The sequence below is a fragment of the Rhizobium moroccans genome (genome assembly GCF_057559155.1).
Window position 1 is genome coordinate 162,998 of the sequence record NZ_JBHFJG010000013.1, and the last position, 48,406, is coordinate 211,403.

At 63.1% G+C, this 48,406-nt stretch carries 40 protein-coding genes and 1 pseudogene; 18 read left to right on the forward strand and 23 right to left on the reverse strand.

The features are described 5' to 3' along the window. Positions 1–26: 26 nt before the first annotated feature. The gene (locus tag ACE04I_RS10475) at positions 27–395 is read right to left on the reverse strand and encodes an Hpt domain-containing protein (protein WP_046792372.1); all 369 of its coding nucleotides are present in this window, start codon (positions 393–395) and stop codon (positions 27–29) included. 471 nt (positions 396–866) lie between these two features. Here ACE04I_RS10475 and ACE04I_RS10480 point away from each other — a divergent pair, with 471 nt between their 5' ends. Then, positions 867–6,842, forward strand: coding sequence for an apolipoprotein A-IV repeat region-like domain-containing protein (locus ACE04I_RS10480; protein WP_487207022.1), 5,976 nt, complete (start codon positions 867–869; stop codon positions 6,840–6,842). Between the two features lie 123 nt (positions 6,843–6,965). On the opposite strand, the gene ACE04I_RS10485 is transcribed toward ACE04I_RS10480, so the two are convergent. Genes ACE04I_RS10485 through ACE04I_RS10500 form a run of 4 tightly spaced genes read right to left on the reverse strand, consistent with a single transcriptional unit; the run spans position 6,966 to position 10,963 of the window. Then, positions 6,966–7,571, reverse strand: coding sequence for an ABC-type transport auxiliary lipoprotein family protein (locus ACE04I_RS10485; protein ID WP_487207023.1), 606 nt, complete (start codon positions 7,569–7,571; stop codon positions 6,966–6,968). 24 nt (positions 7,572–7,595) lie between these two features. After that, the gene (locus ACE04I_RS10490; protein WP_046792375.1) at positions 7,596–8,966 is read right to left on the reverse strand and encodes an MCE family protein; all 1,371 of its coding nucleotides are present in this window, start codon (positions 8,964–8,966) and stop codon (positions 7,596–7,598) included. A 9-nt stretch (positions 8,967–8,975) separates the two neighbouring features. Continuing rightward, positions 8,976–9,797, reverse strand: coding sequence for an ABC transporter ATP-binding protein (locus ACE04I_RS10495; protein ID WP_046792988.1), 822 nt, complete (start codon positions 9,795–9,797; stop codon positions 8,976–8,978). 20 nt (positions 9,798–9,817) lie between these two features. Next, entirely contained in the window at positions 9,818–10,963 is a 1,146-nt protein-coding gene (locus ACE04I_RS10500) for an ABC transporter permease (RefSeq protein ID WP_046792376.1), read from the reverse strand. A gap of 124 nt (positions 10,964–11,087) precedes the next feature. Between ACE04I_RS10500 and dgcA the strand changes: the two genes are divergently transcribed. Next, complete coding sequence (gene dgcA, locus ACE04I_RS10505) at positions 11,088–12,071, forward strand: N-acetyl-D-Glu racemase DgcA (RefSeq protein WP_137326619.1); 984 nt, start codon at positions 11,088–11,090, stop codon at positions 12,069–12,071. Here dgcA and ACE04I_RS10510 read toward each other — a convergent pair. Next, positions 12,023–13,231: an MFS transporter gene (locus ACE04I_RS10510; RefSeq protein WP_487207024.1), complete on the reverse strand. Its 1,209-nt coding sequence runs from the start codon at positions 13,229–13,231 to the stop codon at positions 12,023–12,025. The two genes, dgcA and ACE04I_RS10510, sit on opposite strands and share 49 nt — an antisense overlap. Before the next feature lie 82 nt (positions 13,232–13,313). Next, on the reverse strand, positions 13,314–14,126 hold the full coding sequence (locus tag ACE04I_RS10515) for a UDP-2,3-diacylglucosamine diphosphatase (protein WP_046792379.1): 813 nt from the start codon (positions 14,124–14,126) through the stop codon (positions 13,314–13,316). 194 nt (positions 14,127–14,320) lie between these two features. Here ACE04I_RS10515 and ACE04I_RS10520 point away from each other — a divergent pair, with 194 nt between their 5' ends. Next, positions 14,321–16,624, forward strand: a complete 2,304-nt coding sequence (locus ACE04I_RS10520) for an NADP-dependent malic enzyme (RefSeq protein ID WP_046792989.1) — start codon at positions 14,321–14,323, stop codon at positions 16,622–16,624. Between the two features lie 137 nt (positions 16,625–16,761). After that, positions 16,762–17,448, forward strand: coding sequence for a hypothetical protein (locus tag ACE04I_RS10525; protein ID WP_052760320.1), 687 nt, complete (start codon positions 16,762–16,764; stop codon positions 17,446–17,448). A 1-nt stretch (position 17,449) separates the two neighbouring features. Here the strand turns inward: ACE04I_RS10525 and bluB are convergent, their stop codons facing one another. The 3 genes from bluB to ACE04I_RS10540 are packed head-to-tail and all read right to left on the reverse strand — an operon-like array spanning position 17,450 to position 20,654. Then, a complete protein-coding gene (bluB, locus tag ACE04I_RS10530; RefSeq protein WP_046792380.1) occupies positions 17,450–18,139 on the reverse strand; it encodes a 5,6-dimethylbenzimidazole synthase in 690 nt (229 codons plus the stop codon). Beyond that, positions 18,136–18,972 (reverse strand): TolB family protein, encoded by an 837-nt coding sequence (locus tag ACE04I_RS10535; RefSeq protein ID WP_046792381.1) that lies wholly within the window; start codon positions 18,970–18,972, stop codon positions 18,136–18,138. The genes bluB and ACE04I_RS10535 overlap by 4 nt, the downstream gene beginning before the upstream one ends. 8 nt (positions 18,973–18,980) lie before the next feature. Beyond that, on the reverse strand, positions 18,981–20,654 hold the full coding sequence (locus ACE04I_RS10540) for an NAD+ synthase (RefSeq protein ID WP_046792382.1): 1,674 nt from the start codon (positions 20,652–20,654) through the stop codon (positions 18,981–18,983). 239 nt (positions 20,655–20,893) lie between these two features. Between ACE04I_RS10540 and ACE04I_RS10545 the strand changes: the two genes are divergently transcribed. Next, on the forward strand, positions 20,894–21,319 hold the full coding sequence (locus ACE04I_RS10545) for a TadE/TadG family type IV pilus assembly protein (RefSeq protein ID WP_046792383.1): 426 nt from the start codon (positions 20,894–20,896) through the stop codon (positions 21,317–21,319). A 1-nt stretch (position 21,320) separates the two neighbouring features. Next, a complete protein-coding gene (locus tag ACE04I_RS10550) occupies positions 21,321–23,054 on the forward strand; it encodes a TadG family pilus assembly protein (protein ID WP_046792384.1) in 1,734 nt (577 codons plus the stop codon). A 78-nt stretch (positions 23,055–23,132) separates the two neighbouring features. Here ACE04I_RS10550 and ACE04I_RS10555 read toward each other — a convergent pair whose 3' ends face one another. The 4 genes from ACE04I_RS10555 to rpiA form a co-directional block, all read right to left on the reverse strand. Continuing rightward, positions 23,133–24,506 (reverse strand): class II 3-deoxy-7-phosphoheptulonate synthase, encoded by a 1,374-nt coding sequence (locus ACE04I_RS10555; protein ID WP_046792385.1) that lies wholly within the window; start codon positions 24,504–24,506, stop codon positions 23,133–23,135. A 182-nt stretch (positions 24,507–24,688) separates the two neighbouring features. Then, on the reverse strand, positions 24,689–26,083 hold the full coding sequence (gene gor, locus ACE04I_RS10560) for a glutathione-disulfide reductase (RefSeq protein ID WP_046792386.1): 1,395 nt from the start codon (positions 26,081–26,083) through the stop codon (positions 24,689–24,691). Between the two features lie 113 nt (positions 26,084–26,196). After that, entirely contained in the window at positions 26,197–26,763 is a 567-nt protein-coding gene (locus ACE04I_RS10565; RefSeq protein WP_046792387.1) for a DUF2059 domain-containing protein, read from the reverse strand. Between the two features lie 20 nt (positions 26,764–26,783). Beyond that, complete coding sequence (gene rpiA, locus ACE04I_RS10570; protein ID WP_046792388.1) at positions 26,784–27,479, reverse strand: ribose-5-phosphate isomerase RpiA; 696 nt, start codon at positions 27,477–27,479, stop codon at positions 26,784–26,786. A gap of 151 nt (positions 27,480–27,630) precedes the next feature. Here rpiA and gph point away from each other — a divergent pair, with 151 nt between their 5' ends. Further along, positions 27,631–28,380, forward strand: a complete 750-nt coding sequence (gene gph / locus ACE04I_RS10575; RefSeq protein WP_046792389.1) for a phosphoglycolate phosphatase — start codon at positions 27,631–27,633, stop codon at positions 28,378–28,380. Then, positions 28,377–28,913 (forward strand): GNAT family N-acetyltransferase, encoded by a 537-nt coding sequence (locus ACE04I_RS10580; protein WP_487207031.1) that lies wholly within the window; start codon positions 28,377–28,379, stop codon positions 28,911–28,913. The genes gph and ACE04I_RS10580 overlap by 4 nt, the downstream gene beginning before the upstream one ends. 50 nt (positions 28,914–28,963) lie before the next feature. On the opposite strand, the gene ACE04I_RS10585 is transcribed toward ACE04I_RS10580, so the two are convergent. Then, positions 28,964–30,877, reverse strand: a complete 1,914-nt coding sequence (locus ACE04I_RS10585) for a L,D-transpeptidase family protein (protein WP_487207025.1) — start codon at positions 30,875–30,877, stop codon at positions 28,964–28,966. A gap of 415 nt (positions 30,878–31,292) precedes the next feature. On the opposite strand from ACE04I_RS10585, the gene fumC reads away from it, so the two are divergent. Both fumC and ACE04I_RS10595 read left to right on the forward strand, forming a co-directional pair. After that, on the forward strand, positions 31,293–32,684 hold the full coding sequence (gene fumC / locus ACE04I_RS10590) for a class II fumarate hydratase (RefSeq protein ID WP_046792392.1): 1,392 nt from the start codon (positions 31,293–31,295) through the stop codon (positions 32,682–32,684). 268 nt (positions 32,685–32,952) lie between these two features. Continuing rightward, positions 32,953–34,023 (forward strand): GGDEF domain-containing protein, encoded by a 1,071-nt coding sequence (locus ACE04I_RS10595; RefSeq protein ID WP_046792393.1) that lies wholly within the window; start codon positions 32,953–32,955, stop codon positions 34,021–34,023. Between the two features lie 180 nt (positions 34,024–34,203). Here the strand turns inward: ACE04I_RS10595 and ACE04I_RS10600 are convergent, their stop codons facing one another. Together ACE04I_RS10600 and ACE04I_RS10605 are read right to left on the reverse strand one after the other, a co-directional pair. Continuing rightward, positions 34,204–34,560: an iron chaperone gene (locus ACE04I_RS10600; RefSeq protein ID WP_046792394.1), complete on the reverse strand. Its 357-nt coding sequence runs from the start codon at positions 34,558–34,560 to the stop codon at positions 34,204–34,206. Positions 34,561–34,806: 246 nt separating this feature from the next. Further along, complete coding sequence (locus tag ACE04I_RS10605; protein WP_046792395.1) at positions 34,807–35,739, reverse strand: LysR family transcriptional regulator; 933 nt, start codon at positions 35,737–35,739, stop codon at positions 34,807–34,809. 84 nt (positions 35,740–35,823) lie between these two features. Between ACE04I_RS10605 and ACE04I_RS10610 the strand changes: the two genes are divergently transcribed. Continuing rightward, positions 35,824–36,702, forward strand: coding sequence for an NmrA family NAD(P)-binding protein (locus ACE04I_RS10610; RefSeq protein ID WP_046792396.1), 879 nt, complete (start codon positions 35,824–35,826; stop codon positions 36,700–36,702). Between the two features lie 9 nt (positions 36,703–36,711). Here the strand turns inward: ACE04I_RS10610 and ACE04I_RS10615 are convergent, their stop codons facing one another. Both ACE04I_RS10615 and ACE04I_RS10620 read right to left on the reverse strand, forming a co-directional pair. Then, positions 36,712–37,320, reverse strand: a complete 609-nt coding sequence (locus ACE04I_RS10615) for a pyridoxamine 5'-phosphate oxidase family protein (RefSeq protein WP_046792397.1) — start codon at positions 37,318–37,320, stop codon at positions 36,712–36,714. Between the two features lie 53 nt (positions 37,321–37,373). Next, a complete protein-coding gene (locus tag ACE04I_RS10620) occupies positions 37,374–38,297 on the reverse strand; it encodes an alpha/beta hydrolase (protein WP_046792398.1) in 924 nt (307 codons plus the stop codon). Positions 38,298–38,345: 48 nt separating this feature from the next. Here ACE04I_RS10620 and ACE04I_RS10625 point away from each other — a divergent pair, with 48 nt between their 5' ends. After that, the gene (locus ACE04I_RS10625; protein ID WP_046792399.1) at positions 38,346–38,825 is read left to right on the forward strand and encodes a MarR family winged helix-turn-helix transcriptional regulator; all 480 of its coding nucleotides are present in this window, start codon (positions 38,346–38,348) and stop codon (positions 38,823–38,825) included. Between the two features lie 5 nt (positions 38,826–38,830). Here the strand turns inward: ACE04I_RS10625 and ACE04I_RS10630 are convergent, their stop codons facing one another. Then, positions 38,831–39,202 (reverse strand): gamma-butyrobetaine hydroxylase family protein, encoded by a 372-nt coding sequence (locus tag ACE04I_RS10630; protein WP_046792400.1) that lies wholly within the window; start codon positions 39,200–39,202, stop codon positions 38,831–38,833. A gap of 203 nt (positions 39,203–39,405) precedes the next feature. On the opposite strand from ACE04I_RS10630, the gene moaA reads away from it, so the two are divergent. Beyond that, positions 39,406–40,395 carry a GTP 3',8-cyclase MoaA gene (moaA, locus tag ACE04I_RS10635; protein ID WP_487207032.1) on the forward strand — a complete coding sequence of 330 codons (990 nt, stop codon included), beginning with the start codon at positions 39,406–39,408 and terminating at the stop codon, positions 40,393–40,395. 3 nt (positions 40,396–40,398) lie between these two features. On the opposite strand, the gene ACE04I_RS10640 is transcribed toward moaA, so the two are convergent. Continuing rightward, entirely contained in the window at positions 40,399–41,169 is a 771-nt protein-coding gene (locus tag ACE04I_RS10640; RefSeq protein ID WP_046792402.1) for an SDR family oxidoreductase, read from the reverse strand. A gap of 131 nt (positions 41,170–41,300) precedes the next feature. Continuing rightward, a complete protein-coding gene (locus ACE04I_RS10645; protein ID WP_487207026.1) occupies positions 41,301–43,844 on the reverse strand; it encodes a methyl-accepting chemotaxis protein in 2,544 nt (847 codons plus the stop codon). Between the two features lie 256 nt (positions 43,845–44,100). On the opposite strand from ACE04I_RS10645, the gene ACE04I_RS10650 reads away from it, so the two are divergent. The 4 genes from ACE04I_RS10650 to mobB are packed head-to-tail and all read left to right on the forward strand — an operon-like array spanning position 44,101 to position 47,379. Continuing rightward, entirely contained in the window at positions 44,101–45,009 is a 909-nt protein-coding gene (locus tag ACE04I_RS10650) for a DMT family transporter (RefSeq protein ID WP_046792404.1), read from the forward strand. A gap of 20 nt (positions 45,010–45,029) precedes the next feature. Continuing rightward, complete coding sequence (locus ACE04I_RS10655) at positions 45,030–46,256, forward strand: multidrug effflux MFS transporter (protein ID WP_487207027.1); 1,227 nt, start codon at positions 45,030–45,032, stop codon at positions 46,254–46,256. After that, positions 46,253–46,873 (forward strand): molybdenum cofactor guanylyltransferase MobA, encoded by a 621-nt coding sequence (gene mobA / locus ACE04I_RS10660; RefSeq protein ID WP_046792406.1) that lies wholly within the window; start codon positions 46,253–46,255, stop codon positions 46,871–46,873. Before ACE04I_RS10655 ends, mobA begins: the two co-directional genes overlap by 4 nt. Beyond that, positions 46,870–47,379 carry a molybdopterin-guanine dinucleotide biosynthesis protein B gene (mobB, locus tag ACE04I_RS10665; RefSeq protein WP_046792407.1) on the forward strand — a complete coding sequence of 170 codons (510 nt, stop codon included), beginning with the start codon at positions 46,870–46,872 and terminating at the stop codon, positions 47,377–47,379. The genes mobA and mobB overlap by 4 nt, the downstream gene beginning before the upstream one ends. A 7-nt stretch (positions 47,380–47,386) precedes the next feature. On the opposite strand, the pseudogene ACE04I_RS10670 reads toward mobB, so the two are convergent. After that, positions 47,387–47,527 (reverse strand): annotated as a pseudogene (locus ACE04I_RS10670) (EamA/RhaT family transporter); the annotation flags it as partial. 317 nt (positions 47,528–47,844) lie between these two features. Here ACE04I_RS10670 and ACE04I_RS10675 point away from each other — a divergent pair. Further along, on the forward strand, positions 47,845–48,333 hold the full coding sequence (locus ACE04I_RS10675) for a hypothetical protein (protein ID WP_046792408.1): 489 nt from the start codon (positions 47,845–47,847) through the stop codon (positions 48,331–48,333). Positions 48,334–48,406 lie beyond the last annotated feature (73 nt).

Below are 48,406 nucleotides of genomic sequence, written 5' to 3' on the forward strand. Positions count from 1 at the left end.
GCCCCACGGCGCTGATTGCGTGCCGCTCAGCGGCAGAGCTTGAGAATGAAGTTTTCAGCCTCGACGACGGCGGCGGCGACCGCTGCCTGGAGGGCGGCATCCGACACATACGCTTCCAGCTGCTCGGCGGCTTGAGCCACCCGGAAAGCCCCAACGCCCCTTGCGGCACCCTTTAGCCGATGCGCGGCCGCGACGACGGCCTTCTCATCTCCTACGGACATATCCTGAAGGGCCTTGCGCGCCTGGCGGGCGAACATCTGCAGCACCTCGATTTCGAGAGCCTTGTCACCCATGGTCTGGGTGGCGAGATGAACGAGATCGATCGGCCGGGATTGAGATGGGCAACCGCCCTGCGCATTGTCAGGAGCTTCGAACGCGATACTAACCGCTGCCATGAACTATTTCCCTGCTCTAATTTTCAAAGTGTCCCGTTTTTGCCGGGCAAGGCGGCTATCCCGTCAAATTCCGGCACAATCGCGGCAGGATTCTTCCCATATGGTTAATTTCTGCTAAGCTCCCATAATTTTAGGCCTTTTGCACATTTCTATGGTTTAAATTCTGTTAACAAGCTTCCAGGCCAAAGCCGCCTACGGGGCGTTTTAATTGTACCGTTTGCGCGAATGTGCCACTACAGTACGGTTAGGATGGCGGGGAGAATACTCCTTTTGCCGCGGATGGCAGGCTGGTAAGTTTTCCTTATCATCCGTTTGAAAGAACAGCCGTCTGAAATTGTAAAGTGAAATGGAAATCCCGACATCCGGCGACGGAACGAAGGGTTTCCGGCAGGCAGTATCTTCTGTACGGGACCACTGGGCGGGGGTGCGTACAAGGAACGGCCGGGCGAGTATGTAACGAGGCGTAACCGCATGGCGAAGAATACCAGCAGCGAGTCGATCGACGAGACCGCGTTCCAGGCTCTGGAGGATGCTCTAAAGATCGATTTCAACGACGAGCCGGAATCTCGCCCCAGGCCCTCTCCAAAATCCCCGGGCCAGAAGTCTTCGGCAAAGAGTTCCGCGTCCCACGCCTCGGAGGCCAGAGTGTCAGATACGCCAAGCCAGCGCCCTGCCCCGCAGGCCGAACCGGTCCGCTCCGCATCGCCCGAAGCCGCGCCCCGCGCGCCGGCTTTCGAGCCCGCCAACGACAGCGGTCGGCGCAACCCGGTCACCATGCTTCGCGCGCTCGAAAGCGGCTCGATGCGCTCGTCGCTGCGCAACGCGACACTGATATCGATCCTCTGGGCGGTTGCCGGCCTCGGCCTCGGACAGTTGATCTATGGAAGCCGCATTTGGCAGCTCGGCTCGATCGCTGAGGTTCTGGCCATTCCGGGCGTCGTCGCCATTCTCGTCGGCATCATCGTGCCGATCCTGCTCTTCTATGCCTTCGCGATCATGATGGCGCGCGCGCAGGATCTGCGCAACGCGGCCCGCTCCATGGCCGAGGTGGCGCTGAGGCTCTCCGAGCCGGAAACCATTGCCAGCGAACGCATCATGACGGTCGGCCAGGCCGTCCGCCGCGAAGTCTCGGCCATGAACGAAGGCATCGAGCGCACGATCGCCCGCGCCGCCGAGCTCGAAACCCTCGTGCACTCCGAAGTGAACGCGCTGGAGCGCAGCTATGCTGACAACGAGCTGCGCATGCGCGGCCTGGTGCATGAGCTCGGCTCGGAACGCGATTCGATCGTCAACCATGCCGAACGCATCCGCTCCTCGATCGTTGGCGCGCATGAGCAGTTGAAGGAAGAGCTTTCGCTTGCAACGGAGGAGATTTCCGTCCGTCTGGCGACCTCCGGCGAGGCTTTCGCCTCGATGATCGATACCCGCGCCGCAGCCCTCATGGAGAAGTCCCATGCGGCCGGCGAGGCCCTGGGCACGCTGCTTTCGGCCAAGGCCGACACTCTGCTGCAGACGCTGAATTCCTCCGGTTTCGCGCTCGCCCACGAATTCGACGAGCGGCTGGAGACCCTGACATCGACGCTTTCCGATCGCGGCCAGGCCCTTCTCGGCGAGTTCGAGACGCGCGCCTCCACGCTCGACGCCAATACCGAGAAGCTGAACGCCGCCCTTGCCGAACGGACACGCCAGCTCAACGAGACGCTGCTTGCCCGCACCCGCGAGATCACCGAGGGCCTGAACGACGGCGAACGCTCCATTACCGGCACGCTCGACGACGTCATCACAACCCTCCACCGCACGCTCGACGAGAAGGGCACCACCTTCCGCAGCAGCCTGCAGAGCGCGGCCGACGACGCGATCATGGATCTCGACCTGCGCACCGGCCTCTTCGAGGAGCGGCTGCAGACGACCGTGGGCCAGCTGAGCACCAGCTTTGACGACGGGCTGGCGCAGTTCACCACCGCCTTCGACCAGCGCGCAGGTTCGCTCGACAGCAAGCTCATGGATAGCCTCGCCCGCATCAATGAGACGGTCGCGGGCGGCTCGGAAGCCATCGAGGGCATTCTGAGCTCCAGCATCGAACGTATCGGTTCGGCGCTTACCGACCAGTCGCTGGCGCTTGCGACGACGCTCGGCACCAGCCAGGAAGTGCTGGACTCCATGCTCGACAGCCGCACGCGCGAGCTTTCCGATGCGCTTGCGGCGCGATCGGAGGAGATCCAGAGCGCGATCGGCTCCACGCATGAGCGGATCAACGCCGTTCTCGGCGAACGCGGTGATGCCCTTCTCGAAGGCTTGGCGAAGAGCCAATCCCGCTTCGAGGAAACGCTGGAGACGCGTTCGGACGCCATCATCGGCTCCGTTTCGGGCGCCCACGACCGCATGGCGGACGTTCTGGACCGGAGCACCGCGGCCCTTTCCCGCACGCTTTCCGACAGCGAGCACCTGCTTGGCGAAAATCTCGGCCGTCGCGTCGAGCAGGTGAGCGAAGCGCTCGCCACCAACGGCGAACGTCTGGCCGAACTCATCGAGCGCAAGGCTTCCGTCGTCGAAAACGCATTGTCCGGCGCTCCGGATCGCCTGGCGAACATTCTCGACGAGCGTGCGGAAACCATCACGCGCACCCTCGCCGAAAGCGAGGAGCGGCTCGGAACCGGCCTCGACCAGCGCGTTTCCGACTTCAATCGCACGATTACGCAAAACAGCGATCGGATTGCCGAAATCTTCGACGACAAGGCGATGGAACTCACCACGTCCTTTGCGCTCAGCGAAGACCGGTTCGCCGGAATGCTCGACGAGAAGGCGGCTTCCCTGCTGAACGCCGCCGCCGATGCCGACAGCCGGCTCGAACAGGCCTTTGCAAGCCGCTCCGAGGCTATCCGCACCGCTTATGCGGAAAACCAGCAGCGGCTCGATCAGTCGCTTGAAAGCCGGACCGCCGATCTCACCCGCGTTCTGGAGACCAATAGCGGGCGCATCGAGGAAACCGTGGGCTCTGCCGCCAGCCGGATCGAAACGGCTCTTGGCGACGGTTCGCGCCGGTTCCAGGAAAGCCTGGCCGACGGGCTGGAAAACATGGAGTTCACGCTCGCCACGTCGCAGGAACTGCTGACGAGCACGCTTTCCGGATCGCACGAGCGCCTGGAAGCAACGCTCGGCCAGGGCAACGAGCGCATGGCCGAGACCGTCGATGCGGCCAACCGGCAGATGTCCGAGACGCTGGGTTCGGGCTACGACCGCATGCGCCAGACGCTCGAAGAGCGCAGCAACATGATCTCCGTCGCGTTGACCGATGCGCAGGAGCAGATCGGCAACATGCTGTCCGACCAGGCGACCTCGATCGGCACGACGGTCGCCGCCAGCGCCGGAATGCTGGAAATGTCGCTGGAAAGCCATCAGGACTCCCTGCGCGCCGCCATCGACGGTGCAGGCGAGGCCCTCGAACAGCGGCTGCGCGAGACCGCCGGCGACATTGCCGGCCGCCTCGGCGAGGCCGCGGGTGAGATCAGCCGTTCGGCGGACGCCTTCTCCAGCCGCATCGAGCAGACGGTCGGCGGCGTTTCCACGGCGCTCGACCAGACGGGCGAGAAGATCGAGACCACTTTCGGAGGTCTCGAAGGCCGTATCCGCGACGAACTCGGCAATGTCACGCAGCTGGTGGACGATGCCGGCCGCAGCCTTGCAAATACGCTCGGCCAGCGGACCAGCGACATCGAACGCATCGGCGGCGAGATCGCCACGCGCATCGACGAAACGCTCACGGCGCGCACCGCCGACATCGAGCGCATCAGCACGCAAGCGAGCGAGCGCATCGCCGAAACCATGGACGGCCGCACCGCGCATATCGAGGAACGCCTGTCCACGATGGACCGGGCGCTCACCATCGGGCTCGACAACGTCACACGCACGATCGAAGGCAAGGCTTCGGGGCTTGCCTCGACGCTGCGCGAAGCCGTCAGCGCCGCCGCTCAAGGAATGGACAGCGAAGCCATGCGCTCGGCGGAACTGCTCGCCCGCGCCGGCTCGGAGTTCACCGAGGAACTCAGCACCCGCAATGCCGAGTTCACGAAGGCGATCGAGGACCGCTCGAGCGAGATCGTCGAGCGCATCTCGGAAACACAGAACCGCCTGGCAGGCCAGGCGGCGACCGTCGCGCAGGCATTCTCCGATGCCGGCAACGCGATCGTCCACAAGGTTGCCGAAGCGGATTCCCTGGTGAAGCGCCAGGTCACCGCAATCTCCGAGGCGCTCGGTGAAGCCGAGCGGACGCTGGAGGCGCGCGGCGGCACCATCCGCAGCACGCTTTCCGAGACCGCCGGCGAGATCAACGCCGCCATGGACTCGGTGGACCGCGCGCTCGCCGCTCGCAGCGATGCGATCCGCTCCTCGCTCGACAGCCGTACCCGCGACCTGAACTCCATGCTCGCCGGCCGCTCGGAAGAGCTGTCGCGACTGATCGACGAAAAGGCGCGTCCAATGATCGAGGGCTTTGCCCAGACCGGCCGCGCCGCGGCCGATCAGATGGCCGCAGCCGCCCAGGCGAGCACGGAACGGCTTGTCGCCGCCGCGGAAGAAAGCACCAACCGCATCCGCAACGAAAACGATGCGCTGGTCGATGCGATCGCGGCACGCACCAACGACACGCTGGCGGCAATCGCGCAGCGCGCCGAAGATGCCGCCGGCACCATCCGCTTCGCCGAACAGGGCCTGTCGACCAGCGTCAACAGCCTCATCGACCGCCTTGCAACCAGCAACGCGGACATCTCGACCGTCGTCCATCAGGCGCTGCAGGACATGCACGCCGCGGCGGATTATGCCGCACAGCAGTTCGTCGGCGTGGACGAGAAGCTCGACTCGACGGCAACGCGCTTCTCGGAAGCGGCGACCCAGGCTGCCGACATGGTCGCCGGCTCCAGTCGCCTCCTGGAAAACAACATCGACCGCCTGTCGAACATTTCCGGCCAGACCCTCAGCCAGGTCGGCGGCATCGTCGCCCGCTTCGACGAGCATTCCAAAGTGCTCGCCCAGGCGTCCGAACTGCTCGGCGCCGCCCAGTCCAACCTCGCCAGCACGCTGGACGAACGCCAGACTGCCCTGCGCACGCTCTCCGTCGGCCTCGTCAAGCGGTCGGAAGAGATCGAGGCAACGATGCGCGGCATGACCACGCTTCTTGAAGGCGCCTTCGAGCGGGCGGAGGATCGCTCCGCGCATGTCGCCACGCGCCTGCGCGAAGACCTTCTCGCCTCCTTTGCCGATATCGGCCGCACGCTTGGCGAAACTCAGCAGCGTGCCGAACTTACGGCGGACGCCATGCGCGAAGCCCTGCACGGGGCAAGCGAGGAGGCCAATCGGGCGCTCGAATCCACCCTCACCGAAGCGGAGCGCCGCTCGCGGGATGTCGCCGAGCGCATGCGGGGCGGCATCACGAGCTCGCTGGACGATATCGACCGCCTGCTCTCCGATGCCGCACAGCGTTCGGACAGCGCCGCCGACAAGCTTCGCGAAACGCTGCGGCAGTCCGTGGAAGAGGCGATCGGCCGCTTTGCCGGCGCGACGGATGAAATCCGCCGCTCCGCCAACGAGATCCGCAGCGAACTGGACACGACCCGTTCGGAACTGAAGCGCGGCGCCTTCGATCTCCCGGAAGAAGCCAAGGAAAGCGCTGCCGCGATGCGCCGCGCCGTGGCCGAGCAGATCAAGGCGCTCCAGGACCTCTCCCAGCTCGTCGGCCGTTCGGCCCAGCAGCTCGAGGTCTCAGAGCCGGCAGCGGCTCGTACGGCTCCCCAGCCGCAGCCTGAGCGCCCTGCTCCCGCGGCATCCACGCAGCCAGCTCCCCGCGCGGAAACCTATTCCAGCGGCCTGAGGGGTACGCTTGGGCTCGAGCGTTCCGCACCGGCCCAGACGCCACCTCAGGCGCCAGCCCAGCCGCGCTCGGAACCGGCGACCCGGCGTGAGGACGGCGGCGGCTGGATCAGCGATCTCCTCCGCGGCGCTTCCCGCGACGACGCCAACCAGGCTGCACGCCAGCAGCCGGCCCGTCCGACAAGCGAAGCAGCCCCCGCCCCGGCGGCAAAGAGCAATGGCGACAACCGCAATCCGCGCCACATGGTGGAATCGCTGAACTCGCTTTCGGTCGACATCGCCCGCGCGATCGATCATGACGCTTCGGTCGATCTGTGGCGCCGCTACCAGCGCGGCGAGCGCGACGTCTTCACCCGTCGCCTCTACACGCTGAAAGGCCAGCAGACCTTCGACGAGATCAAGCGCAAGTATGACCGCGAGCCGGAATTCCGCACTGCCGTCGACCGCTATATAGCCGATTTCGAGAAGCTGCTTGCCGATGTCGCCCGCACCGATCGCGACAAGAGCGTGACGCAGAGCTACCTGACTTCGGATACGGGCAAGGTTTATACCATGCTCGCCCATGCGGCAGGCCGGTTCAGCTAAGCCGCCTCGCAAAGCGGAGCCTGCGAAATAGAAACAAAACGGCCGCCTCTAGGGGCGGCCGTTCTTGTTTGTGAAGGAAGTCAGTTTTGCTGGCGTCCGCCACAATCGGCGACCATCTTGGCCTCACATAGAACGGAGCGCCCAGTCGACGATCTCGGAGCCGACCTTCGCGAAGGCTCTGTCCAGGGCCGAGACGAAATCCCGGTTCTCCGAGCCGGAGACCGGCGCGCTCGCCTTGAAGGTGCTCTGGGCGCGAACGGTGCCGTTACGGTCGTTGAGGATCTTGGCGGAGATTTCCACATTCGCCACGCGCGTACCGTCGGTCGTCACTTCGAAGGTACGGATATCCGTCACCACCTGATAGTCGATCGCCAGTCCCTGCCCCGGCTTGCCCACGCCGCCGAGCCTGCCGGAATTCTCGAATGCCTCGACGAGCTTCGACTGCACCATGCGCGGCAGACGATCGCCCCAGCGGGAATTTGCGAGATACTGGACCTCCGAAGGCGATATGCGCACCACCACCTGCTCGCTGTCCAGCATTTTCAGCGCGGTCGGTTCCGGCACCAAAATCTGCCGGTTGCGGGCGGAAGGTCCGTCCACCGCCGGCGTCAGCGAAAGATCGAACGTGTCGTTGTGCGCCTTAGTGCCGCATCCGCTCAACAATGCCGCAGTCAGCGGCAGCGCGAGCAAAAGCGCATGGCGACGCTCGAAATACCCCGCACCTCTCATGAAATCCTCAATGTTCTTATGAACTTACCGCCGCGTTCTGCCATCATATTCCTTCACCGTCTCGCCGCCGAAGATGAGGCGCTGCGGGTTTTCGTCGAAATTGCTGATCGTGTCGTTGAGCGTGCGAACCGTGCGGCGCGTATCGTCGACCAGCGTCTGGATGTCACGCAATCCGCTCGCGGAGAAGCGCTGCAGATTGTCCGCGATGGGGCCGATGCGGGCGTTCATGTTGTCGGCAACCGTACGGAAGCTCTCGAGCGTGCGCCGCGCTTCGGCAAACAGGGATTGAGAATCACCGCCCGAGACCATGCCGTCGACCTTGGCGAGAATGCCATCGACGCGGCTGGAGGCGTTGTTGAGCTTCTGCGCAAGCTCGGTGAAATCGCCGATCGCCTTGTCGATATCCTCCCGGCGTCCGGCAACGCTTTCCACCACGCCGCGGGCGGAGGCGACGGCGCTGCGGGCGTCCTCCGAGGCTGCCGTGAAATTGTTGATCGCCGTTCCGACATTGTCCGCATTGACGGCAGTAAGCAGCGTATCGGCCCGTCTCAGCACCGTTTGGGCGTCCTGACCCGCCTTTTCGAAGCTCGACGCGGCGTTCTTCACGTTCGCAACCACCTGTCCGAAATCATCCGAAGCATTGGCGACGTTGCGCGTGATCCGATCGGCATTGGAGACGACGGAATTGATCTTTTGCGCATCGACGGCGCGCACGAGCTGCTCTGCGGCCTCAAGCGTCGAATCCAGACGCCCGGAAACACCGTCGATGGTTCTGGAAAGCGTGGAGAGGCTCTCCAGGAACTCGTCGATGCTGTCGGAATTGCGGCTGAGCGCGGAGGTGAAGGTTTCGACGTTGCGGATCGTCTGGGTCAACGGTCCCCTGGCATCGGCCACGAAGCCCTGGATGTCGGAAATCGCCTGATCGGCGCGGTCGAGGATCTTGTCGGCGGTTGCGAGCAGGTTCGTGACGCTCGATTGATCGGCGATCAGAACGGCGGGCTGGCCCGTCTCGATAGACCTCTCGAGAATGTTCTCTTCACCCGTCCTTCCGCCGGAAAGCTCGATATAGGCGGCGCCGGTGAGGCCCTGCACCTCCAGGACCGCCCTGGTCGAGGGGAAGACGGGCGCATCGGCGCGCACTTCGGTGAAGGCAATGGAGAATTGCGGATCTTCCTGGTCGATCGTGAGACTGCGCACGCTGCCGACCGCAATACCGTTGAAGCGCACCGGCGAACCGACGGAGAGACCATTGGCCGATCCGGGAATGCGAATCGCAAGTTCCGCCCTCGGTCCGCCACGGCCGTATTCCGCCATCCAATAGACGAAACCGAACGCGGCAGCCACGACCAGCAGGGTGAAGAAGCCGACAAGGGCGTAGTTGGCTCTGGTTTCCATGCGTTCAGGTCACTTCTCTGTCTCGTCCGCCTCGGGCTTTTCGGAAGTTACGACGGCGCGCGCCCGCTTCCCGCGGAAATAGGATCGAACCCATGGATCGTCGCAGGCGAACATATCCTCAAGCGTCCCCTCAACCAATACCCGTTTCTGTCCGAGCACGGCAATACGGTCGCAGACGGAAAAAAGGCTGTCGAGGTCGTGCGTTACCATATAGACGGTGAGCCCGAGCGTATCTCTCAGCTTGGCGATCAGCATGTCGAACTCCGCCGCCCCGATGGGATCGAGCCCGGAGGTCGGCTCGTCGAGGAAGACGAGATCCGGATCGAGCGCCAGCGCCCGGGCGAGCGCCGCCCGCTTGATCATGCCCCCGGAAAGCTCGGAGGGATATTTGTCGGCGGCATCCGGCGCGAGGCCGACCATTTCGATCTTTAGATAGGCAAGCTCGTCCATCAGCGACTGCGGCAGGTCGAGATATTCCCGCATGGGAAGCTGGATGTTCTCCTTGACGGTCAGCGCCGAAAACAGCGCGCCGTGCTGGAAGAGGACGCCGAGCCGCATATCCAGCGCCATGCGTTCGTCATCGCTGGCCCGCTCGTAATTGCTGCCGAGGATGTGAATGGTCCCGGTGCGATGCGGCAAAAGCCGCAGCACGGTCCGCATCAGCACCGATTTGCCGGTGCCGGAAGCTCCCACGAAGCCGAGAATCTCGCCGCGATAGACGTCGAGGTCGAGGTGATCCAGGACGATGTTGGAACCGAAGCCGACCGTCAGGTCGCGCACGGAAAGCACGACCTGCCTCTCCTCCGCGCTGTTTTCCGGTATCCTCGCCATATCGTTCACGCGCCGCCCCCTCAGAAATCGATCGCCGAGTAGAAGATCGCGAACAGCGCGTCCATCAGGATGACCGCGAAGATCGATTTCACTACCGAGGCGGTGACGTGCTGGCCGAGAGATTCTGCGCTGCCGCCGACCTTCATGCCTTCGACAGCCGCCACGATGCCGATCGCCAGAGCCATGAACGGCGCCTTGATCATGCCCGAAGCGACGGATGAATTGTCGATCGCCTCGTGCAGCCGCGACAGGAAGGTATCGAAGGTGATGCCGGAATAGCTCCATGCAATGATCGCCGCGCCGAAAAGGGCGGCGAAATTCGCCAGTATGGTCAGGAGCGGCAGCACCACCGTCAGCGCCACCAGCCGCGGAAAGACGAGCACGCCCACCGGGTTGAGGCCGATCACGGTCAGCGCGTCGATCTCCTCGCGCATCTTCATCGAGCCGATTTCGGCGGTGATCGCGCTTCCCGAACGGCCGGCGATCATGATCGCCGTCAGAAGCACGCCGATTTCGCGCAATTGCAGGATGCCGACGAGATCGACGACGAATATCTCGGCGCCGAAATAGCGGAGCTGGAACGCACCCTGCTGGGCGATGATCGCGCCGATCAGAAAGGACATCAGGGTAATGATCGGCACCGCGCGAACGCCCATGTGGTCGATCTGATTGACCACCGAAGCCGGCGAGATCCCCGCGCCGCGCCCGAACTTGAGCTGTGCGCCCCGCACGGCCGAACCCAGAATATGCATGGCCGCGTAGAAATCGCTGCCGAGATCGGCGATCAACTTGCCGAGCGGAGCGAACATGCGTTCGAACAGCGTGCCGCCCTCCCTGCCTTTCTTCGGCGGAGCGGGCGCTTTTTCCGGAAGGACCTCGATCAATTCCCTGAAGGCGCTGTTGGGGCTTGCCAGCGCGGTTTCGCGTCCCTGTTCCTGCTTTGCCGTCATCAGCCTGCGGATCAGCCAGGCGCCCGCGGTGTCGATACCCTCCACACCCGAGATGTCGACCTCCAGCGGCCCCTGCCCGCCGGACCGCCCCAGCTTTTCCAGAGTAGGCAAGACTTTCGCGATGCTCTGGTTGCGCCAATCGCCCGTCAGTACATAGCGCTCGCCGCCCTGGACGTTCTCGGCCCTTATCTCGGCGTTGCGGCTTTCGGCTGGCATCAAAGTCACAGGCATCTTTCGCGGTTCGAAACCTCGCCTTCGGCACCGACCGGTTGATCGCGCCAGCGAGACGGGCAATATAGCCGCCTTCACCGGAATTGCCATGTCGGGAACACGCAAAACCATGGGCCGTCACCTCGAAGCCACAATCGAAACCTTTCCGATCGCGGGTCTCTTCACCATCTCGCGCGGCTCCAAGACGCAGGCCGAAGTCGTGACCTGCACGATCCGCCAGGATGGGCTTTCGGGACGCGGCGAATGCGTGCCCTACAAACGCTACGGCGAAAGCATCGAAGGCGTCGTTGCGGATATCCGCGCGGCCGCGGCCGCGATCGAGAATGGCCTCGACAGGCAGGCCCTGCAGAAGATCATGAAGCCGGGCGCGGCCCGCAACGCGGTGGACTGCGCGCTTTGGGATCTCGAAGCCAAGCAAAGCGGCGGGCGCGCAGCGGCGGTTATCGGCATCGAATCACCCAAGGCGCTGGTGACAGCGTTCACCCTCTCGCTGGCGGAACCGGAAGCCATGGCGGCCGAAGCGAGGAAGAATGCGGCGCGCCCTCTCCTCAAGGTGAAGATGGGAACCGCCGACGATACGTCCCGCATCCGCGCGGTCCGGGAGGCAGCGCCAGAGGCGGGGATCATTCTCGACGCGAACGAGGGCTGGACGGAGGAGAACCTTGCCCGCCACCTGTCGGTCGCGGAGGAAGCCCGGATATCGCTGATCGAGCAGCCCCTGCCCGCCGGCCGGGATGCAGCGCTTGCCGGCATCAGGCGGGCCGTCCCGGTCTGCGCCGACGAGAGCGTGCATTCCACCGGCGATCTCGCAAACCTCCGCGCGCGCTACGATGCCGTCAACATCAAGCTCGACAAGACGGGCGGCCTAACGGAGGCACTCGCCATGAAAGCGGAAGCGAAACGGCTGGGCTTTTCCGTAATGGTCGGCTGCATGGTCGGCTCCTCGCTTGCCATGGCCCCGGCAGTTCTCCTCGCCCAGGATGCCGATTTTGCCGATCTCGACGGCCCCTTGCTCTTGGCACAGGACCGTCCCGGTGGCTTGCGCTACGAGGGCTCGCTGGTCTTCCCGCCCGTACCTGCGCTCTGGGGCTGAATACGGGCGGCGAGCGCCACGCCAACGAGCCCGATTGCTGCAAAAACCGCCATCAGCATATAGCTCGGCAGTCCGTATTCCCGGTAGATGAGACCGGACAGGAAGGTCGAGAGCGCAAGAAGGGCGCCGTTATAGAAGAAATAGGCCCCTTGCGCGGAGGATGCCTGGTCTTCACCCACCGTCTCCGCCAGCCGATGCTGCACGCCGATATGCACGAAGGCGAAGGTGAAGGCATGGCTGCATTGCAGGGCCAGATAGCCCCAGAAGCCGAGCGGCAGCGGAAACAGCATCCATCGCGCGATCGCGACCGCCGAGCCGAGCCGGATCAGGGTCCAGGGCGAGAAGCGCCGGGCGAGCCATCCGGCCGCGAAGAAGACGAGTATCTCGGCGATCACGCCCGCGCTCCAGAGCATGCCGATCGCCCCGCCGGAAAAGCCGATCTGCTGCCAGTGGATGGCGGAGAAGGCATAGAACATGCCATGGCTTGCCTGAACGGCCGATGTCCCGATCATCAGGGCGTGCAGGTCCATGCGCCGGAGCAAACCATGTCTGCTGCCTGCTTCCGGCAAAGTTCCGGCAGGCCATGCGCGGCCGAGGCGCGGCGCGGCATAGGCCGCGACGATCGTCAGCAGGAAGACGATCGAGAGCGCCGAAGGGACGACCGTTCCGCCCCAGATGCCGATGAGTTCGCCGGCAAGCAGCGTCGATACCACGAATCCGATCGAGCCCCAGACGCGCATGGCGCCATATTGGAAGCCCCAGCGCTGGACGCCGGTGACGGCGATCGATTCGACGATCGGGACGTAAGGCGCGAAGACCGCCGCCTGCAGGCCGAATACGACCAGCACCGGCCAGAAACTCTCCGTCACGAAGAGCGCCAGAGCCGTCAGAAGCGAAAGGGCTCCGGACCACAGAAGCACGTTGGCCCGTTCCGGTATCCGGTCTGCCAGTGCCCCCGCAACGGGAGCGGCGATGACCCGCAGGATCATCGGCGCGGCGAGCACGATGCCGATTTCCACCTCGCTGAAAGCGAGTGATTCCAGCCAGACCGGAAAATAGGGCAATGCGATGCCGTTCACCGCGATCGGCGCGCCATAGGCCAGCGCGCAGCGCAGTTGGAAGTGGCGGGGTGGGATTTCCGCCGGGCGTGCAGTGGTCAAGGGGATAACGGATAGGTTGGAAAGACTATCGCTTCCCTAGCACAGCTCGCCGTCTGCGCCTATGGCCAGAATTTGGGATCGGTCAGGCGGCCTGCACATCCTCGACGGATTGCGGTTTCGTAAGCGTCATGATGTCGGCGCCGGCGCCCATCCGCTGCCAGGAGATCATCTCGAGCGTGCCGTCCCGGTGTTCGGCCACGGCGGTGCAGCTTTCCACCCAATCGCCCGTATTGACGTAGTGGATGCCGTCGATGTCCTGCATCACCGCATGGTGGATGTGCCCGCAAATGACGCCATCGACATTGTTGCGGCGTGCCTCTTCCGCCACGACGTTCTGGAACTCCCCGATGAAATTGACGGCGTGCTTGACCTGAAGCTTGGCCCAGGCGGAGAACGACCAATAGGGCATGCCGAGCTTGCGGCGGATCGCGGCAAGCCAGCCGTTGACGACGATCGCCGCGTCATAGGCCCAGTCGCCGAGATAGGCGAGCAGCCGGGCATTGCGCACCACGACGTCGAATTCGTCGCCATGCAGGACGAGATACTTCTTCCCGTCGGCCATTTCGTGGATCATGCGTTCGGCCACTTCTATGCCGCCGAAATGCATTCCCGGAAAATCGCGCAGGAATTCGTCGTGGTTGCCGGGGATGTAGACGATCCGCGTGCCTTTTCTCGCCTTGCGCAGAAGCTTCTGGACAACGTCGTTGCAGCCCTGGGGCCAGTACCAGTTTCGCTTCAGCCGCCAGCCGTCGACGATGTCGCCGACGAGAACGATGGTTTCGGCTTCGTGGTGACGGAGAAAATCGAGGAGGAGTTCCGTTCGTGCCGCCTTGGAGCCCAGATGCACGTCGGAAATGAACAACGTCCTGAAATGCCTGATCTGTGGACCGTTCACGAAGCTGCCCTTTCGTTGCCCGCTTTCAGTCTCCCAAAATCAGACTCGTGTTTCAGGAAGATGACAACGCGCCGCTTCGCGCCCGGCGGCGCGATTCTGACGCAGGCGCAAATTTGATGCTGTCCACCCCTGCCGATTGATGTAAGGAGGGTTTCTGTTTCGAAGATATGGGTAGCGCAATGGCAGAAGGAACGATGGATTCTCAACAGAAGTCGCAGGGCACGCCGACAAGTGGCGATCTCGATGAACAGGCGCTGTTTTTCCACCGTTACCCACGCCCCGGAAAGCTGGAGATCCAGGCGACCAAGCCGCTCGGCAACCAGCGCGATCTGGCCCTTGCCTATTCGCCGGGTGTCGCAGCACCCTGCCTTGCGATCCGCGACAATCCCGACATGGCGGCGGATTATACTGCCCGCGCCAACCTCGTCGCCGTGATCTCGAACGGCTCGGCGGTGCTCGGTCTCGGCAATATCGGCCCGCTCGCCTCGAAGCCCGTCATGGAGGGCAAGGCGGTGCTCTTCAAGAAGTTCGCGGGCATCGACGTCTTCGATATCGAGATCGACGCGCCGGGGATCGACGCGATGGTCTCGACCGTCTCGGCGCTCGAACCCACTTTCGGCGGCATCAATCTCGAGGATATCAAGGCCCCGGAATGCTTCGAGGTGGAGCGCCGGCTTCGCGAGAAGATGAACATTCCGGTCTTCCACGACGACCAGCACGGAACCGCGATCATCGTCGCCGCAGCCATCCTGAACGGCCTCGAGCTCGCCGGCAAGAACATCGCCGAGGTGAAGATCGTCACCTCTGGCGCCGGCGCGGCCGCGCTTGCCTGTCTCCATCTCCTGGTGTCGCTGGGCGCCAAACCGGAGAACATCTGGGTTCATGACATCGAGGGCCTCGTCTACGAGGGCCGCACCGAGCTCATGGACGAGTGGAAGTCGATCTACGCGCAGAAGAGCGACAAGCGCACGCTCGCCGAAAGCATCGGCGGCGCCGACGTCTTCCTCGGCCTCTCCGCCGCCGGCGTGCTGAAGCCCGAACTGCTTGCCCAGATGGCGGAAAAGCCGCTCATCCTGGCGCTTGCCAACCCCACACCCGAGATCATGCCGGAACTTGCCCGCAAGGCGCGCCCGGACGCAATGATCTGCACCGGCCGTTCGGATTTCCCGAACCAGGTCAACAACGTTCTCTGCTTCCCCTATATCTTCCGCGGCGCGCTCGATTGCGGCGCCCGCACGATCAACGAGGAAATGAAGATGGCGGCGGTCCGGGCGATCGCAGCGCTTGCTCGCGAGGAAGTTTCCGACGTCGCAGCCCGTGCCTATTCGGAAGACACGCCAATCTTCGGGCCGGATTACCTGATCCCCTCGCCCTTCGACCCGCGGCTGATCCTTCGCATCGCGCCGGCCGTCGCAAGAGCGGCCGCCGAAACCGGCGTCGCCTCCCGTCCGATCCAGGACTTCGACGCCTATCTTGATCAGCTCAACCGTTTCGTCTGGCGCTCCGGCTTCGTCATGAAGCCGATCTTCACCGCCGCCAAGGACGCCGAGAAGAAGCGCGTCATCTTCGCCGAAGGCGAGGACGAGCGTGTGCTGCGCGCGGCCCAGGTGCTGCTCGAGGAAAACATCGCCAAGCCGATCCTCATCGGCCGTCCCTCGGTCATCGAGGCGCGCCTCAAGCGTTTCGGCATCCGCATCCGGCCGAATGTCGATTTCGCAGTCGTCAATCCAGAAGACGATCCGCGCTACCGCGAGTATGTCGAGGATTATTTCGCGCTGGTCGGCCGCAACGGCATCAACCCGGAAGCCGCGCGCACCATCGTCCGCACCAATACCACCGTCATCGGCGCGCTCTCCGTGCGGCGCGGCGAGGCCGACGCGCTGATCTGCGGCCTTGAAGGCCGCTACGACCGCCATCTGCGCGACGTGGGCCAGATCATCGGCAAACGGCCGGGCGTCTGTGCCTTCTCCGGCCTCAGCCTAATCATTTCGCAGCGTGGCGCGATCTTCTTCAGCGACACCTTCGTCAACTACAACCCGTCCGCCCGCGAAATCGCGGAGATCACCGTGCTTTCGGCGCAGGAAATCCGCCGCTTCGGCATCACCCCCAAGGCGGCGCTGATCTGCCACTCGAACTTCGGCTCGCGCAATTCCGAAAGTGCAGCCAAGATGCGCGAGGCGCTCGGCATCGTGCGGGAACTGGCGCCCGATCTCGAAGTCGATGGCGAGATGCAGGGCGGCTCGGCGCTTTCCGAAGCGCTTCGCAAGCGCGCCATGCCGAACAGCACACTGACCGGCGAAGCGAACCTCCTCGTCTTCCCCAATCTCGATGCCGCCAATATCACGCTCGGCATCACGCGGGAGATGATGGACGCGCTGCATGTCGGCCCGATCCTGCTCGGGACCGCAATGCCGGCACATATCCTGTCGCAGTCGGTCACCTCGCGCGGCGTCGTCAACATGGCGGCGCTCGCCGTGGTGGAGGCGTCGCAGCCCTAACGCATGTCACGTAAAAGTGTCCTGAAAGGTGAAAGCGGATACGATCTATCCACACGCTTCAGGCACGACTATTATGACATTATCAACCGACCAGTCCGATGATCGAGGCTTGAACTCAAACTTCACCGGATGACGCCATGCAACCTCGCGGGTTCCTGATCGTCCCTCTTCTGGCTATTGCGCTCCTGCCCATCGCGGCCGCGGCGCAGGACCGACCGGATTGCGAAGCGCTTCAGCGCAGGCTCGGCAACAGCCCGCAAGTCATCGGCAACACGGCTGAGGTGCGGTATCACGCGCAGGAACTTAGCCGGCTTAACGCCGATATCCGCGATCTCAGGATCGAAATGCGGCGGGCGGGCTGCGGCGCGGGCAGCATCGTTTCCTTCGGCGGCCCGGACGATATCTGCAGCGACATGCAGGCCGAACTCGGCGCCATGGAAGCCGACCGCCAGGACATCACGATGCGGCGCGACGAGGCACGGTCCTTGGTGCGGCCGTCGGCGGATCCATCCGGGGTTCTCGCGGCATTGCAACGAAACGGCTGTGACGTGACGGAAATTTCCGCCCTGCCGAAGGCTGCCGAACCCGAGCAGTCCGGCAACGCCGCCATCGAACCCTATTCCGGCATCACCAACCTGCGCACCCTTGCCCCCGCGCAGCCCTCCGAGCCGGCCAAGTCTGCCGAGTTGAAGCCGGAGCCGCCGCCGGAGCGCCCCTACGATCGGAACCAGAAGGTGCGCAGCGTCGGGCCGCAATTCTTTCCGGAAGAAAACGATATCGATCTCGCCAACCCGGCCTCACCGGGACCGCAGCCCATGCAGTGATTCAGCGGCCTGGTTCCTGCCAGCGGTCGCGGAAGACCAGGTCTTCCAGCGGCAGCCGTTGCCGCCAGCCCTTGATCGCCAGTTCCGGCTCCGGGTAGAGCCGGTCGACATAGCCGAGACAAAGCCAGGCGACGATCTCGATCCGCTCGGGAATGCCGAGCAGTTCGCGCACGTCCTTGTCGTGGAAAATGCTGACCCAGCCGACGCCCACCCCTTCGGCGCGCGCCGCGAGCCAGAGGTTCTGCACGGCGCAGACCGTGGAATAGACGTCCATGCGCGGATTATGCGTGCGGCCGAGCACCACCGGCCCGGCGCGGTCGGGATCGCAGGTGACGCAGATCGAGAGCGGCGCCTTGCGGATGCCCTCGAGCTTCAGGCTCCTGTAGTGATCCCGCTTCTCCTGGGGAAACATCGCCTCGGCCTCCGCATTGGCGCGCGAGAAGGCAGCCCAGGCCGCCTCGCGCACGGCCGGATCACGGATCAGGATGAAGTTCCACGGCTGCATGAAGCCGACGGAGGGCGCCGAATGCGCAGCACCCAGAAGCCTCGCTACGAGGTCGTCCGGCAGCGTGTCGGGAAGGAACTGGTCGCGCACATCGCGCCGGGTCTCGATCGCCCGGTAGACGGCTTCGCGCTCGGCGGGTTCGAACGCCGCGGCAGCCTCCAACCCGTTATCCTTGTCAGCACTCATGGGATCGGAAAATAACGGACATAGGCGAACCGTTCTCCTTCCGGCGCCCAATTGGGCGAGTTCATCGTTCCCTGCCCGCCGAAGAGATCGAACAGCGTCTCGACATTGCCGCCGTCCATATCCATCAGCCGCACCCTGACTTGTCTGTCGCGCGGATGGTCGAACACGTCGGCGTCGTAGGAGACGAAGACCACCTTGTCACCCTTCGGTGACGGATGCGGAAACCAGTCCCCGTAATCGCTATGGGTGATGCGTTCCACCGCGCCGCCTTGCGCCGGAACGCGCCAGATCTGCATCAGCCCGGTGCGGCTCGAATTGAAATAGATCCACTTCCCGTCAGGCGAATAATCCGGCCCGTCATTGCGGCCCTCGCCGAAGGTCAACCGCTTCTCCTCGCCGCCTTCGATGCCGATCGTATAGATGTCGAAGACCTGATCGCGGATGCCGCAATAGGCGAAGGTCTTCCCATCGGGAGACCAGCCGTGCCAGTAGGACGGCAGGTTGCGCGTCACCAGTTTCGGTTCGCCACCTTCGGCCGGCAGCACGTAGATTGCCGACTTGCCGAATTCCACCTTGTCGGAAATCGCGATCAGGCTGCCATCCGGCGAGATCCCGTGATCGTTGTTGCACTGGCTCGCAAAGCCGGTATCCAGAAGCTTGGGCCCGCTGTCACCATCCGGCGACAGGCGATAGATCAGCCCTTCGCTGTTGAGCATCAAGTAACGCCCGTCCGGCGACCAGTTCGGCGCTTCGAACAACTCGTCCGTCTGCCATACCACGCGGCTCGCGCGCGTGCGGATGTCGAAGATTTCGATCGAACTACGAAGCGCCATCCGTGGTCCTATCGGTCGCGGAAACGGTTGGTGATCGGGTAACGCCGGTCGCGGCCGAAATTCTTCTTGGTGATCTTCACGCCCGGCGCCGATTGGCGGCGCTTGTATTCGGCGAGATAAAGCAGGTGCTCGATGCGGTGCACGGTCGCCACATCGTGCCCGCGCTCCACGATCTCCTCCGTGCTCATTTCCATCTCGACCAGGCACTCCAGGATATCGTCGAGCACCGGATAGGGAGGCAGCGAATCCTGGTCCGTCTGGTTGGGACGCAGCTCAGCGGAAGGCGCCTTGGAGATGATGTTCTTGGGGATCACCTCGCCCGTCGGGCCCAGCGCGCCGGGCGGCAGGTGTTCGTTGCGCCAGGCGGCCAGCGCATAGACCTGCATCTTGTAGAGGTCCTTGATCGGGTTGAAGCCGCCGTTCATGTCGCCATAGAGTGTCGCATAGCCGACCGACATTTCCGACTTGTTGCCCGTCGTCACCACCATGGAGCCGAACTTGTTGGAGATCGCCATCAGGATCGTGCCGCGGGCGCGGCTCTGCAGGTTTTCCTCGGTAATGCCCTCATCCGTACCCTCGAAAAGCTCGGAAAGCGCGGAGGAGAAACCGTCGACCGGCTCGGCGATCGGCACGATGTCGTAGCGGCAGCCGAGCGCCCGCGCGCAATCGGCGGCATCCTTGAACGAATCCTCCGACGTATAGCGGTAGGGCAGCATGACGGTGCGCACCCGCTCCTCGCCCAGTGCATCCACGGCGATTGCCGCGCAGATCGCCGAGTCGATACCGCCCGAGAGGCCCAATACCACGGACTTGAAGCCGTTCTTGTTGACGTAGTCGCGGAAGCCGAGCAGGCAGGCGCGGTAATCCGCCTCTTCCTTTTCCGGGATGCGCGACATCGGTCCGTTCGTGCAGCGCCAGCCCTCGCCATTCCTCTTCCATTCGGTGACGGCGATGGCCGGCTCGAACTGGCTCATCTGGAAGGCGAGCGAATTGTCGGCATTGAGCGCGAAGCTCGCGCCGTCGAACACCAGTTCGTCCTGCCCGCCGACCTGGTTGGCGAAGAGCAGCGGCAGGCCGCTCTCGATCACCTGGCGCAACGCCACCTGATGGCGGACATCCACCTTGCCGCGATAATAGGGCGAGCCGTTCGGGACGATCAGGATCTCGGCGCCGCTTTCGGCCAGCGTCTCGCAGACGCCCATGTCGTTCCAGATTTCCTCGCAGATCGGGATGCCGATCCGGATACCCCTAAAATTGTAGGGTCCGGAAATCGATCCTTCCGTGAAGACCCGCTTCTCGTCGAACTCGCCGTAATTGGGCAGATCGACCTTGTCCCTTATGGCGACGATCTTGCCGCCATCGAGCAGCGCCACCGCATTGTGCCTGCCTTCCTTGCCCTGGCGCGGAAACCCGATCACCACGCCCGGACCGCCATCGGCGGTATCGGCGGCCAGATCCTCCACCGCCTTCAGGCAAGCTTTCAGGAACGCCGGCTTCAGCACCAGATCCTCCGGCGGATAGCCGGAGATGAAGAGTTCGGTGAAGACGATGAGATCCGCCCCTTCACGGGCGGCATCCTTTCGGGCCTCGCGGGCCAACGCCAAATTGCCGGCGACATCGCCGACCGTGGGGTTGAGCTGTGCAACGGCGATACGCAGGGTCTGGCGGTTTTCTTCGGTCATGACAATGATTTAACGTTGGGATCGAATAGCGGCAACGTCGCCGTAGCACATTTTTTCAACATCGTCTCGTCAGCCATCCGCAACTTCATCGGCGGATTCCCGTCTTCGGCACAAGCGTTTTCCACTACTATTGTTTGCATAAATCGAGAATCGCTCAATTTTTACGAAGTTTCATAACCTCCGATTAGCGTCCGCCCTGCACGATCAGCGACATTGCATTTATGAATGGGGTTGGGGCAATGTCGGCACGACTCAAACACCTGTTAGGCTCGAGATCGGGCGCCTCGGCGGTGGAATTCGCCATCATCGCGCCGGTCTTCTTTCTCACGCTCTTTTCGCTGATCGGCTACGGCATCTATCTGAGTGCCGCCCATTCCGTCCAGCAGCTCGCGGCGGACGCCGCCCGCACCGCCATCGCCGGCCTCAATGCCACCGAACGGAAAGAGCTCGTCCGCAACTTTCTCGACACGTCCACGATGAACCACGCCTTCCTGAGGAAGGATCATCTGACGCTGGACGTCGAGGACGATCCGAAAAATCCCAACCAGTTCACCGTCGCCATCGAATACGACGCGGGCGACCTGCCGATCTGGAATCTCTTCAGCTATGCCCTGCCGGATCAGCGTATCCGCAGGTTCTCCACCATGAGGATGGGAGGGATATGACATGCGGGGACTGTGGCATACATCACGTGGGCTGCTGAGGGACACGCGCGGCAATATCGCCATTTCGGCCGCCCTCACCTTTCCGGTCGTCATAGGCGCGCTCGCGCTCGGCATCGACTACGGCAATCTCACGCTTCAGAAGCGCGCCTTGCAGCAGACCGCCGACCTCTCGGCAATCGCCGCCTCCAGCGCCATGAACAAGCCGGAAGAGGCCGTGCTTTCCTATTTCCAGATGAACGGCCAAAATCTCGCCGTCCGCACGGAAACGGGGGCGATGACACCGGAAGGCGAAATTCCCTTCGATCCGGAAAAGATTTTCGAAAGTCGAGACGGCTACGCCATGCTCGTCAAGGGGCGCTACGTGCCCGATCCCGAAAAACCGGTGGATCAGCGCTTCCAGGCGGGTGTCCAGCCCTATGACGCGGTGAAGGTGACGGTCGTGCGCAAGAGCGATCTCTTCTTCGCCGGCAGCTTCGCCACCGCGCCGGAACTGCGGGCGACCGGCACCGCCGCAAGCAACAAGGTGGCTGCCTTTTCAGTCGGCTCGCGGCTTGCAAGCCTCGACGGCGGCATATTGAACGCGCTGCTCGGCAAGCTCCTCGGCACGACGGTGTCGCTGAAGGTCATGGACTACCGGGCGCTCGTGGATACCCAGGTGAACCTGCTCCACGTGCTGGACGCGCTCGCGATCGATCTCGGCCTGACTGCAGGCACCTATTCGGACGTGCTCGCGACCGAAATCACCTATGGCAAGCTGCTCGACGCGCTCGGCAAGACCACCGGCGTTACACCGGCCGTCGATACCGTGCTGAACACGCTTGAAAATGCGCTCGGCAGGACGCAGGTCAAGCTGAAGCTCGAGGAAATCCTGGCGCTCGGTCCGCTCTCGGAAAACCTCGTCGGCCAGGGTGACGGGTTGATGGTCAAGGCGAGCCTGATGGACATCATCTCGGCCGCGGCCGTCGCCGGCAACAATGGCAAGCAGCTCGCCATCGATCTCGGGGCCACCATTCCGGGGCTTGCCTCGATCACGCTGGATCTCGCGATCGGCGAACCGCCCGTCGGCACGCCTCCGACCGCCGTCGGCGAGCCGGGTACCGTCGTCCGCACCGCCCAGACGCGGCTTGCGCTGCGGGTCGCGGTCGATGGGCTTGCGGCGATCGCCGGGCTGAAGGTGGAAGTTCCACTCTATCTGGAAGTCGCCCACGCAGAAGCGCGGCTTGCCGATATCCGCTGCGGTGCCGGATCGCCGGGCACGGTCGATGTCGAAGTGGTTCCGGGGGTCGCTTCCCTCGGCCTAGGCAAGGTCGATCAGACCGCTTTCGAGAATTTCGGCACGAAACCGCGCGTGACGGAGGCAAAAATCCTCTCGTCGCTCCTCATCAACATCACAGGCAAGGCGGATATCGCCGCGGGCAATCTCACGAAGAAGACGCTGACCTTCTCGCCCGCTGACATAGCCGCCGCACGTGTCCAATCCGTACCGACCACCGACACGCTGACAAGCCTCCTCACCTCGGCTATCCGCCGGCTCAAACTCGAAATCCAGGTGGGGCCGCTTGCTCTCGGAACGCCAACGCTCATCCAGAACGCGCTGGCCGATACGCTGGGCCTTTTGACCAAGCCGCTCGACACGGTGCTCTACAACTTGCTTGTTACGCTGGGCGTGCGGATCGGCGAGGCCGACGTGCGGGTCACCGGCGTGAGCTGCCAGCGTCCGGTGCTCGTCCAGTAATCCGGCACGAAGCACGGAAAGCAGAAAGGCCGGCGTTTCCGCCGGCCTTCTTCATGTTTGCTCTTCGAAAACGGCCGATCAGCCGTTCACGACCATGCGCTTCTCGTCGCGGCCGCTCTTCATGCGCTCGGCGAGCAGGAAGGCCAGTTCCAGCGCCTGGTCCGCGTTGAGGCGCGGATCGCAATGGGTGTGGTAGCGATCCTGCAGGTCACCGGCCGTAACGGCACGTGCGCCGCCGGTGCATTCGGTCACGTCCTTGCCGGTCATCTCGACATGGATGCCGCCCGGATGCGTGCCCTCGGCGCGGTGGATCTGGAAGAAGCTTTCCACTTCCGAAAGGATACGCTCGAACGGCCGGGTCTTGTAGTTGTTGAGCGTGATCGTGTTGCCGTGCATCGGATCGCAGGACCAGACGACCTTTTTGCCTTCGCGCTCCACGGCGCGGATCAGCTTCGGAAGGCTGTCGGCGACCTTGTCGTGGCCGAAACGGCAGATCAGCGTCAGGCGGCCCGCTTCGTTTGCCGGGTTCAGCGCGTCGATGAGTTCGATCAGGTTATCGGGCTGCAGCGAGGGGCCGCATTTGAGGCCGATCGGGTTCTTGATGCCGCGGAAATATTCTACATGCGCATGGTCGAGCTGGCGCGTGCGGTCGCCGATCCAGATCATGTGGCCGGATGTGGCGTACCAGTCGCCAGACGTGGAGTCGACGCGGGTCAGCGCTTCCTCGTAGCCCAGAAGCAGCGCCTCGTGGCTGGTGAAGAAGTCCGTCTCGCGCAGGCTCGGCTGGTTTTCCGCGGTGATGCCGATCGCCTTCATGAACTCCATGGTTTCGCTGATGCGGTCGGCAAGCTTGCGGTAGCGCTCGCCCTGCGGGCTGTCCTTCACGAAACCGAGCATCCACTTGTGGACGTTTTCGAGATTGGCATAGCCGCCCATGGCGAAGGCGCGGATCAGGTTGAGCGTCGCGGCCGACTGCCGGTAGGCGTCGAGCTGGCGCTCCGGGTTCGGCGTGCGCGACTCTTGCGTGAAATCGATGCCGTTGATGATGTCGCCGCGATAGGACGGCAGCTCCACCTCGCCCTGCTTCTCGATGTTCGAGGAGCGCGGCTTGGCGAACTGGCCGGCGATGCGCCCGACCTTCACGACCGGAAGCTGCGCGCCATAGGTCAGAACCACGGCCATCTGCAGGAAGGAGCGGAAGAAGTCGCGGATATTGTCCGCGCCATGTTCCGCGAAGCTTTCGGCGCAGTCGCCGCCCTGCAGCAGGAAAGCATTGCCTTCCGCAACGCTTGCGAGCTGCTTCTTCAGACGCCGAGCCTCACCGGCAAAGACGAGCGGCGGAAAGGTCGCAAGCTGTGCTTCCGTTGCAGCCAGCGCGGCCTGATCCGGATATTCCGGGACCTGCTGGATCGGTTTCAGCCGCCATGTGCTCGGGGTCCAGTTTTGTGCCATCTTACTCACCTGTTTGCCGCATCGGCAGATGCCGCCGCGCGCCTTCGATCTCGGGGATGCGGGCTTATAAACCTTAACGAAGCTCTTGCATAGCGGCAGTTACAGCCGGCCGCATGTTGCGACGAACCCACTATTTTTGAGGGGTCCGCCGCATACGGCAAGCTGGAATCCGCCTCTCTCGCTCAGGCGTCCACGCGCTCGCCGTTCACCACCCGGTAGCTCGGCTTGTACATGGTGACGAGTTCTTCGGCAGCCGTCGGATGCACCGCCATGGTGCGGTCGAAATCTTCCTTGGTGAGCCCGGCCTTCAACGGAATGCCCAGAAGCTGCGCCATCTCGCCCGCGTCGTGGCCGAGAACGTGCGCGCCAACCACCTTGCGGCTCTTCGCATCGACCACGAGCTTCATGATCATCTTCTCCGCGCGGCCCGAGAGCGTCGCCTTCATCGGGCGGAATTCGGCGCGGTAGACCTCGATCACGGGATATTTCTTACAGGCGGCTTCTTCCGAAAGCCCGACCGTGCCGATCTCGGGCTGCGAGAAGACGGCCGTCGGGATGAGTTCGTGGTCGGGCGCCGTCGGATTGTCCTTGAAGGCCGTCTCGATGAAGCACATGGCCTCATGGATCGCTACCGGGGTCAGCTGTACCCGGTCGGTGACATCGCCGAGTGCGTAGATATGCGGAATGCTCGTGCGGGAATATTCGTCCACGACGATCGCTCCGCGCTCGTTCACCTCGACGCCGGCTGCCTCCAGTCCGAGTCCTTGCGTGTTCGGATCGCGCCCAAGAGCCAGCATGATCGTATCGACGGCGATCGTCTCGCCGCTGAGGGTGCGGGCGACGAGCCCGCCGGCCGGCGCCTTCGTCACTTCCTCGATGACATCGGTCAGGACGATGCGGATACCCTTTTCCACCATCGCCTTGTGGAGCCCCTGGCGCATATCCTGGTCGAAGCGGACAAGGATCTCCTTGCCGCGATAGATCAGCGTCGTATCCACGCCGAGGCCGTGGAAGATATTGGCGAACTCAACCGCGATGTAGCCGCCGCCTGAAATCAGGATCGAGCGCGGCAGCTCGGGCAGATCGAAGGCCTCGTTGGAGGAAATGCAGAGCTCGTGCCCGGGAAGGGCAGCGTGCGGGTTCGGCGAGCCGCCGGTCGCGATCACGATCTTTTCCGCCGTGACGGTCTTGCCCGTATTTACCAGCCGGATCGTGTGGGCATCCACCAGTTCGGCCCGAGTTTCCAGAACCTCGGCGCCGTTATTCTCCAGTCCCCTGCGGTAGAGGCCTTCGAGACGGGCGATCTCCTTGTCCTTGGCGGCGATCAGCTTCTTCCAGTCGAAGGTGCTCGTTCCCACCTCCCAGCCGAAGCCAACGGCATCCTCGAAATGCTCGCCGAATTGCGAGGCGTAGACGAAGAGTTTCTTCGGCACGCAGCCACGGATGACGCAGGTTCCGCCGAAGCGATATTCTTCCGCGATCGCCACCCTCTTTCCGAGCGACGCCGCGACGCGGCCCGCCCTCACGCCCCCCGATCCGCCACCGATCACAAAGAGGTCGTAATCATAGGCGGCCATGGGGTTCTCCTTCGGCAGGCAATGGAATGTGGCACTCATATAATGATTGCGGCCGGAAAAGGAAAAGCCCGGATCGCTCCGGGCTTCACAAAATCCTTTTGCCGATGCGGCACTTACTGCTGCGGCTGGCCTTCGGCCGGCGGCGCCACGCTTTCGGCGGCCGGAGCCTGAACGGGAGCCGCGTCGATCACGCCGCGGAGCTTTTCGCTGCTCTGGGCGGTCAGGTCGCGGGAAATGCCGTTTGCCCAGATCTCGGCAGACTTCGCGAGTTCGCGGGCAACCAGCGGACCGTTGGTCAAGAGCTTCTTGCCGGCCTCGGTGCCGTAGAAGGCGGTAATGGCCTTGAGCTCGTCGATGGTGAAGGTCTTGGCGTAGGTCGTCGCAGCCTCGCGCTCCAGATCGGAACGGCGGGCGGCGAGACTGATTGCCACCTCGTCGACACCGGCGGAAATCTGCTCCTGGAAGTTCGGCGATGCCTGGATGAACTCGGCCTTCAGCCGCTCGGCGAGGTTCGGCAGGATGGCATCATAGCGATCGGTGGCGTTGATCGCGTCGATCGTTGCGCGCGCAGCCGCAAGATGCTCCTCGGAAATCTCCTGCGCGCTCGCGGGCGCAGCAAAGGCGCCGGCAAGAAGAATCGCAACAGCGGCGGCACGCCCAAAAACCGCAAATCTGACCATGAGTTGATTGCTCCTGTAAATTATTTCGCCTTCAACGTCCGCACTCCCGCCGGACCGGCGATGATCGCAAAGGACGCCATATTGATGAACAACCCGTGTTCAACGACACCGGGAATCGAATTCAGCTCGCCAGAGAGAGCCTCTGCATCAGGAATACGGCCAAAAGATGCGTCGAAAATGAAGTGGCCGCCGTCCGTCGTGAACGGGTCTTCGCCGGCTTTGCGCAGCTTCAGCTCACCCGAAAGACCAAGCCGCGCTGCCGCTTTTTCGATGGCGATGCGGGTGGATGTCTGGCCGAAAGGGTTGATCTCGATCGGCAGCGGAAAGGCGCCGAGCGTATCCACGAGCTTGGTTTCGTCGGCGATGACGATCATGCGGTTCGAAGCCGCCGCGACGATCTTCTCGCGCAGAAGCGCGCCGCCGCCGCCCTTGATGAGGCTGAGACCGCCGTCCACCTCGTCGGCGCCGTCGACTGTCAAATCGAGCTCCGGAAGTTCCTCCAGGGATTTCAGCGGCACGCCGAGTTCAAGGCAGAGCCTCGCAGTACGCTCGGATGTCGGAACGCCCTCCACCCGCAGCCCCTCGGCCACCTTCTCGGCGAGCAGCCGGACGAATTCCTCGGCTGTCGAGCCTGTGCCGATGCCGAGCCGCATGCCGTCCTCGACATAGGCCAGCGCCGCCTCGGCTGCCTTGATCTTCATTTCCCGGGCGTCCATGCGCCAAAAGCTCCCCCGATGTTTCGCCGAACCGCTGTTTACACGCCTCCCCCGCCAAACGAAAGACCCCGATCGCGTGAAAACAGGCATATCCGCCGACGCTGTCAGACGCCTCATCATTTGCATTTGCCGCCGCCATTGCCTAAGTCGGATGTCCAACCTTCCTGCGACCTCACGAGGTGTTCCGGTGAATTCTCCCCTCGTCATCTTCGATCTCGACGGCACGCTGATCGATACCGCGCCCGATCTCATCGACAGCCTGAACCATACGATCGCGGCGGCCGATCTTGCGCCGGTCACCTTCGCGGACCTCACCCATCTCGTCGGCCAGGGAGCGCGCGTGATGATCCGCCGCGCCTTCGAACTCCGAGGCAAGCCGCTCGATGAGAAGGACGTGGAACCGTTGCTCGAGCGTTTCCTCGCCCATTACAAGGCACATATGCCGGGCGAAAGCCGCCCCTATCCCGGTCTCATCCAATGCCTGGATCGTCTTTCGGCCGCCGGCATGACGCTCGCCGTCTGCACCAACAAATCGGAAGAGCTTGCCCTGCCGCTTCTCGAAAAGCTCGGCCTGACGCAGCGTTTCGCCGCGATCACCGGGGGAGACACGTTCCCCGTCCGCAAGCCCGACGCGCGCCACATCCTCGGCACGATCGAGCGCGCCGGCGGCGATCGCGAAAAGAGCGTGATGATCGGCGACAGCATCAACGACATCCTGGCCGCCCGCAACGCCGGCATTCCCTCGATCGCCGTCACCTTCGGCTATTCGGACGTTCCCGTGCACGAACTCGAACCGGACCATGTGATTGACGGCTTCGATGAGCTCACCGCCGACCTGATCGGACGAGCGATCGCCGAGGGCGTCAAACTTCAGCCGATCGTCGATAGCGCGACGGCCTGAGCCCGGCGAGGCCTGCCATGAGGATCGAGCGGGTCGGGCGAATTTCCACAAGCGATATCGCGGATTGCGACTTCTCCTTCGACGTGACCTCCGAGCTGAAGGCGCCCTGGGACCCGTTCCGGGACGTCGAAGATGTCGAGGCTTATGGAAAGACCTATGAATTCCATGAGGATGAAGCGAGGACGGATGAAGACCGCGCCGTGATCGCGGCGATCGACGGCAGCCGGGTCCGTGGCTACGTGATCGTCTCCAGGAGCTGGAATGGCTATGCGGAGATCGATGACATTCAGATCGACCGGCCGCTGCGCGGCACCGGTCTCGGCCGCCTGTTGATGGATCATGCGGTCGAATGGGCGAAGGCTCAGGCCCTGCCCGGCATCCGCCTCGAAACGCAGTCCAACAATGTGGCTGCGTGCCGGTTCTACAAGAGATACGGCTTCGAACTCGGCGGATACGACGAACATCTCTACAGCGCGCTCGGCCAATCCCGCCGGGAGATCGCGCTCTTCTGGTACCTGTTCTTCAAGAAATAAGGGCGGCGCTATCCGCACCGCCCTAATTGTTTTTCAGCTTCGGTCCTGGATCACGCCTGCGGCGTTCTCGCCTTGGTGGTCGCCTCGAAAGCCTTCTCAACCGCCGCATCCCGACCGTAGACATCATCGAAATATTCCACCACGCCGTCCTTGTTCGGCCATGCCGTGAAATAGGCCACGTAGACCGGGATCTTCGCATTCACCTTGGCGGCGACATTCTTGCCGGCCGCGATCCGCGCCGAAACGTCCGCCTCGGTCGTGCCGAGCACCGCGGCCGCCATCTTGCGCGGTTCGGCAAGCCGCACGCAACCATGGCTCAGAGCCCGCATGTCGCGCTGGAAATAGCTCTTTGAGGGCGTGTCATGCATGTAGATCGCATGCGCGTTCGGGAAGAGTATCTTTAGATCGCCGAGCGCATTGTCGCTCGACGGCGGCTGGCGTACCGAAATCCCCCTGGTCGATCCATACCAGTTGACGTTGCGCGAGGAGACCGTGCGGCCGTTGACGGCCACCTCGTAACCCAGCCGGTCGAGATAGGACGGGTCCGAGCGCAGGCGCGGCAGCATCTCATTGACGATGATCGACTGCGGCACGCCCCAATAGGGGTTGAACTCCACCGTCTGGATTTCGTCCTGGAAGAAATAGGTCTGGTTCGCTTTCGAGCCGATGACGACGCGCATCGAGAACTGCTCGGCGCCGTGCTCGTGATAGTTCACCGTATAGGCCGGCTGATTGATGAAGACGTAGCGGTCGCCGAGATTGTCCGGCAACCAGCGGGCCTCTTCCATGGCGACGACGAGCTTGCGGATCTTGTCCTCGGCGGTATGGCCGGTCATGGCGCGCACGGTGGCCGGGCCGATCACGCCGTCCGCCTTCAAACCCGCTTCCTCCTGGAAGGACTTCACGAGATCGACGAGTTCGGGCGTATAGTCGGTCGACTGCTGATAGCCGGCAAAGATCGCGGAATGCTTGCTCTTCAGCGCATCCGAACCGCGATGCTCGATCGCCGCCACCACGTTGGCCATTTCCGGGCTGCTCTTGCCCGGCTTCAGGATCAGGTTTTCCGGCAGCGCGACCGCCGCACTCTCCTTGCTTGCCTCCGCCTTCAGCTTGGCAAGCTCCGCCTTCAACGCATTGAAATGGGCGCTCTGCGGCGCCAGGCTTTCCAGATAGGCGCCGGCATCCGTGCTGTTCTTCACGAAGGGAAGCACGACGGAGAGGTTCACGTCCTTGCGCTTCAGGTCGTGGTAGCCGGAAATCCGGTTCGGATCGATGCGCCCGCGGATCATGTCCTGTGCGAAGGTCAGCACCTTGGCCGACAGGGCAAGCTCGAACTGCATCAGTTGCCGTTCATGCGTCTCGATCCCGGAAACGGCAGGAACATCCGATGCCTCGACGGCTTCGTCGGTCGCGGAAACGGGCTCTATGCTCGCGGTGACCAGCTCGGGCACCGGCAGCACGTAATCGGCCGGATCGAGCCCGTAGTCGCCGGCCTTTTCGAGCGTGGCGAGCACGGCCCTCGCCTTCTCCGTGATGTCGCCATCGGCAACCCAGAGGGTCTTGGCGCCGGATCGGCCGTAATAGGTCTCCAGCGCCTGTGCGACGTCGCTGGCGGCCATCACCTTGGCTTCAGTCAGGAAACGGCTCTCGTCGGTTGCCGTCGCCGCGGCAAAGCCGTCCGTTTTCACGGCGCGCACGGCATCCGTCTTGTAGGTGTAATAGGTTGGCCCGGAGACCTTCGGCAAGGGCTCGGGATCGCGGTCGCGGACGGCGGAGGACGGCTGGCGCCCCGCGACGTTCGGCGCCGGAGCCGGCTCCTCGGCGACCGGTGCGCGCTTTGCCGGCCCACCCCGAATGAGATCGAGAAGCGTCAGGGCATGGGCGGGTGCGACACCTCCGGCAAGCAATGAAATTCCCGACGCGAGCGCAAGCGCGATCGAAGTCCTGTTAAGTCTCTGCTGCAATGTCGTCCCCGTGCCTGATTCCGCGTGACCACGCGGCTTGAAGAAGTATCACGGCATCTAACGAATGCCATGAGGGATGGAAATAAAGCCCGGCTGCGCGGGCCGACTCGGCAGGCCCGAAAAGCGCGCCGGTTCGCAGGCGAAAGGTTAAGAAAATATTCGTTAAATTTTTACTGATGCGATGCCGGCCAAGCCCGGCATTCGTGCAAACCGCGTCGAATTAATTTTGGCTGCGTGGCACAAAAGGCACGCCGTTTGCTTTGAACGCGAGCGATCCACGGCATGGTTCCACTCGGGCGAATCGCCTTTCCTCAACCTAATCGTTTAGAAAATACCCTGCCCTCTTGCGCGCTTCCGCGTAGTTGAATACTGCCTGCGGCAGCAATCCACCTGGACGAAAATAAAGGCAGCGAAGATGGCATCGACCCGCACGGAAACCGATACGTTTGGCCCGATCGAAGTGGCGAGCGACCGTTACTGGGGAGCCCAGGCACAGCGCTCCCTCGGCAATTTCAAGATCGGCTGGGAGAAGCAGCCGCTCTCCGTGGTCCGCGCACTCGGCATCGTCAAGCAGGCTGCAGCCCGCGCCAACATGAACCTCGGCGGACTTGATCCGGCTCTCGGCAAGGCGATCGAGGACGCGGCCCAGGAAGTCATCGACGGCAAGCTCGACGACCACTTCCCGCTCGTCGTCTGGCAGACCGGTTCCGGCACCCAGTCGAACATGAACGCCAACGAGGTCATCTCCAACCGGGCGATCGAAATGCTCGGCGGCACCATGGGCTCGAAGAAGCCGGTGCACCCGAACGACCACGTCAACATGAGCCAGTCGTCGAACGATACCTATCCGACGGCCATGCACATCGCCTGCGCCGAGCAGATCGTTCGCCATCTCATCCCGTCGCTGAAGCATCTGCATGCGGCGCTGGACGCCAAGGCGAAGGCCTTCGCGCACATCATCAAGATCGGCCGCACGCATACCCAGGATGCCACGCCGCTCACGCTCGGCCAGGAATTTTCCGGCTATGCGGCCCAGATCGCCTCCTCGATCAAGCGCATCGAACTCACCCTGCCGGGCCTCTATGAACTCGCCCAGGGCGGTACCGCCGTCGGCACGGGCCTCAATGCGCCGGTCGGCTTTGCCGAAAAGGTCGCCGAGGAGATCGCCAAGATCACCGGCCTCCCCTTCGTCAGCGCGCCGAACAAGTTCGAGGCGCTCGCCGCCCATGACGCGATGGTCTTCGCGCACGGCGCGATCAACGCGGCCGCCGCGGCCTGCTTCAAGATTGCCAACGACATCCGCTTCCTCGGTTCGGGCCCGCGCGCCGGCCTCGGGGAACTGGCGCTTCCGGAAAACGAGCCGGGCTCCTCGATCATGCCGGGCAAGGTCAACCCCACCCAGTCCGAAGCCATGACCCAGGTCTGCGCCCATATCTTCGGCAACCAGGCGGCGATCACTTTCGCCGGCAGCCAGGGCCATTTCGAACTCAACGTCTACAATCCGATGATGGCCTACAATTTCCTGCAGTCGGTGCAGCTCCTCGGCGACGCCGCCGTCTCCTTCACCGACAATTGCGTGGTTGGCATCGAGGCACGCGAAGACAATATCAAGCGCGGCGTGGAAAACTCGCTGATGCTGGTGACCGCGCTCAACACGCGCCTTGGCTATGACGCCTGCGCCAAGATCGCCAAGACAGCCCACAAGAACGGCACGACGCTTCGCGAGGAGGCGGTCGGCGGCGGATACCTCACCAATGAGGAATTCGACCAGTATGTGCGCCCCGAAAACATGATCGGCCCGAAGTAACCGGCCGCTTCACATCCTGCACCACATCCGCTTCATGCTTCGGCGTGAGGCGGATGTACAGCTCTCCTCTACCCATCTCACTGGATGAGCGCGCCTCGCGCATATTGCTGCCACGCAATAGGATAAAGTATAAAGTAATATTAGTAGCCATTGGGCTTCGAACGCGCGGCAAGAAGAAGCTGTGCCAAAGTGAAATTACTTAATTCCTTTTCCAATAGTTTTCATTTAACTTCAGTCAAATAGGGCTGGGTTTATTCGGAGTTCATCGATGACGACGGCGAATGCGCCGAAGGCGCAAACGGCTGACGTTATGAGTCAGATCATCTATGCCGTGCGGTCGATGGGGGTGGCGCCGGTCCCGCGCAACTATCAACTATTCTATGAAGCCTATATCGGATCGCATCCGGACCTGACGCGCGATCTCGCCGCGCTCGGAAACCGCGCCACACAGGAAGAACTCGACAGGCTTGCGCAGATCTATATCGGCGGCGGCCAGACCGATATCGTCGAGCGGGCGCATACGAGATTGCTCACGGAACTCGAAGGGCTGCTGAATGTCCTGCACCAGGAGCAGCGTTCGCTCGAAAGCTATAGCAAGCTGCTGAGCGAGACGGCATTGCGGATCAGCTCCAAGAGCAGTTTTTCGAGCGATATCATCCGCAGCGCCATCGCGCTTTTGAGCGAGGCGACCGGCGACAAGATGGTTCATGGCGAAAAAACCGCCGGGACCGTCGCCCAGAGTTCCCAGGAGATCGATGAGGTCCGCAAGGAACTCGACGAATACAAGCGGATCGCCAATACCGATTCGCTGACGCGGCTCGCCAACCGCCGCGCCTTCGACGAGCGGCTGACGTCGATCTACGACAACGCCGCCATGCTGCCGTTCACGGCCCTCGTGCTCGCCGACATCGACAATTTCAAGAAGATCAACGACAGCTACGGCCACCCGGTCGGAGACAAGATCCTCGCCACCGTCGCCACCGTCATCCGCGCCAATGTCCGCAACGAAGTTTTCGTGGCGCGCACGGGCGGGGAAGAATTCGCCCTCCTCGTCGAAGGCAACACGCCCGACGAGGTGATGGCCATCTGCGAGCGCATCCGCCGGGCCGTGGAAACGCGCATCTTCCGCAATTCCCGCACCGGCGTGAATTACGGACCGATCACCCTATCGCTGGGCTGCACCATGGCATCACAGGCGAACGATCCCGGCGAGCTCTACGCCAATGCCGATACCGCCCTCTATCATGCGAAGAACGCGGGGCGGAACCGCACGAGTTTCTTCGAAGAAGAAATGAAGAGCGAATATGTCGGCAAGAGCTGGCTCATCTACCGGAAATAGACGGCAGATTAGGGTCAGGCCCCATTAATTCCGATAGCATCGAATGACGGCGATGGGCCAAACTGCATCCGAAATGTGATTAGCCAATGCCCGCTTTGGCCGAACGCTTTGGGTCCAAATGACCCTCTTCGAGTTTGCACCAGTTTGTAAAAACAGGTTTTGGGTTGCCAAAGACAGCCGCTAAAATCCCTTTTTGCTGCGCGAACTAATTGCCAATTTTTCAACTAGTTCATCAGTGATAGGCTTACTCACCGAGAACGTAACTCCGGTCTTAGTCGCCTTGAGTTTCAAAGAAGCGATCTCGTCTGCATGGGCAGCAATTGCACCCGGATCAACATATAGACCGCATTGTTTACTGAAGACAGCATAGCCCGCGATAATCGTTTCTTCGATCTGGAAACCGGGCATATCGTACTTCATGATTTCTTCGGCGTCTGGTAGTGCCCGCGATAGCTGTGCACGCAGTTGACCCAACATGGCGCGAAACTGCTCCGGTGCTGCGGCTATATAGGCGTCATGATTATCCTTCTTCGTCATGCCGACAGTATGCCTTTCAGCATGTCCAAAGGCAACAAATTGGGCGCTAAAGCTCTTGATGCGGCTGTGTGTCTCGGCGCTCCTAGGCTCAGGCCCCAAAGGGATTCACAGGCCGGTGCGGGTCTACTGCACCCGCACCTTCTTCTCGGCCATCGCCGCCACCATCATCTTCTGGATTGGCGCTCAATGAGTTCCGAACCGAAAAACGCCGAACCGGCATGAGGAGGCGTGCGGCAGATAGCGGTCTCAACTTCCGACGTCGATCCCCGACGACATATCCGTCGCCGCCGCGACGATGGCGCGTCTCAACCATATGTGTCTGGGTGCGTCCTGCTGGCGCGCATGCCAGGCGAGGCTCATCGTGAAACTCCCAAGATCGAGGGGCGGCGGCAAGGATACCAGACGCCTCATAGTGGCGGCCGCCCGCGCCAGGCTGGACGGCAGGGTCATGATGAGGTCTGAGCGAGCGGCGATCTCTACCGCCGCGAAGAAGTTCGGCACGCGCAGCTTCACCCGCCGCGTTCGCCCCATCCGCGCCAGTACCTCATCGACGGGTGCCGCGCCCACGCCGGTAACGCTCACCACGATATGCTCGAGCGCCAGAAAGCGGTCGAGCGTGAGATTTCCGGCAAGCGCGGGGTGATGCGCCCGCATGAGCGTCACGAGGTTTTCGTCATAGAGGCGGCGCCGGTGGATGCCGGCCGGCGCGTCGTCGATCAGCGCCACCATCGCATCCGCGCCGCCTTGCTCCAGCAGATCGAAACCGTTCGAACCCGGCGCGACGATATCGAGGTCGAGGAACGGCGCCTCGCGGGCGAAGCGGGCGAGCAGATGCGGCGCGAGCGTGGCCGCCTGGAGATCGGGCATGAGCAGCCGTATTCTCCCCGTCGCCGTCGCCGGATCGAACGCATTCGCCTCCAGTATCTCGCCTACGCCTTCCAAGATCCTGCGCAGCGCAGGGCGCACCTCCTCCGCACGGGCGCTGAGAAGGTAACCGCCCGGCCCGTCGACCAGCAGCGCATCCGAAAACAGCGCGCGCAACCGCCCGAGCGCCCGGCTTGCGGCCGGTTGGCTCATGCCGAGCCGATGGGCGGCCCGCGTCACGCTCTTCTCCTCCAGCAGCGCGTCGAGCGCCACCAGCAGGTTGAGATCGATCCCGCGCAAATTCACTTCGTGCATACAGACTATATATCACATGCATTGGACGCATGAAACTCCCGCGCCTACCCTCCCTCCATCGAGCAAACCGAAGGAGGACCAATCATGTATGTCGTACTTGGAGCAAACGGCCGGGCCGGCGGCGAAGCAGCACGCGCCCTCATCGAACGCGGCGAGGCCGTGCGTGTCGTCCTGCGCCGCAGGGAACAGGGTGAAAAATGGGCAGATCTCGGCGCCGAAGTGGCCGTTGCGAGCATCGAGGATGCCGAAGCAATCGCCGATGCGCTGAAGGGCGCGTCGGGAGCCTTCCTCATCAATCCGCCGCCGGTGAGCGGCGATCCCTATACCCGCACGGAAGAACTCGGCACGGCGCTGGCCGTCGCGGCACGGCGGGCGCATCTGCCGAAAGCCGTCGTGCTGTCGTCCATCGGAGCGCAGCATGCCTCCGGCACCGGCGTCATCGCCACGCTCAACCGGTTCGAGGCGCTGCTTGACCGGGTGGCACCCTCAATCGCCTTTATGCGGTCTGGCTATTTCGTCGAGACCTGGGGAGAGATGGCGGAGACCGTCATGTCGGAAAGCGTGCTGCCCACCTTTATCGAACCCTCTCGGAAAATCCCGATGGTGAGCACGATCGATGTCGGGCGCACTGCGATAACCTTGCTGGGCGAAGAGTGGACCGGCAAGCGGGTTGTCGAGCTGACAGGACCGGAAGACTGGAGCGCCGGCGACGTGGTCTCGGCCTTCGCGGAAATTCTCGGCCGCCCGGTAAAGTCAGTGTTTGTTCCGCCGGAGGGCCGCGCCGCACTGCTTGCCGAGGAAGGCGTGCCCGCCGAGGTGGCGGACGCACTTCTCGGCATGTACGAGGGCATCGCCAATGGACTGTTCACACGCCAGAACGACAACGAACACCGGCGCGGCACGACTTCGCTCACGACAGCGATAGAGCGCCTCGTCGCAAAAGCTCACCGAGCCGGCCGCTGAAGCAGCGGCTCACCACATGGTTTTAGCGGCGCGGCCTGCCCATTCCCGGTCATAGGTTTCCTGGTCGAAATCCGCTTTCGCCGCTTTCAGGAGCGTGCCGGGCGTGGGCAGGTCCTTCGGCTCCACGAAATGTTCCGGGTTCCAGAGCTCGGCGCGCATCAGCGCCCGGGCACACTGGAAATAGACCTCGCCGATGGTGATGATGGCGACGCTGCGCGGATGTTTCCCATCCATTTCGAAACTCTGCAGAAGCGCCGGCTCCACCGAGATCACCGCGCTTCCGTTCACCCGCATGGTCGTGGTCGATCCGGGGATCAGGAACATCAGGGCGACGCGCGGATCGCGCACGATGTTGAGGAGCGAATCGATCCGGTTGTTGCCGCGCCAGTCCGGCAGCAGCAGGGTGGCTTCGTCCCTCACCCGCACCGCGCCGCCGAGATCGCCGCGCGGGGAGCAATCGAGCCCTTCCGGGCCGACGGTTGCAAGCCCCACGAAGGGCGAGGCCTCGATCATCTGCCGGTACTCGGGCGTCAGCGTCCGCGTGACCTTGACGAGCGAGGCCTCGGAAGCCCCGTCATAGATTTCCCTGAGCTGCTCGACGGATGTGATGATGGTCATGATGTCCTGCCCGATGAATGCCGGGCAGAGCCTATGCCACGGTTATGTGACGATCAAGCGACACCGCGCCCGGTCCTGTCGATCCGGCCGCATTCCTCCTCCTCCAGGAAGGACCGGATAGCATCTATCACCTCGGGAGAGCTGACGATCCGCCGGTGGCCGAGGCCGTTGGCCCAGAGGAAACGGACCGAAGACAGGCGCTCGTAGCGCCGCGCATGCGCCGCATCCACTTCCTTGTCCTCTTCCGCATGCACCACGAGCAAGGGCATCCCGAGGCTCTTGATGACCGGCACGCCGTCTATGTCGTCCAGCCGGGCGCCGGCGACGGTTTCGGCGTGAGCGATCAATCGCGACTTGACCTGCGCCGACAGACCAACCATTCGCGAGAACCCGTCGAACAGCCATCGGACCTGGCTCGGCGAGCCGATCACCGCCAGCTTGCCGGGAGAGAATGTGCCGGCATTCCGCATCACCCCGCCGGCCGCGAGCACGAGGCTCGCCCCGCCGAAAGAGTGCCCGACCGCCGCATCGAAGGGCCCGAAGCGCTTTTCGGCCTCTGCGATGGTGTCGACGGCAAGCCGTATGTGCAGCATTCGCCCACTCGATCCGCCATGGCCGGGAAAATCCAGAACCACGACCTCCGCCCCGCCTTCCGCAAGGCCGGCCGCGAGCGCCGAGATATAGGCGGCATTGGAGCCCCAGCCATGCACCACGAGATAGCGCGGGCGACCCGGCGCGCCCTCCCCGTTGAACCGGTAAGCCATGACGGTCTTGCGCCCGACCGGGAACGGCATCTGCTCAGCGCCGGCGAGCCGCAGGCGCCCCTCCTCCTCGGTCGCTCGGGCCTTTTCGCTCTTCGGCCTGCGCGAGGGCGTCAGGCAAAAGAGCCTGAAGGCAAGCCGGCCGGCGGCTGCGGGCGAGATCTTGCCGATAGAGGCGAAACCCAGACTGATGACCTTGGTGGCAAAGGATGGCATAGTGAGATGATCCGATAAATGTTCAATACTGAACAATAAAGTACAAGCATGAACAAAAATCAATCCCTCCCTTGGGATCATCCGCGTTTTCGAAGCTGGGTTGCCGTGGCCCGCGCCTGCCAGCTCATGCAGACCGTGCTGACCCGCGAGCTTGCCGAACTCGACATCAAGCCGCCGCATCTCGACATTCTCGTCAATCTCTATCGCTTCGAAGGCATTTCGCAGCAGGAGCTGGCCCGCAGGCTTCTGGTCGGCCGCTCCAACATGAGCATGACGCTGCCGCAGATGGAAAAGCGCGGGCTCATCGAGCGCCGCGGCGACAGCCGCGACAAGCGCATCCTGCGGCTCTTTCTCACCGCCGAGGGGCGGCGGATAGCCGCTCAGGCGATGGCGATCCAGACCTCGCTCATCGAGCGCACGCTGTCCTCGACGCCGATCGAGCAATGCACGGCTCTCGCCGAATCGATGGAGAAGATCATCGTCGCGCTACAGGCGGAAACCGCCGACGAGACGGCCGAGCCCGCGTGAGCGCTTCAGCGGGGCCGCCGCGAATCGCGGGTGAGCCCCTTCTCCGCGAGTTCCCGCTCGTATTCGGCAAAGAGTTCCGCGCCCCGTTCGCCAAGTTCGCGCAGATAAGGCCAGGTATAGATGCCGCTGTCATGCATGTCGTCGAAGCCGATCCGCACCGCGTAATTGCCTGCCGGCGTCACGGTCACGATCGCGACATCGCGCTTGCCGGGCACAGTCACCTTCTGGCCGGGTCCGTGCCCCTGCACCTCCGCCGAGGGGGAAAGCACGCGCAGCATCTCCGCTGCGAGCGAAAAGGCCTTTCCGTCACTGAAGGTTATGTTCAGGTTGCGCCGATCCTTCGATATGCGCAGTTCCGTCGGCCAGATTTCGCTCATCGCAATCGATCCGTTGTAAGTCGCTGCCTGGAGGATTATGAAGTTGATTGATCCATCGCAAGTGATTTTGATCGCCGATCGATTATCCCGCACTTGACGGTGAGACCGACAGCGCCCACGTTCGATGGATCAGGAGATAACGCGTGAACAGTTTTGCAGGATCGCTCGACAGGGCAGCACCGCTGGTTGCCGACAAGGCGCCGATGATCGACCCGTTCGGCCGCGCGGTCACGTATCTGCGCGTATCCGTCACCGACCGCTGCGATTTCCGCTGCACCTATTGCATGGCCGAGCACATGTCCTTCCTGCCCAAGAAGGACCTGTTGACGCTCGAAGAGCTGAACCGGCTCTGTTCCGCCTTCATCGCCAAGGGCGTGCGCAAGCTGCGCCTGACGGGCGGCGAACCCCTGGTGCGCAAGAACATCATGTTTCTCGTGCGCGAACTCGGCAGGCATGTGCAGTCCGGCGCGCTGGACGAGCTGACGCTGACCACGAACGGTTCGCAGCTCGCCCGCTATGCCGACGAGCTTTATGATTGCGGCGTGCGCCGCATCAACGTCTCGCTCGACACGCTCGACCCTCAGAAATTCAAGGAAATCACCCGCTGGGGAGATTTCCACAAGGTCATGGAAGGCATCGATGCCGCCCAGAAAGCCGGCCTGAAGATCAAGCTCAACGCCGTGGCGCTCAAGGATTTCAACGAGCACGAAATCCCCGAAATGCTGCGCTTCGCGCATGGCCGCGGCATGGATATGACGGTCATCGAGACCATGCCCATGGGCGAGATCGAGGAGGACCGCACCGATTGGTATCTGCCGCTCTCCAAGCTGCGGGCCGATCTCGAGGAGCGGTTCACGCTTGTCGATATCCCCTATAAAACCGGGGGGCCGGCGCGCTATGTCGAGGTGAAGGAAACCGGCGGACGTCTCGGTTTCATCACGCCGATGACCCATAATTTCTGCGAGAGCTGCAACCGCGTGCGGCTTACCTGCACCGGCACGCTCTACATGTGCCTCGGCCAGAACGACGCGGCCGATCTCTGCACGCCGCTGCGCGCCTCCGAGAGCGACGACTATCTCATGGCCGCGATCGACGAGGCGATCTCGCGCAAGCCCAAGGGCCACGATTTCATCATCGACCGCAAGCACAAGAAACCCGCCGTCGCCCGCCACATGAGCGTCACGGGCGGTTGAGGCTCACGTCCGGCTGATCGAGACGCCGCCGTCGGCCAGCATGGCCGAGCCGGTCACGAAACTCGCCATGTCCGATGCCAGGAAGCACGCCGCTTTGGCGATCTCCTCCGGCTGCGCCACCCGTTTCAGCGCATGCAGGCCGTTGATGAAGGCAACCGTCTCCGGAAGCGCCCCCGGGAAATTGATGGGGTTGGCCTGCGTATCCACGCCGCCCGGCAGCAGCGCGTTGACCCGGATGTTCTGCGTCCCGAGTTCGGCCGCAAGCACCTGCACCAGGCCGATCAGCCCCGCCTTGGCCGCCGCATAGGGGCCCATGCCCGGCATTCCGGCCGAATATCCGACGAAGGTGGAGGTGAATATCATCGAGCCGCCTCCCCGCTTCATCATGGCCGGCGCCTGATGCTTTGCCGCCAGGAACCCGCTCGTCAGGTTGAGATCGATGTTCTCGCGCCAGTCGGCAAGCGAGGTCTCGCTGATCGACCCGTAGCTCGAGGTGCCGCCGGCATTGTTGAAGGCGATGTCGAGGCCTCCGAAACGCTCCACCGCCGTCGCAACGAGCCGCGCGTGCAGCGCCTCGTCGCGGATGTCGCCCGCCACCGCGGCGGCTTCGCCGCCTGCCGCGGAAATCTCCCCGACGAGGCCATCGAGCTCGGCCTGTCTCCGCGCGGTGACGACCACGCAGGCGCCCTCGGCCGCGAAGAGCTTGGCTGCCGCCCGGCCGATTCCGGCGCTTGCACCGCTGATGATGGCGACCTTGTCCTTGAATAGCGTCATGTCTGTGATCTCCTGTTCTGCGGGATACCGTTCCCGCCCTGGAGATCACAAACTCAGCCCTTCGAAGCCACCCGTTTCCTGCCGGAAACGAAAAAGCCGGGGTGATGCCCCGCCTGCCGTCGATTCAGCACTCAGGCCGCGTCGTAGCGGCGTGCCTGCGCATGGGTCACGGATCGCGGCTCGCCCGTCCTGAACCGCTCGATCTTTTCGGAAAGCGTCTCCACGCGCTGCCTGAGGCCATGGATTTCGGCATTGTTCTCCTCCACCATGGCCGCATTGCGCTGCGTGATCAGTTCCACCTCCTGCACCGCGCTCGTCACCTCCTTGATGCCGGTCGCCTGCTCTCCCGTCGCAGACGAAATGGAGGCGACCAGTTTGCGGATATCGGTCACATGCGAGATGATCCGGTTCAGCGCTCCGCCGGTCTCCTCCACCAGGTTCACGCCATTGCTGACCTGCGAGGAACTCACGGAAATGAGCTGCTTGATCTCGCGGGCGGCACCGGCGCAGCGTTGGGCGAGCTCGCGCACTTCCTGCGCAACGACCGCGAAACCGCGTCCCGCCTCGCCGGCGCGCGCGGCCTCCACGCCGGCATTTAGCGCCAGCAGATTGGTCTGGAAGGCGATCTCGTCGATCACGCCGATGATCGTGGCGATCCGGTTGGAGGAACGGCTGATCTCGCCCATGGCGTCGACGGCGCGCGCCACCACCTCGCCGGAGCGCACGGCGAACTCTTCCGCCTCGTTGACCGAAACCGAGGTCTGCTTGGCGCTTTCGGCCGTCGATCGGACGATATCGCTCAAATGGCGCAGCGCCCGCGAGCTTTGCTCGAGCGCCGCCGCCTGCTGCTCTGTGCGGCGGGCAAGGTCGTCGGCGGAAGCCGCGAGATTGCCCGTACCGCCGTCGATCTCCTCGGTCGTGAAGCGCACATCGGCAAGCGTCGCGCGCAGGGCTTCGACGGCCTGGTTATAGGTGCGCGCCATCTCCACGAAATCGGCAGGCAGGTTCTCGTCCATGCCCTGCTCCAGATCGCCGTCGGCAAGCTTGCCCAACACTTCGGAAAGCGCCGTCAACGCCTGCCGCTGCTCGGCGGCGATGCGGGCGCGTTCGGCAGCGCGGCGCTCGGCCTCAGCCGCCGAGAGTTCACGGGATGCCGCGGCCTCCTGTTCCAGCCGCACGTTTTCGAGCGCCGCATCCCGGAAGACCGTGACGGAGCGCACCATGTCGCCGATCTCGTCGCGGCGTTCGCGGCCCTCTATCTTCACTTCGAGGTCGCCGTCGGCAAGCCGCTTCATCACTTCCGTCACGCGCTTCAACGGACCGCGCAGGGTTTCCACCAGCATCAGCCCGCCGGCGATCGCGAGCAGCGTGCCCACCACCATGGCGATGACCGAAAGCCTCGCAGAACGCTCGCTATCCTCCTTGCCGACCTCCTGGGCCTGGGCGACGAAATTCTTCAGCCCCGCCATGCCCGCGGTCAGCGCTTCCGTGGCCGCGCCGCGCGCCTGGCGCCATTCCCCGGCGATCCGCAGCGTGTCGGCAGATTTCTCATCCACCGCCTTCAGCAGCGGCTCCAGCTTGGGCGCGAAGTCGCGCATGGCGGCGTTGCGCGGATTGAGTTCAGAGACCTTGGCGCTGGAAGTCCTCAGTGCTGCGATATCCGCAAGCACGGTACCGCGCGCCTCCTCCGTCAGATGCGAGGAAAACCGCTCCGCGTGCAGCCGCATCGCATCGATGACCGTGAGCGAGGTGTCGATCTCCTCTAGGAGATCGCGAAGTGTGGCGACATCGTCCTCCAGGTCCACGAAACGCTCGGCTGCGTCGCCGGATTTCTTCGACACTTCCGCCTGAAGTTCGCCTTGCCATTTCATGAAACCGCTTGCGCCCACCCGCAGGGTTTGGCTTTTGGTGGCCGGCTCCATGTTCTCTTCTGCGGTCGCTTTCATCTTCTCCGCCGCCTGACGGATCGGTTCCATGGCCGCCTTGCCCCTCGGCGAGAGCATGGGTTCGATGGCCGCGAATTCCTTGAGAAGCGTTCCGCCGTAGAGTGTGGCGGCCTTGGCCGTGGCTTCGTCGGTTTCGGCCTTGCGCACCGCATCGCGCAGGTTTTCGATCCGGTGCGCAATGGATTTATAGGCAAAGGCTTCGAACAGCATTGCCTTCGCAAACCGCTCCTTGCCGTCGAACTGCCGGCGGACCGTGTCGATCTGCTGGTCGACGGCGGTCGCCAGCGTGCGGATCTCGTCGAATGCCGCTTCCATCTCCCGCGCATTCTGGTCGCGCCGTTCCTTGACCGCCCACAGCGCATCCGCACGCTCGCGCATCTGCGGCGCAAGCGCCTTCACCGGCGCCACCCGCTCGCGGTCGCCCGCCGTCGCCAGCAGGCCCTCCAGCGCCGCCACCCCTTCTTGCTGGCGGTCGATGCCCGCTCTCAACGCCGTAAGCGTGGCCTCGTCCGGCTTGTCGGTGAAATCCTGGAGAGCGGCCTGGAGTTCTTCGAAATCGCCGATGTTCTCGATCGTCGCGCGCGTGACCGTCATATGGCCGTTCAGCATGCTGGACGTGTAGTAGCCGGCAAGGCCGACACCGGCGATCAGGAGGATGAGCGGCACGACGAAGAGAAGAACCTTGGTGACGATCCTTCGGCTCTGGAGCAGGCGATCGATGAAGGACATGATACCCCCGGCTGGAATATCTGCCGGTTTCGCTGGCGGCATTCGCGAAACGGCGCAGATGCGATTCCAGCCTCATGCGGGAACAAGGAAGCGCTAGGTTGCGCAATTTCCATTGAACAAGCGTTAATCCGGCTCACAACCAAGCGATTTCGTCTCCTTCGGCTGGTTCCCGAGGCGTACCGCCATGGCCGCAACGGTACTGGCAGCCGTTCGACCCATGTTCTAGAACAACGCAGCGGTTGTAAGGGAATCGGAAATGGCCCTCTCGGAAAATGCGCGCGGCGCGCTGTTCATGTCCATCGCCATGGCAGCGTTCACCTGCAACGATGCCCTCGTGAAATCCGTCACGGCCGAGCTCAGCATTGCCCAGATCATGGCGGTGCGCGGCATCATGACGATGATGCTCGTCTATGCCGCCGCGCGCACCGTCAGCACGCTCGGGTCATGGCGGGTCATGCTGCATCCGCTGGTTCTTCTGCGCGGCACATTCGAGATCGGCGCCACACTGACCTTTCTCTCCGCGCTCGCCAGCATCGAATTCGCCAATGCCTCCTCGATCCTGCAGTCCCTGCCGCTCGCCGTCACGCTGGGTGCTGCGCTCTTCTTCGGAGAGCCGGTCGGCTGGCGGCGCTGGACCGCGATCGCGGTCGGCTTCCTGGGTGTCCTTCTGATCCTGAAGCCGGGACCGGAAGGTTTTTCGCCCGGTTCGCTCTACGCCGTGGGCGCTGTCTTCTTCACCGCCGCCCGCGATCTCACCACACGCCGCATGAGTGCGGATATACCCACCCTTTCCGTGACGCTCTTTACCACGCTCGCCAACACGATCATCGGCACGCTGCTGATCTGGCCGATGGGCGGTTGGCAGCCGTTGAGCGCCGGTACCTTCACTTCTCTGTTGATCGCTTCGGTCGCCGTGTTCGTCGGCTACCAATCGGTCATCATGTCCATGCGCGGCGGCGAAATCTCCTTCGTCGCGCCCTTCCGCTATACGAGCCTCGTCTGGGCGCTCATCATCGGTATCCTGTTCTTCGGCGAAGCTCCGGACCTCTTCATGCTGCTCGGGGCCGCGACCGTCATAGGCTCCGGCCTTTACACCTTCTATCGGGAGGCGAAACGCCGTACCGTCACCGCCGCAGAGGCCAGTCCAGTCAGCCCGTCGGCCTGACGGTCCAAGAGGAGCAATACGTGCAGCAGCAGAGCCGCTTTCTCGACAGAACGACACCGCCGCATATCGCAACGCTCGTCCTCGTCTGCGGGCTCGCCGCCCTCTGCATGAACATCTTCCTGCCGTCGCTTCCCGCCATGGCGGAGCACTTCTCGACCGACTACGCGATCATGCAGTTCGCGGTCTCCGGATATCTCGCGGGCACCGCCGTCCTGCAACTGGCGATCGGCCCGCTTTCCGATCTCTTCGGGCGACGCCCGGTGCTGATCGCCGGCATCGTCATCCTTCTGATCGGCACGCTTGTCTGTGCATTCGCCCCGAACGTAACCGTTTTCATGGTCGGCCGCCTGCTGCAGACCACCATCGTCTCCGCCTTCGTCCTGGCGCGCGCCGTCGTCCGCGACATGGTGCCGATGGAGGAAGCCGCCTCGATGATCGGCTACGTCACCATGGGAATGTCGCTGGTGCCGATGGTGGGGCCCACGATCGGTGGCGTGCTCAACGATCTCTTCGGCTGGCAGGCAAGCTTTGCCGTGCTCTTCATCCTCGGTCTTGCGGTCCTTGCGCTCGTCTTCGCCGATCTCGGTGAGACCAACCGCGCCCGCGCCGGCAGCTTCGCCGAGCAGTTCGGCGCATGGCCCGACCTCCTTCGGTCGCGCCGTTTCTGGGGCTATGTGGCGACCTCCACCTTCTCCTCCGGCATCTTCTACGCGTTCCTGGGCGGCGCGCCCTTCGTCGGCAGCGTGGTCCTCAACATGACGCCGGCCATGCTTGGCCTGAACTTCTTCCTTTTCGCCGCGGGCTTCATGGCCGGCAATTTTCTCTCGGGCCGCTATGCGCGGCGTATCGGCATCACCCGCATGATGCTCGGCGGCAATGTCCTCGGCATCATCGGCATTGCGCTCACGCTCCTGCTCACGCTGTCCTTCCCCGGATCGCCGCTCGCCTTCTTCGGCCCGTTCTTCCTGGTGGGCGTCGGCAACGGGCTGACGCTGCCGAGCGCGAATGCGGGCATGGTAAGCGTGCGTCCGCACATGGCGGGCGCCGCCTCCGGCCTCGGCGGCGCGATCACCGTCGGCGGCGGAGCCCTGCTGGCGATCGTCGCGGGCGCGATCCTCAGCGAAGAAGCAGGCGCAATCCCGCTTCTCGTGCTGATGGGCATTTCCGCCCTGCTTGCCATCCTTTCGAGTGAATTCGTGCGCCAGATCGATCTCAAGGAAGGCTTTTCCACTTCGGAGGCCCGATGAGCAAGCGACCGCCGGCTCTCATCCTCGCGGGCGGGAAGTCGTCCCGCATGGGCCGCGACAAGGCATTCCTCGAACTCGGCGGCGAGACGATGCTCGAGCGCATCCTCCGCCGGCTGAAGCCTCAAGTCTCGGAAATAGCGCTCAACGCCCCGGCACTCCTCTCCGACCCAAAGGGGCTCCAACTGGTGCCGGACATCATCCCCGGACAGATGGGGCCGCTTGCCGGAATTCTCTCCGGCCTGCGCGATCTCGAAGCCCGCAGGTCGAAAGCCTCCCATCTTCTGGTCGTCCCATCGGACAGTCCCTTCTTTCCGGAGAACCTGTCCGCCCGGCTCGAGGCGGGCGTCGATCATCAGCAAACCATCGTGGTCGCAAGTTCCGGCGGCCAGGTGCATCCGGTCTTCGGGTTCTGGCCGGTGGCACTGGCCGATGATCTGCAGGCATGGCTTTCCAACCCGGAAAACCGGCGCATCAAGGCCTATCTCTCCCGTCACCGGGTGGTGACTGTCGATTTCGACCCCGTCGAAACGAGCCGCGGGCCGCTCGACCCGTTCTTCAACATCAACACGCCGGAAGAGCTTGCCGAAGCGCGGGCCTTCCTGGAGGCACTGGCATGACCGCCCCTCGTATCTTCGGCATCGCCGGCTGGAAGAATTCCGGAAAGACCGGGCTCGCCGTACGGCTGGTGGAGGAATTCACCCGCCGCGGCTATGCGATCTCGACCATTAAGCACGCCCATCATGATTTCGACATCGACAAGGTGGGTGCCGATTCCTACCGGCATCGTCAGGCCGGCGCTCATGAGGTGGCGATCGTTTCCGGCACGCGTTACGCCATCATGCACGAGCTGCGCGGCGCACCCGAACCGACTTTCCATGAGATCCTTGCCCGCCTCGCGCCATGCGATCTCGTGCTCATCGAGGGCTACAAGCGCGAACCGGTGCCGAAGATAGAGGCACGGCGGCTGGAATCGGCCCGCCGCGATCCGCTCGCCCCCACCGATCCGCATATCGTCGCCATCGCCGCCGATCATCCGGTCGAGGACACCGATCTTCCCGTCTTCGATCTCAACGATACCGCCGTAATCGCCGATTTCATCGCGAAGGTGACCGGCCTGCCCTGAAGTTGAGGGACTTCACCCGCGCCACCGGGAACAGGCGCAGGCTCGTATAGTAAACGGCATAGGCGACGAAGGTTGCAATCAGCACCAGCCACGCCATGCCTATGGCGAAATCCCGGGTCATCGGCGGGACGAGGCTGCCCTGCATCAATTCATTGATTTATTTATAAAATAAGGACTGCGCGCTGCAGCAATAGCCACTTTTGGTTGTGATCTGTAATTTTACACTTATCACGAGCATTGGCGAATGCTATATGTTTTCCCGGTTGCCGATTTGGCCCTGTGCATTGGCAGCCACGCAATTTTGCACCCCACTATGGCCATATCAACGAGGGCAACTGCATACAGAGAGCATCATAAACCATCGGCAATTCAGGGGAGAGAATGAACTATCACGGCAAGACAATACGGTCGGGGGAGAAGCCCCTTATGTGCCGATAATCAAAGCTAGCTGCGAGGAGCTCTATCATGATAAATAAAGATGTAATCGTGCGATGGGAAAGCGGCCAGGGCGAAGCGTCCGGCGAACTCAATGCGATGGTAAACGGCGAGGCGTTCAACGCCACTACTCTGATTGGGTTCCACATATCCGACGCCGAGAACAAAGGGCGATTTGCCATTGGAAAATGGCCCGTTCCCCTTACAGGGCGCGAACAACAAAAAAATGCCTTCATTCAAATAGTGATTAACGAAGACCTCGAGCTTGGCAACTATGAGGTGCCTTCGAAAGACGTATCAATCACATACGGGCTGCTCAGCACGTATGACGATGGGTCTGCGGTGGGAAGTTACTACGATACGCAGAGTGGCACTCTTCAATTTGAATATAACCATGTTGCGGACGAGGTAAAAGGCGTTTTTAGCTTCGTGGCAACGGACGAAGCCGAGCCGGGTCAAGCAACTAATTTCGATATCACGGGCACATTTAGCAATAAGCTCTTGGGAAAGAAAGCCTGACAAGGAACCTCGCTATGGCGGGCTCGTTCTGGCAAGCTGAAATAAGCCCCGCACCAGAAAAAAGCCGCCGGGC

What these genes read in the sequence shown, in the direction of transcription:
- ACE04I_RS10475 (WP_046792372.1), bottom strand. Translation starts at nt 395, where the DNA reads ATGGCAGCGGTTAGTATCGCGTTCGAAGCTCCTGACAATGCGCAGGGC.
- ACE04I_RS10480 (WP_487207022.1), top strand. Translation starts at nt 867, where the DNA reads ATGGCGAAGAATACCAGCAGCGAGTCGATCGACGAGACCGCGTTCCAG.
- ACE04I_RS10485 (WP_487207023.1), bottom strand. Translation starts at nt 7,571, where the DNA reads ATGAGAGGTGCGGGGTATTTCGAGCGTCGCCATGCGCTTTTGCTCGCG.
- ACE04I_RS10490 (WP_046792375.1), bottom strand. Translation starts at nt 8,966, where the DNA reads ATGGAAACCAGAGCCAACTACGCCCTTGTCGGCTTCTTCACCCTGCTG.
- ACE04I_RS10495 (WP_046792988.1), bottom strand. Translation starts at nt 9,797, where the DNA reads ATGGCGAGGATACCGGAAAACAGCGCGGAGGAGAGGCAGGTCGTGCTT.
- ACE04I_RS10500 (WP_046792376.1), bottom strand. Translation starts at nt 10,963, where the DNA reads ATGCCAGCCGAAAGCCGCAACGCCGAGATAAGGGCCGAGAACGTCCAG.
- dgcA (WP_137326619.1), top strand. Translation starts at nt 11,088, where the DNA reads ATGGGCCGTCACCTCGAAGCCACAATCGAAACCTTTCCGATCGCGGGT.
- ACE04I_RS10520 (WP_046792989.1), top strand. Translation starts at nt 14,321, where the DNA reads ATGGATTCTCAACAGAAGTCGCAGGGCACGCCGACAAGTGGCGATCTC.
- ACE04I_RS10525 (WP_052760320.1), top strand. Translation starts at nt 16,762, where the DNA reads ATGCAACCTCGCGGGTTCCTGATCGTCCCTCTTCTGGCTATTGCGCTC.
- bluB (WP_046792380.1), bottom strand. Translation starts at nt 18,139, where the DNA reads ATGAGTGCTGACAAGGATAACGGGTTGGAGGCTGCCGCGGCGTTCGAA.
- ACE04I_RS10535 (WP_046792381.1), bottom strand. Translation starts at nt 18,972, where the DNA reads ATGGCGCTTCGTAGTTCGATCGAAATCTTCGACATCCGCACGCGCGCG.
- ACE04I_RS10540 (WP_046792382.1), bottom strand. Translation starts at nt 20,654, where the DNA reads ATGACCGAAGAAAACCGCCAGACCCTGCGTATCGCCGTTGCACAGCTC.
- ACE04I_RS10545 (WP_046792383.1), top strand. Translation starts at nt 20,894, where the DNA reads ATGTCGGCACGACTCAAACACCTGTTAGGCTCGAGATCGGGCGCCTCG.
- ACE04I_RS10550 (WP_046792384.1), top strand. Translation starts at nt 21,321, where the DNA reads ATGCGGGGACTGTGGCATACATCACGTGGGCTGCTGAGGGACACGCGC.
- ACE04I_RS10555 (WP_046792385.1), bottom strand. Translation starts at nt 24,506, where the DNA reads ATGGCACAAAACTGGACCCCGAGCACATGGCGGCTGAAACCGATCCAG.
- gor (WP_046792386.1), bottom strand. Translation starts at nt 26,083, where the DNA reads ATGGCCGCCTATGATTACGACCTCTTTGTGATCGGTGGCGGATCGGGG.
- ACE04I_RS10565 (WP_046792387.1), bottom strand. Translation starts at nt 26,763, where the DNA reads ATGGTCAGATTTGCGGTTTTTGGGCGTGCCGCCGCTGTTGCGATTCTT.
- rpiA (WP_046792388.1), bottom strand. Translation starts at nt 27,479, where the DNA reads ATGGACGCCCGGGAAATGAAGATCAAGGCAGCCGAGGCGGCGCTGGCC.
- gph (WP_046792389.1), top strand. Translation starts at nt 27,631, where the DNA reads ATGTCCAACCTTCCTGCGACCTCACGAGGTGTTCCGGTGAATTCTCCC.
- fumC (WP_046792392.1), top strand. Translation starts at nt 31,293, where the DNA reads ATGGCATCGACCCGCACGGAAACCGATACGTTTGGCCCGATCGAAGTG.
- ACE04I_RS10595 (WP_046792393.1), top strand. Translation starts at nt 32,953, where the DNA reads ATGACGACGGCGAATGCGCCGAAGGCGCAAACGGCTGACGTTATGAGT.
- ACE04I_RS10600 (WP_046792394.1), bottom strand. Translation starts at nt 34,560, where the DNA reads ATGACGAAGAAGGATAATCATGACGCCTATATAGCCGCAGCACCGGAG.
- ACE04I_RS10605 (WP_046792395.1), bottom strand. Translation starts at nt 35,739, where the DNA reads ATGCACGAAGTGAATTTGCGCGGGATCGATCTCAACCTGCTGGTGGCG.
- ACE04I_RS10610 (WP_046792396.1), top strand. Translation starts at nt 35,824, where the DNA reads ATGTATGTCGTACTTGGAGCAAACGGCCGGGCCGGCGGCGAAGCAGCA.
- ACE04I_RS10615 (WP_046792397.1), bottom strand. Translation starts at nt 37,320, where the DNA reads ATGACCATCATCACATCCGTCGAGCAGCTCAGGGAAATCTATGACGGG.
- ACE04I_RS10620 (WP_046792398.1), bottom strand. Translation starts at nt 38,297, where the DNA reads ATGCCATCCTTTGCCACCAAGGTCATCAGTCTGGGTTTCGCCTCTATC.
- ACE04I_RS10625 (WP_046792399.1), top strand. Translation starts at nt 38,346, where the DNA reads ATGAACAAAAATCAATCCCTCCCTTGGGATCATCCGCGTTTTCGAAGC.
- ACE04I_RS10630 (WP_046792400.1), bottom strand. Translation starts at nt 39,202, where the DNA reads ATGAGCGAAATCTGGCCGACGGAACTGCGCATATCGAAGGATCGGCGC.
- moaA (WP_487207032.1), top strand. Translation starts at nt 39,406, where the DNA reads ATGATCGACCCGTTCGGCCGCGCGGTCACGTATCTGCGCGTATCCGTC.
- ACE04I_RS10640 (WP_046792402.1), bottom strand. Translation starts at nt 41,169, where the DNA reads ATGACGCTATTCAAGGACAAGGTCGCCATCATCAGCGGTGCAAGCGCC.
- ACE04I_RS10645 (WP_487207026.1), bottom strand. Translation starts at nt 43,844, where the DNA reads ATGTCCTTCATCGATCGCCTGCTCCAGAGCCGAAGGATCGTCACCAAG.
- ACE04I_RS10650 (WP_046792404.1), top strand. Translation starts at nt 44,101, where the DNA reads ATGGCCCTCTCGGAAAATGCGCGCGGCGCGCTGTTCATGTCCATCGCC.
- mobA (WP_046792406.1), top strand. Translation starts at nt 46,253, where the DNA reads ATGAGCAAGCGACCGCCGGCTCTCATCCTCGCGGGCGGGAAGTCGTCC.
- mobB (WP_046792407.1), top strand. Translation starts at nt 46,870, where the DNA reads ATGACCGCCCCTCGTATCTTCGGCATCGCCGGCTGGAAGAATTCCGGA.
- ACE04I_RS10675 (WP_046792408.1), top strand. Translation starts at nt 47,845, where the DNA reads ATGATAAATAAAGATGTAATCGTGCGATGGGAAAGCGGCCAGGGCGAA.